The organism is Aureibaculum koreense, from assembly GCF_034296135.1.
In the GTDB taxonomy this organism is placed as follows: Bacteria; Bacteroidota; Bacteroidia; order Flavobacteriales; family Flavobacteriaceae; genus Aureibaculum.
The window spans coordinates 1-57,671 of sequence record NZ_JAXKVV010000010.1 but is presented as its reverse complement, the minus strand read 5'-3'; the positions used below and the strand labels follow the sequence as shown (position 1 = coordinate 57,671).

Genomic DNA, 57,671 nt, shown 5'->3' with positions numbered 1-57,671 from the left:
TAGTAAAAGGTACTGAAAAAGGCACTGTAACAAATCTTGATGGGCTTTATCAATTAAAGCTGGAAAGAGGCCAATACACATTGATTTTTAGCTTTATGGGGCAACCTATTGAAAGAAGTTTTTATCTTTATGCTGATAAAACTTTAGATGTAAAAATTGGGCAAGAACCTGAACTGCTTGACGAAGTATTGGTGAAAGCCGTTAGGGTAGAAGCTACTTCACCCATTACACATTCCAATCTTGAAAAAGAAGAGATTAAAAAGCGTAATTTAGGACAAGACATCCCTATTTTAATGAATTATATGCCATCTGTAGTAACCACTAGTGATGCTGGTGCAGGCATTGGCTATACTGGTATTAGGGTTCGTGGAGTTAGTGCCCAATCTACCAATATTACCATAAATGGTATTCCATTTAACGATCAAGAATCGTTGGGTACTTTTTGGGTGAATTTACCCGATTTTTCTTCATCGGTAGAAAATTTACAATTGCAACGTGGTGTGGGAACATCTACCAACGGTTCAGGTGCTTTTGGTGCAAGTATAAATGTGCTTACCGATGCTGTTTCTAATGAAGCCAATGGTGAAATTTCCAATTCCTTTGGGAGTTTTAACACAAGAAAACACACCTTAAAATTTAGTACCGGTTTGCTCAATAATCATATAGAAATTGCAGGGCGTTTATCACAAATAAAATCGGATGGTTATGTGGACAGGGCAACGGCCGATTTAAAATCTTATTTCTTACAAGGTGCCTATGTAGATGATAATACGTTGATAAAAGCTATAGTTTTTGGCGGACACGAAAACACGTATTTGGCTTGGAACGGTATTGAGGATTTGGATGTTCTGGACAACAACAGAACATTTAATCCGTCAGGAATGTACACGGATGCTAATGGAAATACACAATTTTATGATAATGAAGTAGATGATTATAAACAAGACCATTATCAACTGCATTGGAACGAGCGTATTACTAATAATTGGTCTACTAATATTGGTCTTAATTATACCTATGGTAGAGGATATTACGAACAATTTAAAGAAGATGAAAGTTTTTCAGATTATGGTTTGTCTGAAATTACTATTGGTAATACAGTAATTGATGAAACCGATTTAATAAGACGCAAATGGTTGGATAATGATTTTTACGTAGCCAACGCCTCTGTAAATTATAAAGAGAACAATTTAAATATTACGGCTGGCGGTTCCTATAGTAATTATGATGGGGATCATTTTGGAGAAGTGATTTGGGCCCAGTTTTTAGGCGATAATCCTAATAAACATCGTTATTATGATGGTAACGGCAAAAAAACCGATCTGAGCTTCTTTTCAAAGGCCACCTATAAGCTGAATGAAAATATCAGCCTCTTTGGAGATTTACAATTACGTTTGCTAAACTATAAAACTACTGGGTTAAATTCCGACAGAACGGAATTAATTCTAGATAAAAATTACAGTTTTTTCAACCCCAAAGCTGGAATCACGTATTTATTAAACGAAGATAACAGCCTTTATTTTTCATACGCCAGAGCCAATAGAGAGCCTAATAAAGATGATTTTGAAGCCAATTCCGATGTAAAACCTGAACAGCTCAATGATTTTGAGCTGGGGTGGAGATACAATACCGAGAAAATTAAAGTTAATAGTAATTTGTACTATATGCTTTACAACGAGCAATTGGTATTAACTGGAGCATTGGATGATGTTGGTTCGCCCATTAGAGCCAATAGTGGTAAGAGTTATCGTTTGGGATTAGAAGTAGATGCTCAAGTTCAAATTGGCAATCAGTTTGCCATACAACCTGCAATTACGTTAAGTTCCAATAAAAATATAGATTATACAACTCAATTAGATGGTGAATTGGTCAATTTAGGAAAGACAAATATTTCTTTTTCACCTGAAGTTGTGGCTTCCAATGCCTTTGTTTACAAACCTTTGAATAATTTACAGTTTTCTTTGTTGAGTAAATATGTAGGTGAGCAATATATGGGCAATACGGATTCTGAAAGATCAAAATTGGACAGCTATTTCGTAAGCGATTTAAATGTATTTTACGAAATAAAACCGAAAAGCATATTTAAATCAATTGTAATTTCTGCATTGGTCAATAATATTTTTAACAAGAAATATATTTCCAATGGTTTTTATTATACATATGATGATACTTGGTCAGTTCCAAATGAAACCACAACTATTGAAGGTGCAGGGTATTATCCACAAGCAACCGCCAATTTTTTGGTAGGGGTTACTCTAAATTTTTAGTAATTTCAGATCTCACAGCTCCTACGCTTCGGGGTCAAAACCTGCAAGGTCTCTTTTTGACCTTGTAGGTTTCGTTTTTCGGTTGGGAGACCTACAAAGTTTTTAAAACTTTGCAGGACTAAAATCTCACGTCTTGTTAGCTAATTGCCCACAAGCGGCATCAATATCTTTACCACGGCTACGGCGTACGTTTACTACAATTCTGTTGGCTTCTAATGTGCGGACATACATATCAATAGCATCATCAGAAGCCTGTTGAAATTCGCCATCATCAATGGCGTTATATTCTATTAAATTTACTTTGGATGGCACTTTTTTACAATAATCTACCAAGGCATTCGCATCTTTTTGGGAATCGTTTATACCTTTCCAAACTACATATTCAAAAGTGATTTTTTGTTTGGTTTTAGCATACCAATATTGAAGTGATTCCAATAATTCAGCTAAATTACTTTTTTCATTGATTGGCATCATTTTAGAACGAATTTCGTCAATGGCTGAATGCAAGGATACTGCCAAATTAAATTTCACTTCATCATCAGCTAGTTTTTTTATCATTTTAGGGATGCCAACAGTGGAAAGCGTTATTCTCTTTGGCGACATGCCTAATCCTTCATCAGAAGTTATTTTTTCAATTGATGCCAATACGTTTTTGTAATTCAAAAGTGGTTCGCCCATTCCCATAAAAACAATATTGGATAGTTTGTGTTTGTGATAAAATCGGCTTTGTTTGTCAATGGCGACTACTTGATCGTAAATTTCATCGGGATTCAGATTTCGCATCCGTTTTAACCTAGCCGTGGCACAAAAATTACAATCTAAACTACAGCCTACCTGGCTAGAAACACAGGCAGTTGTTCTTGTTTCTGTGGGAATCAGGACCGATTCCACAATCATATTATCGTGCAGTTTTATAGCGTTTTTTATAGTACCATCATTGGAACGTTGCATTTGATCAACTTCAATATTGTTGATTACAAAATTGTCTTCCAACATGGTTCTTGTTTCTTTTGAGATATTGGTCATATCATCAAAAGAATAGGTAGCTTTACTCCACAACCATTCGTAAACTTGGTTGCCGCGAAAAGGTTTATCGTTATTTTCTTCAAAAAAATCGCGAAGTTGCTCCTTAGTCAAGGCTCTTATGTCTTGTTTTTTTTTCATTTTAATTAATATAGCTCCTATTTACCTCTCCTTTGGAGAGGTCAGAACTGCTCTTTTCGGCAGTTCTGGGTGAGGTCAATAAATAATTCTGTTTTGGTGTCAAAACTATAACAGAATTATTTACTTAAAACAACCTTTTTCACCATACTCCTATTGGTGTCAATTTCAGTTATTCTAATAAAATAGATATTATCGGCGAAATTATTTAAATCAATCGTATTGTTATTAATTGGAGCTTCTTTGACTAAGGTTTGTCCTAATAAATTATATACCTCATAAGTTAAATCGCCCGTTAATTCGTTGAGTTTAACATTAACAATTCCCCTAGACGGATTAGGGTACAATGTAATATTATTGTCAAAATGGCCATCGTCAACTTTTAATGTATTTGACAGACTATTAAATGTAGTGGCATTTGTTTCTTGCGGATCCAACCAGTCTTTTAATCTATCAGCTGCAGTCGCCCCATTGTTCCAAGCAATTGCAAAACGACCGTAAAGATCAAACTCATCGTTGTCAGAAGTACCTATGCAAAGTGCATTACCTCCATATAATTGCCCAATAATATGACCATTTTGGTTAAATAATGGCGAACCCGATGAGCCACCCTCAGTTACTCCAATTTCCCAACCGTTACCAGTTTCATTTCCATCACCTATACCACCTATTAACCATAGTTGTTTACCGTCAGAAGTAGCTTTTGTTGGGCCGTCATCATCTCTTGCAATTTTCATAATATCACCTTCAGGATGATGGATTCCCACACCAATAGTGGGGTTAAAATCTGTTCTGTCCCATCCTGCAAAAGTAACATCCCAGTCATTGGGAATGGGGTTGTTTATTTCTAACAACAACATATCCGCATCTGAATATTGAGCTTTTATGGTAGATCCCAGCATGGTAAGTTCTTCGGCAGCATCCGTACTGTTAGTAATAGCGGCACAAACAGGATTGGGACTTATCCAATTAAACCGCATAGAGAAAATTGAGGGATTTGCCGCAGGATTGTCAGATTCTCTTTCCAAACAATGCTGTGCCGATAAAAAATATGGTTTTTTGTCTTGAGCGGTGTTGTTTATTAAAGTGCCCGAACATATAAAACCATCTCCCATATTCATAAATGCAACCGATTTTTTAAGTTCGTCTCGGTGTGCTTCGAAATCGGCACCAATGGCACAATCTACATCGTGATTGCAATCACCTGAATTGTTTATTTTTAAGATCGATTTGTCTTTATACCCTTCTTGAACCGTTTTGCCCAACCTATAACCATGTATAACAGCTCCAATATTCAATTTGCCTTGACCGATAACTTCTTTTGGCTCATAATATTCTACCCAAATTTTATCACCTTTTACAAACCAAGTTCCCAACTCATTTTTAGCATTATTTGCGGTTGAGGTAATTGCTCCTAGTAAATCTGTTTTATCATTATTGTATAAATATATATTACTGCCCTTGGGCAAATAGAAATTGTTAAAATTAACGCTTAAATGCAGGGCATCTTTTGATACAAAAGAAATTCTCCAAATTCGGTCACCATTAGATAGTGCTGTCCACGAACCCGCATTTTTCAATCCATAATCAACTTTTTGAGAAATACCTATTCTATAGGGTTTTGTTTTTATTTTATCGTTTTTAACATCTTCGTTTCTATGTTGTTTTAAATTTAGCTGAGGTAAAATTATTGCGGTCTGAGTAGCCTTGGTATTGGTCAAGCTCCAACTAGCGGGTTCGCCCTCGTTTGTTACCTGAGCGGCAACCAATAAAGGAAAAATCAGAAAGATAAAAAGTAATTTTTTTTTCAAAATAACAATTTTTTTAAATCCCATAATGAGGGCAATTTTCGTAAAGATATTAAAAAAGCCTCATATCTATAATAATATAAGGCTTTTCTATCTTTATATATCTAACTAATTAGATGATTAGCATGGCATCGCCGTAAGAATAAAAATTATATTTTTCTTTGATGGCTTCGGCATACGCTTTTTTCAGAAAGTCGTGTCCAGCAAATGCAGAGGTCATCATCATTAAAGTAGATTTAGGTGTATGAAAATTAGTAACCATGGCATCGGCTATACTAAATTCGTAAGGTGGAAAAATAAATTTGTTGGTCCACCCAGTAAATGGTTTTAGGTGATAATCGGCAGAAACAGAGCTTTCTAAAGTCCGCATTACCGTTGTGCCAATAGCTACGACCCTTTTTTTAGAATCAATGGCCTTATTTACCGTTTTAGCGGTATTTTCGGGAATATCGATTTCTTCCGAATCCATTTTATGTTTGGATAAATCTTCCACTTCAACAGGGTTAAAGGTGCCAAGCCCAACGTGCAACGTAAGTTCTGCTAAATTAATTCCTTTAATTTCAAGTCTTTTTAATAGATGTTTAGAAAAGTGTAAACCTGCGGTGGGTGCAGCCACGGCCCCTTCATGTTTTGCGTAAATGGTCTGATACCTTTCATCATCTATTGGCTCAACATCTCTTTTAATATATTTAGGTAAAGGAGTTTCGCCCAGTTCTTTAAGTTTTTTTCTAAAGGCTTCGTAAGATCCATCAAATAAAAAACGTAAAGTTCTTCCTCTAGAAGTGGTGTTATCTATAACTTCAGCTACCAGGTCTTCATTTTCCCCAAAGAATAATTTGTTGCCTATCCTAATTTTTCTAGCAGGATCAACCAAAACATCCCACAATCTGCTTTCTGCATTTAATTCACGCAATAAAAACACTTCTATTCTTGCTCCGGTTTTTTCTTTGTTTCCATATAATCTAGCTGGAAAAACTTTTGTATTGTTAAAGACCATTACGTCGCCTTCATCAAAATAATTCACAAGATCTTTAAACAATTTATGTTCAATTTTTTTTGTTTTTCTGTCCAAAACCATTAATCTGGCCTCGTCTCTTTGTTCTGATGGGTATTTAGCCAATAGCTCCTCTGGTAGTTCAAATTTAAAATGTGATAATTTCATCTTCAATATGTGTGGGTTTTACGTGTGTTAAAAAACGAGCCTGCCTCGCGGTAAGCGGGTGCAAATATACATTATCCAAACACCCATTGTCAAGTATTTGGTTATTTATATTTTATAAAGCTCATAAAAATTTAATTCTTCCATAAATTTACCTTGAATACTTATCTTTGCAACTTCATACTCCCGAGTCTTTACAAAGGAGTGCAAAAATTATAGGATGAGTATTAAAGTTACGCCATATAAAGATTCTGAATTAAGTAAAAAAGAACAGGTTGCAGAAATGTTTGACAACGTTTCGGGCAACTACGATTTCTTAAATAGAATTATGACCTTTGGTATAGACGTAAAATGGCGTAAAAGAGTAGTAAAGATTGTAGGGGAAAAAAATCCAAAAACCATTCTTGATATTGCAACAGGAACCGGAGATTTTGCCATTATGCTGGCGAAACTGAAACCTGATAGAATAGTTGGTTTAGACCTTTCCAAAGGGATGTTAGAGGTTGGTATTAAAAAAGTTAAAGAGAAAAATCTTGACGGATTGATTGAAATGGTTATCGGAGATTCTGAAAATTTACCATTTGATGATAATAGCTTTGATGCCATAACTGTTGGTTTTGGAGTAAGGAATTTTGAAAATTTGGACAAAGGGCTGCAAGAAATTCATCGTGTGCTAAAACCTGACGGAATTTTTGTTGTACTTGAGACCTCGCAACCAGAAAAATTTCCAGTTAAACAGCTATTTAATTTTTATTCAAAATATATTATCCCAACCATTGGTAAATTAGGCTCTAAAGACAAAAGAGCCTATACTTATTTGCCAGAATCCGCGGCAATTTTTCCTTACGGTAAAAAGTTCAACAATATTTTAGAAAAAAATGGGTTTAATAATGCAACTAACAAACCTTTAACCTTTGGGTCTGCATCCATTTATACGGCAACGAAATAATATGGGAGTAGTATTTTTATTGTAAAATGTTGTAAATGTGATGTTTATAAAAAATTACATATTAAAAAAGTAAAGAAATAAATGAAAAAGTCATTTTTGTGTATAGTTAGTTTACTATTTTTTATTGGCAATACATTTGCTCAAAAAGATAAGGTTGAATACCTCCCCAACAAGGACAAGAAAAAAATCCATTATGGGTACTATTTAGGCATTAATAAAAAAGGGTTTAAAGTTAGTTACGAACTAGAAAACTCTTTTGTAGATGTTGAGGAAAAGCTCGGTTTTAATATTGGTTTAGTGCTAGGTTACAATATAAACGATAACTTGAACCTTAGATTAGAACCAGGTCTGTCCAGTAATTCTAAAGTCTTAACTTTTTCAAACCCAACAATACCGGATACCGAAAACGACAGGGTAAGAAAAGTACCAGCTACTTATTTCAGGATTCCGTTATTGCTTCAATTTAGAACAGATCGATTAGATAATATGCGGGCCTTTGTAATTGGAGGTGTATCTTACGATTATAACTTCTCTAGTAATCAGAAAAATTCGGATGATAATTTTGAGGGAGAGTTTAGAATGAAATCCAACAACTTTATGTACGAAGTAGGTTTGGGTGTAGATTTGTACTTACCTTATTTTAAATTTTCGCCTTCTATTAGAGGCATTTTCGCCATTAATAATGAAATAGTTCGTGATGACAACCCAAGTAGTCCATGGACTTTACCAATTGATTATTTTGGAACAAGGGGAATTTTCTTGAACCTCACTTTTGAATAGGAAATAAGTTGGCAGTGTACGGTATTCAGTCCGCAGTCAAAAATTCCTAGCTTAATTTGTCTAGATTTAATTCCTTTCCAAAGACCAAAGACTACCGACCACAAAATTCATTTAACAAAATAGCAGTTGCGGTTGCTACGTTTAAACTTTCTGGTGTGTTTTTATTATTAAATCTAGGAATTGTTATTCTGTGGCTTAATAAATTTTCAATTTCAGGTGAAATTCCATTAGATTCGTTACCCATTACCAAAATTGCATTTTTTTTTAACTCGGTATCTTTTACAATTTTTCCATCCATTACAGCACCATAAATAGGTATTTTAGCATTGCTTAAGTAATCTTTTAAATCTGTATAAATAATTGGTAATCTTGTCAATGAACCCATTGTGGCTTGTACTACTTTACTATTATAACAATCTACCGTATCGGTAGAACATACCAGTTGTGAAACCCCAAACCAGTCGCACAACCTAATAATGGTTCCTAAGTTCCCCGGGTCGTTTACGGAATCTAAAGCAACAATTAATCCTTTGTTTTCCAAAATGTCGGTTTGTGGAATTTTAAAAACACCAATTACCTTGTTTGGAGTTGATAAATTACTAAGTTTGGACAATTCTTTTTCCGAAATGAGTTCTGGCTTATATTTTGATATGGATTGGTAATAATCTTCAACACAAAATAATTTTTCTATTTGAAGATTGGAGTTTAAAAATTCGTTTACAACTTTTACGCCCTCGGCAACAAATAATTGATGCTGAATTCGGTACTTTTTTTGTTGTAAACTCGTTATTAACTTGTGTTCGTTTTTGCTTAACATTCAAATAGTAGTATTTTTGGTGTTTGTATATAAAATATTTTTTTGTCCATAATATTCCCGCCAAAGCGGAAACCTTTAAATCGAAAATTGCATTGCTTAACTATATTGCTAAAATAATAGTATTTACAATAGTAACGGTTGTAATTATTTCATGCAGTGCAACTAAAAGGGTTCCTGATGATAAATACCTGCTTTCAAAAAATACGATTATAGTAGATGAAAAAAAGATAAACAACCCTGAGGTTATCAGTTATCTTCGGCAAACCCCAAATACAAAGATACTCGGAATTCCCATTTCATTGCACATTTATAATTTTGCTAAACCTAATTACGAAATTAAATTTCAGGAGTGGCTGGACAAAAAACCCAACAGAGAAGAAAAACTTGAAAACATTTTCTCTAAAAAACAGGTTAAAGCTTTAGAGAAAGCATACAATGGGGTAAATGCTTGGTTTTTAAAAAATGGAAACGCACCAGTAATTTCTGACAGTACCAAAATTAAAAAATCGGTAGTTTCTTTAACCAAATATTATCAAAGTAAGGGTTATTTTGATGCCGAGGTTAGTTTTAAACAAATAAAAAAGGAGAATAAAAAGATTACGGTCGATTATTTGGTAACAAAAAACAATCCTTATTTTATAGATAGCCTTACCACCGAAATCAGCTCACCAGTGCTAGATTCCCTTTATCAATTGCACAAAGATAAGTCTTTGGTGGTGGTAGGTGATCAAATAGATTACACCAAATTTGAAAATGAAGAAGACCGTCTTATCAATATTTTTAGAAATTCCGGTGTTTATTATTTTGGAAAAAATAATATGGAATATTGGATAGACACTTTAGGATTATCACCTTACAGAACAAGTGTTTTTTTAGAAATAAATGACAGGGTTGTCGAAAATAACGATAGTGTTTATACCGAACCTTTCAAGATTAGAAAAGTAAAGAAGGTGAATATATTTACCGACTTTTCTTTTATTGATAAAAATAAGCCCATTCAAGATTCGGCATTTTACAAAGGTTATAACTTTTATGCAACAGAAAAGTTAGTCTATAATCCAAAATATTTAGCAAATTCCATAATTATTCAACCCGATAGTATTTATAGGGATACGGAGCAACAGCTTACCAGAAAATATTTAAGGGAACTTCAAAATTTTAAACCCTCTTTAGATATTAAATATGAAGAAAACCATGACGGTTCACTTACTGCCAATATTTTATTAACTCCACAAAAAAAGTACTCTTTTGGCTTTGATAATGAGTATATTACTTCTAATATAAAACCATTTGGCATTTTGGGTAAACTATCATGGTTGAACAGGAACGTGTTTAGAGGTGCAGAGGTATTGGAACTATCTTTTCAAGGTTCTTTTTTAAACGTTGCCAGGGAAATTTCAGACAATTCTAAATTTTTTAACGCTTGGGAAATAGGCTCAAGTGCTACGTTAAAAATACCCAGAATATTGTTTCCGATACCTACAAACAGCATTATACCTAAAAGGATGACCCCCAAGACAAATATCGGGTTGAGTATTGCCCTTCAACGAAATATAGGATTGGACAGGCAAAATATTACTGGAGGTATAAACTATACTTGGCAGAGTTCAAGCACTACAGATCATAAATTCGATTTGCTGAACATGCAGTATATTAAAAACTTAAGGACCGACAAGTATTTTACCATTTTCAGGTCTGAAGCCCGAAAATTGGAAGAAATAGCAGAGGTTATTGTGCCTTATGGCGAATATCCGATCGGAGGAACGCCATTATTGAACAAAGATGGCGAACTCATTCCATCAAACTACCTAGATTATCTTCTTAAAGCTGATAATGGTTTCTCTATTTCCAATCCGGATGAATATGCTAGAGCGGAAGATATTAAGGAACGCAGGAAAATTCTGACCGAAGATGTATTGGTGCCGGTTATGTCTTATACCTTTAATTATAGTAACAGGGAAGGTTTTACCGACAATAGCTTTTCTGGTTTTACGGCTAGGTTAATTTCTTCGGGCAATTTAACTTCCCTTTTTGTAAAAAAACCTACAGATGGCACTAATAAACAGCTTTTTGGATTGGATATTGCACAATATTTAAAAACAGAAGTGGAGTATAAAAAATATTGGGCAATTGATGCCAATACTTCTTTGGTACATAGAACTTTTATTGGTGCAGCTTTCCCAATGGGCAATTCCAATATACCTTTCAGCCGAAGTTATCGTGCCGGCGGATCTAACGATATTAGGGCGTGGAACACTTTTAAATTAGGACCAGGTTCTGCCCAAAATGGATTGGAATTCAATGTGGGCAGTTTTAAATTAACTTCTAATTTAGAATATCGTTTTCAGCTGGTAAATAATATCTATAGTGCCCTTTTTATAGATGCCGGTAATATTTGGGATATTACTAACTCCAGTGTAACCGATGATAAAGGTAAATTTAATGGACTTTCTTCTTTAAAAGATATTGCGGTTGGTTCGGGCTTTGGCATTCGGTACGATTTTAGCTTCTTGGTATTACGCTTAGATGTAGGTTTTAAAACTTACGAGCCTTATTTGGAATCTTCAAACAAATGGTTTAAAAATTATAATTTTAACAGGGCTGTTTTTAATATCGGTATTAATTATCCATTTTAGATTAGTCGGTAGTCTTTTGGTCGGTGGTCGTTAGTCACAATCAGTAGCTAAATAAAAAACCCGAAAATACAACGTTTTCGTATTTTTTAAGCTCTGACCTATGTCCATCCTATTATATTTTCGTAATTTTACAGTTCAATAATAATCAAACAATTATATGTCACATAATATAAAACCAGGTGTTGCTACTGGCGACCAAGTTCAAGAGATTTTTAATTATGCAAAAGAAAAGGGATTTGCCCTTCCGGCTGTTAACGTAATCGGATCTAACACAATAAATGGTGTATTGGAAACAGCTAGGGATTTATACGCCCCTGTAATTATTCAATTTTCTAACGGAGGTGCTCAATTTAATGCGGGCAAAGGATTAAGTAACGAAAACCAGCAAGCTGCCATTGTGGGTGGTATAGCGGGTGCCAAGCATATTCATTTATTGGCAGAGGCCTATGGTGTTCCTGTAATTTTACATACGGATCATTGTGCAAAAAAATTATTGCCTTGGATAGATGGTTTGTTAGATGCTAGTGAACAACATTTCAAAGAGACTGGAAAACCTTTGTATAGTAGTCACATGATCGATCTTTCGGAAGAACCGATTGAGGAAAATATCGAGATTTGCAAAAAGTATTTAGCCCGTATGAGCAAAATGGGAATGACATTGGAAATTGAACTGGGTATAACTGGTGGTGAAGAAGATGGTGTTGACAATAGCGATGTGGACGAATCTAAATTATACACGCAACCGGAAGAAGTAGCTTATGCTTACGAAGAACTTTCTAAAGTGAGCAACAAGTTTACCGTGGCAGCGGCCTTTGGAAACGTTCATGGGGTTTACAAACCGGGTAATGTAAAATTAACGCCTAAAATTCTGAAAAATTCGCAAGAATATGTTTCTAAAAAATATGGTGTAGAACATAATCATATCGATTTTGTTTTTCATGGCGGATCGGGTTCAACTGTTGAAGAAATCAGAGAAGCCATTGGTTACGGTGTTATAAAAATGAATATTGATACAGACATGCAATATGCTTTTATGTCAGGTGTTAGAGATTATATGAATGAGAAGGCAGATTATTTGAAATCTCAAATTGGTAGCCCTGATGGAGCGGATTCACCTAATAAAAAATATTATGATCCAAGGGTTTGGTTGCGTAAAGGAGAAGAAACTTTTGTAAAAAGACTTAAAAAAGCCTTTGAAGATTTGAACAACGTAGATACTTTGTAAAAAGCATTTATATTAAAAAAGCCCGATAAAATATAATTTTTGTTGGGCTTTCTTATTTTTTAGTAACTTGCATCTTATTAAATTTGTACAATATGTCGTCTTGGTTTAAAAGAAAAGATAAAGGAATTCAAACCGCTACCGAGGATAAAAAAGATGTACCAAAGGGTCTTTGGTACAAAACCCCTAGCGGCAAAATAGTTGATACCGAAGAATTAAAAGAAAATTTTTATGTGAGTCCAGAAGATGGATATCACGTAAGAATTGGAAGTAATGAATACTTTGAAATTTTATTTGACGAGAATAAATACAAAGAACTTGATGCAAAAATTACGGCAAAAGATCCGTTGAATTTTGTGGACACCAAAAAATACACCGATCGTTTAAAAGAGGCTCAAGAAAAAACAAAACTAAAAGATGCTATTAGAACTGCGGTCGGAAAATCTTATGGAAAAGAATTGGTGATTGCCGCTATGGATTTTTCATTTATAGGAGGCTCAATGGGCAGTGTGGTTGGTGAAAAAATTGCAAGGGCTATTGAATACTCCATAAAAAATAAAATTCCATTTTTATTAATTTCAAAATCGGGTGGAGCCAGAATGCAAGAGGCTTCTTATTCATTAATGCAACTTGTAAAAACATCAGCTAAATTGGCTCAATTAGCCGAGGCAGGCATACCCTATATTTCACTATGTACCGACCCAACTACGGGTGGTACTACGGCATCTTATGCTATGCTTGGTGATGTCAATTTCGCAGAACCTAATGCTTTGGTTGCTTTTGCTGGACCGCGTGTGGTAAGAGACACCGTTGGTAAAGATTTACCAGAAGGTTTTCAGCGTTCGGAATTTGTGTTGGAACATGGCTTTTTAGATAAAATTATAGAAAGAAAGGATTTAAAAAAACAAATCAATCTATATATTGATTTAATTCAAAATTTACCGATTAGAACCGAGCCAGAAGTTAAAGAAAAGGCTTAGATCAATCTAACTTATAAGGGTTTCAATAGTGCCTTGATAGACTAAAAAGTAAAACCTGCAAGGATTTAAAATCCTTGCAGGTTAGTCACTCATTTTATAAATTACTAAGGTGTATTTCCCTTTCTTCTCCACCGTTAATACTAATTGTAGCCAAATCATCACAACTACCATCTCCATAATTTAATAATGCATTATTTTCATTTTTAGATAATTCAATAACGCCGCTTACTAAAAACTTACAGGCCAATTCTCTTCTTAAAGGTTCAGTTACCGTAGCAGATAAAACCGTACCATTTTTCTTTGTAAATTTCCAATTTCCGGTAATTAAGAATACATTATCGCCCCAAGCTTTTGTGCCTTGCCCTTCTATCATTTCCCTCATTTTTGTGCCTTCTTTTTTAGCAAATGAATCGTCTGGCCAAGTAACGGTAACATCAAACGTTTTGGTAGATTGCGGGTTGCCATTGTCGTTCATCCGTTCTCTTAAAATAGAACCACCGCCTTCGACATGCTTACGGTTAAAATAGAAATCCCTAAATGAATAGCTTATCATTTTTGTAGCAGCTTCGGGGTCTTTTTCATATTCCATTATAATAGCCCCACTTACAAAATTACCATTTCGTAACTCACAACCTTCACCAAAATCGACGGTTACCGTTTTCATGTTTTGAGTAATAACTTTGGTAATGGTTACACAATCCGGTATATATCTTTCAAGTGCGGTGCTTTTTGTAGTGGGAGTTTCCACCGTTTGGTAGGCTTCCTCAATAATTACACTCGTCTCATCAGAAACTTCGTCAATTACCGCTTCGGTTTCTGCTGTTTTAAGATCGATTTCCTCTAACGAAGCGTCATCTTGAATAGTTTCTCCTTTATCACAACCCACAAATAATATTGTGGATAGTAATAAAGCCATTAATCCTAATTTTAGTTTTTGTCTTTTCATCATATTAGTTTTATAAGTTATACATCTATGACAAAAGAATTAACAAAAGGTTTAAAATTTTGGGGTTTAGCGGTTTTTTAATTTTGCAATTAACTCCTCTTTTTTTCTAACGGAAACAACTATTTCCGTATTATCCGTTAAAACAGCTATCCTTTTTTTAGGGATGAATTTTTTAATATAATTTAAGTTGATAAGATGTGATTGATGCGTTCTAAAAAAAGAATAGGGTTGTAATAAATTTTCAAAATGTTTTAAGGTTTTGGCGATTGTAATTTTCTTATCGGGATTAAAATAAATATGGGTGTAATTATCGTCCGCATTGCACCTTACAATATCATTTACTTTTATACGATGCACACCTTCAGCGTTGGTCAGGTTAATTATTTTATTAGTATTTTCTTCATTAAGATTATAGAGCAGTGTTTCTACTTTTTGTGCGGAATCCAATAAAGATTGTTTGGTTTTTAATTTGTTGAGAGCACGTTCTAAATCAGTATTAGCAATAGGTTTTAACAAATAATCTAAAGCTGAATATTCAAATGCTTTTACGGCGTAATTGTCATGAGCAGTAGTAAAAATAATTTCAAATGTAATTTTAGAAGCTAAATTTTTAAGCAAGTCAAAACCCGTTTCATTTTGTAATTGTACATCTAAAAAGATAACATCAACAGTTTTGTTTTCTAAAATTGTTTCAGCCTCTGCAACGGAACAGCACGATTGGTATTCGCTAATTATTTCATTTTGATTCTCTAATAATTGTGACAGTCTATCTATGCAATGCTGTTCATCATCAATTAATAATGCTTTAAACATAAGTAGTTTCTTAAAATTGATGCTCTAAAGGAAGTGTCAGTTCTACCTTTAACCCTTTTTGCTTATCAACTAGGTTAATACTTCCTTTAACTTTCTTCATCTGGCTTAGTATCTCTAACCTGCTTTGCGTAATGCTAATTCCTCTAGATTTTTTTAGTGAATTTCCAGCTGTGTTTTTACTTCTGCCAACACCATTGTCATCAATAGTGCAAATTAGCCTATTATCCTTTTGTTTTATCGTTATGGTAATATTTCCTTTTTCTTTTAACGGTACCATACCGTGCCAAATGCTATTTTCTATAAACGGTTGAAGAATTAATGGTGGAATCAAAGTATTTTCTTTATCTATTTGGCTATCAACCTCAATAGTGTAACTGAATTTATCCTTCAATCGATAAGACTCTAATTGCATGTACAGCTCAGACAGCTCTATTTCTTCGGCAATTGAAATCCATTTCTTATCAGAATTTTCTAAAATGGATCTGGTCAGTTTTGAAAATTTAACCAAATAGTCATTGGCTTCTTTGGTGTTGTTTTTTGCAATAAAATCGTTTATGGAATTTAAAGAATTAAATATAAAATGCGGATTCATTTGAGCCCGTAAGGCTTTAAGTTCGGTGTCCGCAACTTTGGCCTCAAACTGGGTTGTTTTTATTTTTTCGGCATCATCTCTTCTTTTTTTGTAAAAAACACCACCTAAAATAGCGGTCAACAGAAGTATGCCTCCACCTGCCATAGCAGAGTTCCTGATAATTTTTTGACGCTTTATTTCAGCATTGGCCAATGCATTTTCCTTGTCCGCTTCAAACTGGATTTCTTTCCTTGAAATTTCAAGTTTTCTATCTGTACTGGTAATACTATCTCTAAGTTTAATATAATTTTTATACGCATCAAACGCTTTATTATATTCCTTTTTTGTTTCATAAACACCTGCCAAAGATTCCCACAGTTTTTCTTTAATGAACAAATTATCCAAAGCACTTTTTAAGTTTAAACCTTCCAGTGCATAATGTTCAGCTTTGTCGTATTCTAAATTCTTCAGAAATACCATAGCCGCATTGGCATAGGCAGGGGCTTTAATAAACTCCAATTTATTGGTCTCAATTAATTTTAGACTTTCTTCAATAGTTGTAATTGCTTCGGCAGATTTATTTGCTTTGCTCAACACCAAACTTAAATTACTCAAATTATTGCCTAGTTGTAGGTAGTTTTTTGTGTCTCTGGCAATTTTAATCGCTTTTTGATAATAGTTTGCTGATGAGTCAAGTTGATTTAAATTTCCATAGACATTGCCAATATATCCGTAAGCATTCATTTTATATGCTGGGTAGCTAAGCATTTTTTTATAATATTCTAAGGCTTTTTTATTTTCTTTTTGCTCATAATAAATGTTAGCGATATTGCCTATGTTACCCACCATGTATTTACTTGGTAGTTTGTTTTTTTCTACTATGTCCAAACTTCTATGGTAATATTCAATTGCCTTATATGGGTCGGACAAAATGTATTGATAAATTACCCCGATTCTATTATATACCAAAGCTTCTCCCTTTCTGAAATTAAGTTGTTTCGCAAATTCTAGGGTTTTTAAATTATACTTTAATAAACTGGAATCCCTAGGATTGAAAATGAATTCTTTGCGAGAGTATAACAGCCTCAAATTTACATAAGTAGTGTCTTTAGAACTATACTCAGTAATTACTTTTTTTAAAGAGTCTATTTTTTTTTGTTGTGAAAAGCAAAAAGTTAAGCATAATATAAAAAATATGGAGGACAATAATAACTTTTGAAACATAAAAAGTGGTTTGGCTATGATATAGTAAAAATAATACTATTTGGCAGAAATACTAACAAAACAACATTCTTTCTGTTAAATTAATAAAAATAAACAAATACTAAACAATGCTCAACGAATACTAAATGGATTCTGCAATCTTTAATTAGCTTGGCTATATTTAATATCCAAAAGCTAAAAAATATGATTATGAAAAACACAAAGTGTCCATTATTAAAAAGTCATTTATTATTAGTATTCATTTTAATAATTATAACAACTTCTTGCTCAATAGATGATGTTGTTCCAGACGATATTTTAGGAGGCGGTAATATTACCGCGACAATAAATGGTAACAAGTTTGAAAGTGCGAAAGAGTACGATAAAGTGGAAATTACCTCAATATCAAACATTTACATCATCGCGTTAAGTGCAGGCGATGCCGAAGGGATAAGCAAATTAAAAGGTTTGGTATTGGTTGCCTCGGGCGAGGATTACGCCACGTTGAAATCAGGCAAAACATGGAATGAACCTGGTATTAGCAATGAAGTGAATAAAGCCAGAGCCGCATATTCGGAAGACGATGGAAGTAGCGAAACAAACGATTTTGATACGGAAATTACAGAGGACATTTACATAAAAATCACATCTCTTGATAAGAGTAAGAAAACAATATCTGGAGAGTTCACTTTTACAGTTGTAGATGAAGATACGGGCAAAAAATACAAAGCCACAAACGGAAAATTTAAGGAAATTCCTTACACATTAACCGAACAATAACATAAAACAAACCTTATGGAAAATGTAGTAAAAATTATAGTTTTAATTGTGCTATTTGCTGTTGGAAATCTATCGGCACAAACACGAAAAACTGAAGAAGAATCCAAACCAAAAGTGGTAAATGAAGTTGAGGAAGCCAACAAATCCGTAAAACAAGCCAGCAATGCAACCAAAGAGACCGTACAAACCACCAAAGAAACAGTTTCTGATCTAAAAGAAACCGTTGGTATGATTTTCCCAAAAAAGAACAAACCTAAAAAGGCTAAGGAAATTGTTTCAATTCAAATCAGCCAAATTGAATATGGAGATGAAAATTTAGATGCTTTGTACAAAGCCATCTCAAAGGCAAAAGGAGTAAAAGACCTTTCTAAAACTTTTGCAAATAACCAAGCGGCAATTACCGCTACGTATAAAAAAACCGCGGACGATCTGTGGCAATCTGTACCTGAAACTATTAGAAGTTCATTCAAAATTAAATCTATTACAGAAAATAGTATATTAGTAAGCTTAAAAGAACAATAGAAAGCTTTGTTATGAAAATATGGTTGCAACTAACCCTTTTATTTTTTCTATTTGCCTCCTGCGATTCCGTAGTTTTTAAAGAACCGTTGCCCACGTATGATGGCAAATCCCTAGCAGTATTTCCTGAAGAAATGAGAGGCACTTATGTAGATAAAAACAAGCCAACGGACTCATTGGCGATAGGCAAAACTGTATTTATCTATAAGTATAAATCAGATAGCGTTACGTACAAATCAATTAGTGGAATTTTAAATAAAGATACCTATGCTAAAAACTATAAATCCAATTTATTTTTAAGCAAGAAAAGCAAATCTAAAGACTATTATTTTGTTAGAAACATTTTCTTGAATAATGGCAATCTACTTTTTTATAAAGCAAATGCTTATAAAGGCAAAAACTTACTGGTAGATAAGTTGGTTTTTGATTATTATTATGACAAATCTGACTCTAAGCATATTTTAAAGCCAACAAATAAAGAATTAGACAATATGCTCGTCAATAACGTATTTGTTTTAGATAAAACTTTTGTACCGATAAAAAATAACGATACTAAGCCCGCTCCTTTATCTAAAAATGGCTGCATAAGCGGCAATTGTACAGATGGTTACGGTTATTACCGTTACGAAAACGGTTATTACAAAGGTTTTTTTGAAAATGGCAAACGCCATGGTTACGGTTATTATTCGTGGAACGATGGGCAGTTTTATTTTGGAGATTGGAAAGACAATCAAAGAAGCGGCTATGGAGAACATTTTTACACTAAAACTTCGTTTTACATCGGGGAATGGAAAAACAACCTGATAAACGGTTACGGCTATAAAAAAGATAAAAACGGGAAGTTTACCAGGGCTATTTGGCAAAAGGAAATTCCTGCATTTAAATTTGGATTTGAGTTTAACAAAACCAACAAAGGCTGTGCCTATGGCGATTGCGAAGATGGTTACGGCCGTCTCTTTTTTGACAACGGACATTTTTACACGGGCTTTTTTAGAAATGGAAAACCATTTTTAGGAGAATATAATTTTACCAAAGGCCAGTTATATCGCGGCGAGTTCGATGAAAACTGGAAATTTAAGGGTAGCGGATATTTTCTTTGGAAAAATAAAAGCTATTACCGAGGGGAATTTGACAACGGACAAAAACAGGGTCTAGGGTTTTATAGGAACGGTGAAGACCGTACTGAGCTCAAGGGCGAATGGAAATCGGATAAGTTAGTTAAAAGTTACTAAAAACCATGAAAAATTTACTGCTTACTATCATAACCTTTTTAGTGTTCTTGAGCGGTTATGCACAGCACTATTTCACATTGCCCCAATTGGAAAAAATATGTTTCAAATTGAATAACGACGATATTTACGCTGTACGGGATTATGTTGAAAATGTAGGTTACAAGGCACTTAAAGTTGATGATTTTTATACTTTTGATGATAGTAAAGGTAATCATTTTATAACTTCAGGCAACAAATCTGGAAAATCTAAATATATAGCATATTTTATCAAAAACCCATCGGAGAAATTGGTAAAGTATTATATGAACGAATTAAAAAGCAAATACAATAAAGGATCAAAATTTTACTTTAAAGAGGGTTTGTATGTAATTCTTGCAGATCATGATAAAGAGAAAAATAAATTTACCCTAACAGTAGCTTATAACCGAAGATTAGAATACCCAGTTCCAGTTGTAAAAATTAGTAATCAAAAATATAAGGTCAGCTCCTTTTCCACATTAACACCAATAAAATTTAAAAAAGGACAAACAATTACGCTGAAGGCCTTTGGGAATATCAGTGTTGGTGTTTTTGCCGGAAAATCGGATCCAAACGGAATTAAAGGTTTTGAGACGTACAATTACGTTAGGAATTTTCCACATGGAAGTCTACTGGGGAAAATAGGCAAAAATGGTCGTTGGTTCCTTATTGGTAGCCAAAAAACAATTACAGCTACAACTGATGGATTTTTGGACGTGCGTGTAAACGATTTAGACCCAGGAAACAATTCTGGTTATTACACGTTGAGCTACGTTAGCAATGATAATACCAATTCGTCCAATACTACGACTTCAGTAACCAAATGTGTAAATGGCGATTGCAAAAACGGTCAAGGCAAAATGAACTATTCCAACGGAGACTCCTATCTCGGTAATTTTAAAAATGGCTTTAGGGAAGGTGTAGGTATTTACAACTGGGCAAATGGCGACAAATATAGCGGTGAATGGATTAAAGGCAATCGGACGGGAACAGGTACATTTACTTGGGCAAATGGAAATGAATTTATCGGTAAATATAAAGACAATAAGCAATTGGACGGTGTAGGCTTCTTTACCTGGAAAAACGGAACAAAATATAAAGGTCAATTTGTTAACACATTAATGCACGGTTATGGCGAACTTTATTATGCAACCGGAGATGTTTATAAAGGTGACTTCGCTAAAAACAAAAGACACGGCAAAGGCAAACTTTACGATAAAAGTGGTAAATTGGTTTATGATGGATTATGGGAACAGGACAAAAAAGTAAGTGAATAATTAAGGTTGAGATTGTTGTTGTTTTTATTTTATTCATCTCATATTTCACAACCACTGTGATTTTATGCCCATTTCATTTAATTCGTCAACCACATTTTCTTTGGCATAACAAAGTGTTGCTTTTTTTAAATTTGGGAATTTTTTAGCGTCTCTAATACTTTTAATATCCCAATAATCTTCTGTTCCATCTCCAAACCGGAGAAGGTTCAAATAAATATCATTTCCACCATCTTGGTATATTTCGGTTATTTCTGAAGCTAAATTTTTAGGAATTTGCAATTTTTTAAAATATTGAGTTACTTCAGGTATCGGGTCGTAACCCTCTTCTTCGATATCAATTTTTCGTTTACTGTACCATTCTGCAAATTCATTTAAATCAAATTTGGGCTTAAGTAATTCTTGATTGTACATTAACTCTTGAACAATAGATAATTTAAAACCAAAATCTTCAAATTCAATATGTTCCTCTTTCAGTTCTTTTTGCAGATATTTATCTTTAGGAATTTCTTTTTTTGCATTAAAATTTTGCATAAAAGAAATGGCATAAGGTTTTGATTCTCCTCTATAGGTTAGCTTGTTCAGGGTATAGTTTTGGAATTTTGTTTTAGATATTTCATCAATATATATTTGCTGGCCTTCAATAAAAATGTTCCCTTTAAATAACTGCTTTGGGGCAAGCTCCAGTTTATGGTTTTTTGATATTACAAAACATAGCATTAAAATATGTTGAGATGATGAATAATCACAATAAAGACCTGATTCGTTCCAACAATTTATTTGACTATTGGTCAATTTTGTGCTACCGATTTTTGAGGGTTCTCCAAAAATATTTACCAATGTGTCATAATTAGTAGGAAAAGTTAATGGTATTCCATTTATCTTCAATTGATTTTCAAAACAATCGATTCTGATACTTTGTAGTTTATTTTTCTTAAATAAATTTAACATTGTTATAATCGGGCTTTTAAATTGTGTCTTTCAAAAATGTTATTGTTCATTTGGAAGCATTTTTACTTATTTAGAGGTTTATTTTTTTAACCAATAATTTTTATTTACGAACCTTTTTAGGTTTGAAATCAGATGCGGTTTTCAATTCAATAGTGGCAATAATAATTACTATTGTTAATTCAAACAAAAAATAAATCAGTCCCAAAGAGGTTAACTTTTGAAAATGGTAAAATAACATGGTTATTGAAATAAAGCAATAAATTATATTCGCAATTGCAATGGCTTTTAAAAAATAGTTCCATTTTTCATTAATTTGGAAATAACAATAGAAGTCGTAGATCATAAAAAGACACGGAAAACTGGCTAAAAAAAACAATACATTTTTAGGCATTCCAAATGCACTTTGGTACGATGTCAAAATTATCCCTAATAAAAACGCTGACAATAATGCTCCGAAACCATCAACTAAAAATAGAATTTTAGGATTGGAGTTTGTTTTATTTAATATTTGTTGAAATTTCATCCGCTCACTAGAATTACTATTCTTACATAAAGATATTACATATTGCAGTTGCGATATTTAATTTATTCCTTAAATATACCATCAATTCTATTAATCGACAAAATAAACAATTTATAAAAACTTAAAATGATAGCTGAATTTGTTCTTTTTTATAATTTGGGATTTGTTTTTTAGAGCATTCTCGAATAATAGTTTTATATTTGCCGCTCGAAATAATTCGATACATAAAAATTATTAATTAAAAAAATTTAATGTTAGCATGTATTTAACAGCAGAAAAAAAAGCGGAGATTTTCAAAAAATATGGAAAATCCGAAAAAGACACAGGTTCAACTGAAGGGCAAATAGCCTTATTTACTTACAGAATAAACCATTTGTCAGATCATTTAAAAAACAATCGTAAAGATTTTAATACGGAACGTTCTCTAGTAAAATTAGTAGGGAAACGTAGAAATTTATTGGATTATTTAATTAAAACCGATATTGTAAAATACCGTGAATTAATTAAAGAATTAAAGATTAGAAAATAACTAAAAGAGGCTTTATGCCTCTTTTTTTATAAAGCTGAACCATTTGCTGAATTCATTTTAGTACTGTTTCAGAAAAAAAAGCTTACTTCTTTTCATTGGTTAACACACAACACAACAAACCTGACCGTCCAGTTGGCGGTAACCAATTGTTTAATTAAGCCTATCAAAGATGGGTTAAAAAATTTATTTATGATACCTAAGGTTTTTACCGAAATTATCGATTTGGGAGATGGAAGAACTATCTCTCTTGAAACAGGAAAATTAGCTAAACAAGCTCATGGTTCTGTTGTTGTTCAATCAGGAAAATGTATGTTATTATGTACAGTTGTTTCTAATTACAAACAAAGCGACGTTGACTTTTTACCATTAACGGTTGACTATCGCGAAAAATTTGCGGCATCTGGACGTTATCCAGGTGGTTTCTTTAAAAGAGAAGCTAGGCCAAGTGATGGTGAAGTGTTAACTATGCGTTTGGTGGACAGGGTTTTACGTCCGCTTTTTCCAAAAGATTACCATTCTGAAACACAAGTAATGATTCAGTTAATGTCTCATGATGACGACGTTATGCCAGATGCTATGGCAGGATTGGCAGCTTCAGCAGCAATCCAATTATCAGATTTTCCGTTTGAGTGTCCTATCTCCGAAGCAAGAGTAGGTCGCGTAAATGGAGAGTTTATTATTAACCCAACAAGAGCTCAATTATTAGAGTCGGATATTGATATGATGATCGGTGCTTCTGCGGATTCAGTAATGATGGTGGAAGGCGAAATGGACGAGATTTCTGAGGAAGAAATGGCAGAAGCTATTAAGTTTGCTCACGAGGCTATAAAAGTGCAATGTGCTGCTCAAGTAAGATTAGCAGAAGCATTTGGCAAAAAAGAAGTACGTGAGTATGAGCCAGAAAGAGAAGATGAAGACTTGGCGAAGAAAGTTTATGATATGGCATATGACAAAGTTTATGCTGTGGCCAAAGCGGGTTCTGCAAAACACGAAAGAAGTGCCGCTTTTGACGAGATTAAAGAAGAAATAAAAGCTACTTTTTCTGAAGAAGAATTGGAAGATTTTGGCAGTTTGGTTTCTAAATATTTTTACAAAGCTGAAAAAGAAGCTATTAGAAACCTTACATTGGACGAAGGTTTACGTTTAGATGGTAGAAAAACCGATGAGATCAGACCAATATGGTGTGAGGTCGATTATTTACCATCAACACACGGTTCGGCTATTTTTACAAGAGGTGAAACTCAAGCTTTGGCAACCGTAACTTTGGGAACAAGCAGAGAAGCTAACCAAATTGATATGCCTTCATTTGAAGGCGAAGAAACGTTTTATTTACATTATAATTTCCCACCTTTTTCAACAGGTGAAGCAAGACCTATCCGAGGAACTTCACGTAGGGAAATTGGTCACGGTAACTTGGCACAACGTGCTTTAAAAGGTATGGTGCCAGATGACTGCCCATATACAGTTCGTGTAGTTTCCGAAGTATTGGAGTCTAATGGTTCCTCTTCAATGGCAACAGTGTGTTCGGGTACTATGGCTCTTATGGATGCCGGTGTACAATTAAAAAAGCCAGTTTCAGGTATCGCAATGGGATTGATTTCCGATGCAGATTCTGGAAAATATGCTGTTTTATCTGATATTTTAGGTGATGAAGATCACTTGGGCGATATGGACTTTAAAGTAACGGGTACAGCTGACGGAATTACGGCTTGCCAAATGGATATTAAAGTAAAAGGACTTTCTTATGAAATTTTAGTAAAAGCACTTAAGCAAGCAAGAGAAGGAAGATTACATATTCTGGAAAAATTGACGGAGACTATTGCGACTCCAAATGCAGATGTTAAAGCTCATGCTCCTAAAATGGTTACCAGAACTATTCCTAACGAATTTATTGGTGCGTTGATTGGACCTGGCGGAAAAGTAATTCAAGAATTACAAAAAGAAACAGGAACTACTATTGTTATCAACGAAGACCCTGTTACAGAAGAAGGAATCGTTGAGATTTTAGGAACCGGTCAAGAAGGTATTGATGCCGTTTTAGCAAAAATAGACTCGTTGATGTTTAAACCTGAAGTAGGAAGCGTTTACGAAGTAAAAGTGATAAAGATGTTGGATTTTGGTGCTGTTGTAGAATATATGGATGCTCCTGGAAACGAAGTATTATTACACGTATCTGAACTTGCATGGGAACGTACAGAAAATGTGTCTGACGTTGTTAATATGGGAGATGTGTTTGATGTAAAATACTTTGGTATTGATTCCAGAACCCGTAAAGAGAAAGTATCGCGTAAAGCATTGTTGCCAAAACCAGAAGGTTTTAAAGAAAGACCTCCAAGAGATAACAACAGAGGTAGAGACAATCGCGGACGTGATAACCGTCGTGACGATAGAAGAAAAAGAGATTAATTCTTTTTAAATCTATAAATTTAAACCTGTCAATATTTGTATTGGCAGGTTTTTTTGTTTAAAATTACTTTAAATAATTATTAATACTGGTGTGTCCCCTTAGGGACAAAATATCGGTAGAAAGAATATGTATTCGTTTAATTTTGTGCCGTAGGTACAACACAAAATAACGTTTCGTACCTACGGTACGATAAAATAATTTCACAGACGGTTTTACCCATTTTTAATCCCTGCGGGATTATTTCAAGAATACCATTGCTTTTTATTTTAACAAACATTTATATTTTAATTCATAATAATTATAGGGATTTAGCGTCTATAAGTGTTATAATAAGGGATGTTAATAATGTTCATTTTATATATTTTTAAATTAAAGTGAAATAATTGTAACATTTTATCAACATAGCACGTATATATAAGTACACGACAAAATTTAGTATTCATCTTGCCTGTCGGCAGACAGGTTAAAAACAGTAGAAATTACATGAGACAACTTAAAATTACAAAACAGGTAACTAACCGCGAAACAGCATCATTAGATAAATATTTACAAGAAATAGGTAAAGTTGATTTAATTACTGCTGACATGGAGGTGGAATTGGCTCAACGTATTAAAGCTGGAGATCAAGTGGCTTTAGAGCGTTTGACCAAGGCTAACTTACGTTTCGTAGTGTCAGTTGCCAAGCAGTACCAAAATCAGGGTTTAACCTTACCAGATTTAATTAATGAAGGTAACTTAGGTTTAATAAAAGCTGCTAAGCGTTTTGATGAAACCAGAGGTTTTAAGTTTATTTCTTACGCGGTATGGTGGATTAGACAATCTATTTTGCAAGCTTTAGCCGAGCAATCTAGAATTGTACGTTTACCTTTAAATAAAATTGGTTCTATTAATAAAATTAATAAAACCTATGCCCGTTTAGAGCAAGATAATGAAAGACCCCCTTCTGCAGAAGAAATTGCAAAGGAATTGGATATGACCATTAATGATGTAAAAGAATCATTAAAAAACGCAGGTCGTCACGTATCTATGGATGCTCCTTTAATTCAAGGTGAAGATTCCAATTTGTATGATGTATTGCGTTCTGGTGAGTCTCCAAATCCTGATAAAAGTTTATTACACGAGTCTTTAAAAGTAGAAATTGAACGTGCACTAGAAACATTAACTCCTAGAGAAGCTGATGTTGTTGCTTTATATTTTGGTTTAGGTGAAGCTCAACCAATGACTTTAGAAGAAATTGGTGAAACTTTCGATTTAACTCGCGAGAGAGTTCGTCAAATCAAAGAAAAAGCAATTAGAAGGTTAAAACATACTTCAAGAAGTAAAATTTTAAGAACATATTTAGGGTAATAGTTTTACTCTAAAATGCAGCATAGAAAACGCTTAACATATTTGTTAGGCGTTTTTTTTGTTTAACTCTTTATGACTCAATTTTACTTTGAATTTCTATATTCCATTCATAAAAAAACTAATCACTAACCACTAACTACTAAAGTCTATTTCATACTTTTGTAAAAAACAGATAACCATGAGTCATTTAATTGCTCCTTCCATTTTAGCGGCCGATTTTGCCAATTTACAACGCGATGTAGAAATGATTAACCAAAGTGAGGCCGATTGGTTTCATATTGACGTCATGGACGGTATGTTTGTCCCCAATATTTCCTTTGGTATTCCAGTAATAAAAGCCATTAAAAAACATGCTAAAAAGCCAATGGATGTACATTTAATGATTGTAGATCCTGACCGCTATATCAAAGACTTTAAAAATGCTGGTGCGGATATTCTAACCGTACATTATGAAACTTGTAATCATCTACACAGAACAATACAAGCTATAAAAGCCGAAGGAATGCAAGCGGGCGTGGTGCTTAATCCACATACACCAATTGCCGTTCTGGAAGATATCATATTGGATTTAGATTTGGTGCTATTAATGAGCGTTAATCCCGGATTTGGTGGACAATCTTTTATTGAAAATACCTATAAAAAAGTAATACAACTTAAAGATTTAATTGAAAAATCAGGCTCAAAAGCATTGATTGAAATTGATGGTGGTGTAAACGATAAAAATGCACCAAAATTAATTGCCGCTGGTGCCGATGTATTGGTTGCAGGGAGTTTTGTTTTTAAGAGTGAGAATCCTTCGGAGACTATTGCAGGGTTGAAGAAAAGCTAGAAATGAAGCCCAATATATTTACTTATTTTTTATTGTTGGCAATTGTTCTTATATCATGTGCGAAAAATTCAGCTCAAGATAGAGAGGCTAAAATTAATAAACCAAATGCTAAAATTATAGATTATAGAATACCAGATACGGTTTTTTCCAATGAAAATATAGTAGGTGAAGTCATTTATGGTTATGACTTAGATGGATTAAAAAAATCTGAAATTGATAAAAGATATACATTTTTTTATATCACAACGGAAACGGATATTAGCGATTTGGATTCTATAAAAGCATCAAATCACAAAATCTTTTTAGATACTACCGGAAGTGGGTTGTTCAATTATAAAATTAATTTTGAGGGACAGGGAAATATTGTATTTAATGGTGTAATTGAAGACATAGTATTTTTAAAAAAAATTAATTCACATGGGAAGATAGAGATATTAGAAATTAAAACATATGTTTCAAAAGATATTTATGTAAAAGATTCTATACAGCTAAATTAAAATGTTCGCTTTTGACTGCTGATTTTTTAGCTGTCTACTGCCACTACCTACTGTACACTTATTTTAATATCCCTCACATTCAACTGCAAAGAAGTATTCCCATTCCATGTGTTTTCATCTATGGTATAGACAATGTCAAAAGATTTTCCATTAGATATTTCATCATATCGTTTGCCTAAATTAAATCCAATACCATTAAATTTTATACCATCTTCTGATTCGACACTCAATTTTAAATGATCTTCATCTGCACCTACTTTTCTTGAATAACCTGTGTCTTTTACATTTAAACTCATAAAAACAGGTCGCATATTACGAGGGCCAAAAGGAGCAAATTGCTGTAAAATTCTATAAAATTTTGGGGTGATAGCGGATAGATCAAGTTCTAAATCAATTTTAATTTCAGGTTGCAATAATTCTGGTGGTATGCTATCCTTTACTACTTCCTCAAATTTTTCTTTGAAATCATGATAATTTTCTTCCAATAAGGTGAGTCCTGCCGCATATTTATGACCACCAAATTGTTCAATATGTTCAGCACACGCTTCCAATGCATTGTACACATCAAACCCACTTACGGATCGGGCAGAGGCTGCCAATTTATCGCCACTTTTGGTAAAAACCAATGTTGGCCGGTAATAGGTTTCTGTTAAACGTGAGGCCACAATTCCAATAACACCTTTATGCCAATCTTCTTGATAAACTACCGAAGAAAAATGTTCAGTTTCTTTATTGTCTTCAATTTGCTGTAAAGCTTCAATAGTAATTAATTTATCTAAATCGCGACGGTCGTTATTAAACACTTCAATTCCTGCCGCCATTGTTTTGGCATTATCAAAATCTTCTTCTGTTAATAGTTCAACAGCGTAATTGCCATGTTTCATTCTTCCTGCTGCGTTTATTCTAGGAGCAATAATAAACACAACATCTGTTATGGTTAGAATTTCTTTTTTTAACTGATGTATTATCGCTTTGATGCCATTTCTGGGATTGGTATTAATCTGTTCTAATCCAAAATAAGCAAGTGTTCTGTTTTCGCCAGTTATTGGGACAATATCCGCAGCAATTGCGGTAGCTACTAAATCCAAATAGGGTTTTAAGTCGTCAATAGTTTGATTTCGTTTTGAAGCTAAAGCTTGAACCAATTTAAAGCCTACACCACAACCACATAATTCGTCGTAAGGGTAATTACAATCGTCTCTTTTTGGGTCTAAAATAGCAACCGCTTTTGGAAGTTCTGCACCAGGTCTATGATGGTCACAAATAATAAAATCAATCCCTTTTTTACTGGCATAATCAACTTTATCAATGGCTTTAATACCACAATCCAGAGCAATAATTAGACTAAAATTATTATCATCTGCAAAGTCTATTCCCTGTAAAGAAACACCGTAACCTTCGGCATATCTATCGGGAATGTACGTGGCAACATTCGGATAATAACTTTTTAAATAGGAGGAAACCAGTGAAACAGCAGTTGTTCCGTCAACATCATAATCACCAAAAATTAATATGTTTTCATTGTTGGTTATGGCATTTTCTATACGACTGACCGCTTTTTGCATGTCTTGCATTAAAAAAGGGTCATGCAAACCAGATAAATCAGGTCTAAAAAAAGTTTTAGCCTCTTCAAAGGTTTCAATACCGCGTTGCACCAATAGTGTAGCTAAATTTGCTTCTATATCTAATGATTTTGCCAACTGGCTAATTTTTTCTGAAGATGGTAAAGGTTTTAGCGTCCAACGCATAAAATCTAGTTTATGTAATTAAATATGTTTTCCTTTTTCCCATCCATATTTTCCCAAATATTGGTTGCCACTGTCAACAGCATCTTCTTCAATTGACGTACCCATAGAATCATTCCATCTATTTAGGTATCCAAAAAGAGAGATAACACCAAGCATTTCCACAATTTCACCTTCATCCCAATATTCATACAACCTTTTTTTGATTTCCTCGTTCACGGCATTTGGTACTTGACTTGCGGCCAATGAAAAATCAAGAGCGGCACGTTCGGCTTCATCAAATGCTGGATGTGTTCTATATTCCCAAATATTATCTAATTGCTCTTGCTCAGCACCATAACGTTCAGCTGCTCTTATGGCATGTGCTTGACAATATCTGCAACCTGTAGCATTACTGCTTACCCAAGCAATCAATCGTTTTAAAGCAGAAGTGACCCTACCTTCATTTGCCATAACCGCTTTATTTAAATTGATAAAGGCTTTACTAATTGCGGGTCTGCGTTGCATGGTTAAAACTGAATTAGGACAAAATCCTAAGGTTTCATTAAAAAATTCAGCTAATTTTTTGGTTTCTATATCGTGTTCTGATGAGAGTGGACTAACTAATGGCATTCATTAAGGTTTAAAAAATTTGATTTCTAAAGTACAATAAATACTAAGAACTTGATATTATTTTTAGTAAATTTATTCTTTTATAAATTTGATTTTATGCAATTGATACTAAGACCTTACGAATTAAAACTTGAACATACTTTTCGAATTTCTAGAGAAGCTAGAGATATACAAGAAAGTTTAGTGGTTGAGCTTAAAGATGGAGAATTTTCTGGCTATGGAGAAGCTACTGCTAACCCATACTATGGAGCTACTATTGATAAAATGTCTTCTGATCTAACAACTCTAGAGCCATTAATCAAAGCAAATAAGGAATTAGAGCCTGCTAGATTTTGGCAAATTATGTATCCAAAACTTAAAGATAATATGTTCGCTTTGTGTGCATTAGATTTGGCGTTTAACGATTTATATGCACGCAAAAAAGGAATGAAACTTTATGAATACTGGGGGCTTGATATTAACAATAACCCTATAACTGATTATACCATAGGAATTGATACCATAGAGAAAATGGTATCTAAACTAAAAGAAAAGCCTTGGCCGTTATACAAAATAAAATTAGGTACCAAAGAGGATATTACCATTATAAAAGAATTGAGAAAACATACCGACGCTGTTTTTAGAGTCGATGCCAATTGTGGTTGGGGTGTTGACGAAACTTTGAAAAATGCGGTAGAACTTCAAAGGCTGAATGTCGAATTTATTGAACAGCCTTTACGAGCAGACGATTGGAACGGACATAAAGAAGTATTTTTAAGATCTGTTCTGCCCATTATTGCAGACGAAAGCTGTATGGTAGAAGCAGACGTTATGAAATGTCATAACCATTTTCATGGGGTAAATGTAAAATTGACCAAATGCGGAGGTTTGACCCCTGCAAAGCGTATGCTAGAAAAAGCTAGAAGAATGGATATGAAAACCATGGTAGGTTGTATGACGGAATCTTCTGTAGGAATCTCGGCAATTGCCCATTTATTGCCTTTGCTAGATTATGTTGACATGGACGGAGCTCTATTGATTTCAAACGATACAGCTGAAGGCGTTATCATTGAAAACGGTATTATTAAGTACAGTTCGTTGAACGGTACTGGCGTTAAATTAATCCGTTAATGATTGTAGAGAATTTTCCAGGCAGAACCATTTCCATTAAAGGCAAAAAATATCTTTATTTTGGTGGTACAGCTTATCTAGGGTTGGCAACACATCCTGAGTTTCAAAGTATCTTAATGAAATCCATTCAGAAATGGGGAACATTTTATGGTAGCTCTCGCAATTCAAATATAAAATTGGCTATTTATAATCAATTTGAAGATTTTTTTGCACAACAAATAGGAGCAGAGGCTTCGTTAACAGTTTCTTCAGGTACCCTTGCAGGTAGGTTAGTTGTTGATTTTTTGGCAAAGTCAAATCCTGCTTTTTTTCATTATCCTAAAACGCATCCCGCTATTTTGGCTAAAGAAAGTTTACCTTTATTTGTAAATAACAGACTACATTCACAATTAATTAATAATACATCAGAAGAAATCGTAATTACTGTTGATGCAATTCTAGGATCGGAAGTGGAACCTGTATCTTTTGATTTTTTAGATACAATTTCTGCATCTAAAAAAATAACCTTGGTGGTTGATGAATCGCATAGCTTGGGGATTGTAGGTAAAGAAGGACAAGGTATTTTTAATGATGTTAATCATAAAAATATTAAAAGAAAAATTATGGTTTCTTCATTAGGTAAGGCCTTAAGTTTATCGGGAGGTATTATTGCATGTGATCAACAATTTATCGATGCACTAAAAGAGGAATCAACTTTTGTGTCTTCTTCTGCGGCAAATCCTGCTTATTTAGAAGCCTATTGTAAGGGCGAACAGATTTATCAGTCTCAAAAGGAGAAATTAAGTAGTAATTTAAATTTTATTGAAGAGAAGTTGCATCAAAATGAGACCATTAAATTCAATAAAAATTATCCAGTAATTTATAGTAAAGACGATCATATTTATGATAAATTATTTGAGGAAAATATTATCATTACTAATTTTAAATATCCTACATATAAAAAAATGATGAATAGGATTGTGATAACAGCAAATCATAAACAAGAGGATTTAGAAAAACTAGTACAAACTTTAAACAAAAAATTATGACAAATACAGTAAAAACAACTTGGAAGAGCAATATGCAATTCGAATCTACCAACCCTAGTGGATTAAACTTAATGATCGACGCAGGTGCTGAAGATGGTGGAGAAGGTAAGGGGTATAGACCAAAAGCTTTAATGCTTTCAGCTTTGGCAGGATGCTCTGGACTGGATGTAGTTTCACTATTAAAGAAAATGAGAGCTGAAGTTGATGAATTTACCATGGATGTGGAAGCCAATTTAACGGATGAGCATCCTAAATATTACGATAAAGTTAAAGTAACGTACAACTTCTACGGCTCGGGTTTTAAAAAAGATAAAATCGAAAAGGCGGTAAGTTTATCCGTTGAAAAATATTGCGGTGTAATGGAAATGTTTAGGCAGTTTGCTGAGGTTACAACTGAGATAAAATATTTTGAAAAATAATTTACCTAAAACTCTTTTATGAAATTCACTCTTAAACATTCATTTTTGTTATTTTGTTTTGCCTTATTTTTAACATTGTCGAAGTCTTTATCAGCACAAAAAATTATTACTGGTGCAGATCAAACGGAAAAGTATTTTCCTTATTTAAAAGGAAAACGGGTCGCAATTATGGCTAATCCCACAAGTATTATCGGGAATAAGCATTTGGTAGATAGTCTTCAAAACGCGGGAATTGAAATTGTAAAAGTTTTTGGGCCTGAGCATGGCTTTAGAGGAAATGTAGGGGCGGGTGTTCATGTAAAAGATGAAATAGATAGTAAAACGGGTATCCCGATAGTTTCTTTATATGGCTCCAAACGAAAGCCTTCAACCGAGGATATGGAAAATGTGGACGTTCTGATTTATGATTTACAAGATGTTGGAGTTCGATTTTATACCAATATTAATGCATTGGCTCGTCTTATGGAAGTTTGTTATGAAAACGATAAGGAGATGCTAATTTTAGATAGACCAAATCCAAATGGCTATTTAATTGATGGACCTGTATTAGATATGAAATACAAATCGGGCATTGGTATGTTTCCTTTACCGATGTCGCATGGATTAACAGTTGGGGAGTTTGCTCAAATGGCGAATGGAGAAGGCTGGATCAAATCAGATGGGAAACCGGTGCAATGCAAGCTCAAAATAATACCCGTTGCCAATTATAATCATGATATGTCATATACGTTACCTGTATCACCTTCACCCAATCTAAACACACAACAAGCGGTACTTTTGTATCCGTCAACCTGTATGTTTGAGGGGACTTACATCAACCATGGTCGTGGTACGTATTTTCCTTTTACTGTTTTTGGAAGCCCTGCTTATAAAGGGATTTACGACTTTTCTTTTACACCTAAAAGCATAAAAGGCATGGCTTTGACCCCTATATTTATGGATGAAGTTTGTTATGGCATAGATTTACGAGATTATGATACAAATTTGTTAAGAAAAAGCAAACAAATTAACTTGCAATGGATTATGGAATTGTATAAAAACAGTCCCGAAAAAGAAAAGTTCTTTGATGGTAGCTTAAGTAACCAAATGAATAATATTGAAATTCAGATTGGTTCTGGTCTGTTTAGACAACAGATTATAGATGGTGTACCTGAATCCGAAATTCGTGCCAGTTGGGAACCTGGTTTAACAAATTATAAAAAAATGCGACAGCAATATTTATTGTACCCTTGAAAAAAAACCCAAAAGTAAAAACCCTCGGTAAATGCCGAGGGTTCTTTGTTATTATTAATTCAAATAAGTATCTTGGTTATTGATCCCACCAAACAGGAGCTACTGGAGGTTGTGCATTTGCCAATACATTAGCTTCATTTCGGTTAACTTCGGTTGAAGGATATTCTGCTCTTCTAAACCATTGACCGAAGTATTCATTGTCATCACTAGCTTCCTCAAATCTAATAGTGAGACCTCTAAATACATCTTCAGAAAAATCGTAACGTCTAAAATCAACAAAAGTTTCGGGATTTAAGAAGTTGTGAATGTATTTTTCTTTCATAATATGTTCTAACTTTAAATTTGTTTCTCCTACATTTATGGCTCCATCAGCCAGATAAGCAGAACCATCAACACCAAATGTAGACATACTAGCAGCTATTCCATCCATATATGCATTATAGGTCTCACTATTAGTACCAACGCTAGTTGTGGAACCACCATCGGCTAAAAATGCTGCTTCTGCCTTGATAAAAAGAGCTTCCGCATAACTTATTAGCATTAATGGTGAATCAATACTGGTGTAGTATCCACCAACGGCAAATCCAGTGTTAGGTGTAGAACCATCAGGAGCTTCATTTATTTTACCACTAACATAACCTTTCCAGTCTGGAGCACCGCCATTTTCAGCAAAACGAGGTAATCTTGGATCAATATCTATTCCGCTTTGGAAAGGAAAATAATCGCCATTCATAGAACTTACCAATTGACTGGCTATATCATTATGAGGGTTACCTGTATTTCTAGCTAATATTTCAGCTGAATAATAAGGATTAATATTCTTGTCATCATAATACATTTCAAAATCATCATCAACTGATTCAAAACCGTTAGCAATTGTACTTAAAACATCATCTGCTGAAGTTATACCTTTATTTACTAAATGTAATTGATAACGTGCTTTTATGGTATAGGCTGCCCTTAACCATTTTCCTATATCGCCACCATAAATTAAATCATCCCTTCCTAAGGTAAAACCAGAATTGTCAGGAGAAGATAATGCGGAAATTGCCCCATCCAGTAAAGAAAATATTTCAGTGTATATTTGCTCTTGTGTATCAAAACCAGGGAAATTGTTTGTTGGGCCTTCGGTAGCTTCAGAGTAGGGAATATTATCCCAAGTATCAGTAGCAATACCTAAATTGACTGCCGTTAAAATATCAGCAACAGCCCCATAATGGCTAGCTCCATTTGCATCAGCTTTTTCTTTAATAGCTTTTATATTAGGTAAAACATATAAATAGATTTGTGTCCACAAACCGCTGGCGGTAGTCTGACCAGCAGCACCTCCACCTTGAATAACGAAGTATTGAACGTAATTACCAAAACTTAGTTCAGCAGAACGTTGACCTTCCATAGTACTGTGAATTACAGGAGCCATTAAATCTTGCATTCTTAATTGATCCAATGTAGCTGTGTTGGAAGGAGTGTTAACGTCAAAATATTCATCACTACAACCAGTAAAAACTAGGGTAAGCAATGTTAAAATTATTGTTTCTTTTATAAATTTTTTCATCATTTTTCTTTTTTAAAATCCTATATTAATTCCAAAAGAATAACTCTCGGACAATGGAATATTTAAACCAGTAAATCCATAGACATTACTGCCTGCACTATATTGATTTCCTTCAGGATCGTATCCGTCGTAAGGTGTCCAAACCAAAATGTTATTTGCACTCGCAGACACTCCTAATCTTTCAATATTTAATTTTTCCATAAAATTAGCCTTAATATCATAAGTCAAACCAATACTCCTTAATTTAACCCAAGAAGCATCCTGAACTAAAATTTCTGAAGCTCGATTATAATCTGTTGAACTTCTATAATAGTTTTGATCTATAAACGCCTCGGTGGTATTAGTAGTAAATCCACCGTTACCGTCATCCATTACACCCTCTAATACTGTCGTAGCATCCCTAAATTCGACACTTTTCAATATACCATTTCTTATAGAGTTTCTTCTGCCAGCATCATAAATATCGCCTCCCTTTTTATATTCTAATAAGAAGTTAAACCCTAAACCTTTCCAATTGAAATTACTGCCAACGGAAGATATGAAATCTGGAAATGCGTTACCTACTTTTTGTCTCTCCGAAAAATCTATTTCAGGATAGCCATTAGCATCAATATAGCGTTGCCCGTTTTCATAACGCCATTTCCAGCCATATAACGAACCCATTTTATCTCCTGCTCTAATTTCTGATGTAACACCTGCAAAACCTGCATCAGCAAATATTATACTTTCTATATCATCAGGAATTTCAAGTACTTTTCCTTCACTAGTTGACCAGTTGACAAATAATTCCCAACTAAAATCTTCTTGTTTTATAATATCAGCACTAATCAAAAGTTCATGACCAGAAACTTCAAAATCACCCGCATTTCTAATAATACCTGAATTTCCAGAAGAATAGGCGGTACCTACTGTAAAAATTTGATCTTTAACCCTTGTTTTGTAGTAAGCATAGTCTAGTCTGAAACGATTTTTTAAAAACCTTAAATCTGCACCAATTTCTGTAGATTGATTTTTCTCGGGCTTTATATTTATATCACCTAATAAGGTTCCTCTACGATAACCACCAGAACCTCCAAAAGGAAAATCTCCATCAACTACAAAATATTGTCCTACTTGCCCAAATAAAGGACCTTTGCCCACTTCTGCCCAAGAGGCTCTTAATTTACCAAAGGTAAACACATCATTGTCACCAAATAGGTCAGAAACATCATAGGCTAAACTAACAGAAGGATAGAAGAAAGATCGATTCTCTTTTGGGAGTGTTGATAACCAGTCATTTCTGCCAGTTAAAGTTAAAAATAACTTATCCATATAACTTAATTTTAACTCACCGAATACACCCATATTTCGCAATTGAGTTACATTATTATCTGCAAAAGTGTTAATTGTATTTCCCAATTCATTTATACCAGGGACATTTAATGTTTCACCCCTAATTTCTTCATATTTCCGCTTAGTATCAGATATTTGATGACCTAAAGTTAAATCAGTTGAAAAATCATCTGACCAATCTTTGGTTAGGGCAACTAACAAATTAGATTCTAAAGCAGTGAAATTGATATTCTGATTTACAATAAAACCTCCAACTTGGGTACCAACATCTAGGTCTGGCGGCACAAATCTGTTTCGTTGATCAGAATAATTATCTACTTGGGCCGAATATGTAACTTTAACCCACTCTTTTGGAGACCAATTGAAAATTGTATTTCCTACCCAACGATTTACATCGTCTTTTAAACTACTTTTCTCCATAAAGTAACGAGGGTTATCTATGATGCCGAAAGAATAATTTCTCTGTGTACCATCAGGATTTTCAAAATCATTAATTGGAAAAGTCCCTGACCAATATGATAAAGAACTCATAACTGATTTATCACCCGAATTACCCCTAGCACCCCCTGATTTTGTATATGAAATCGAAGTGCTAATATTAAATTTATCACTAACAGCATAACCAGCTTTAAACCTAAAGTTTGTTTTATCATAGTTGGTGTTAGGTAATATTCCTTCTTCTTCATTACTTCCTAATGAAAAGAAATAATCAAGTTTTTCCCCAGCTCCACTTATATTCATATTGATTTGTGAATTTACGCCCGTTTTGAATAAATCATAAGGACTGTAAAACTGATCGTCAGATAAATCAACAATAGTACCATCATCTAAAGTATACGAATCATCAGTATATTTAGGACCCCAAGAGTAAAATGAAGTTGCATTTTGGACTCTATTGAATCCTGTATCGGAATCAGGATCATATAATGTTCTAGGAGCACCACTAAACCCTTCTCTATATGTAGTCTGTAATTCAGGTACTTTATTCACATTTCTAAATGTGGTTGAAGCGGTTATATTAATTTTAGCTTTGCCTTGTTTACCCTTTTTTGTAGTGATAACAATTGCACCATTAGAAGCTCTTACACCATATAAAGCAGTCGCTGCAGCACCTTTAAGCACGTTATAACTTTCTATATCTTCTGGGTTGATATCACCTGCTCTGTTAGAAAATCCAAATTGTTCAGAGCTACTTGGTGAGTTAGATCCTGCACTTGGTGAAACATTTCCTGAAAAAGTATCATTATTTAAGGCAATACCATCTACAATAATTAAAGGCTGATTACTTCTATCAGGATTTACCGAAGTAATACCTCTAATTAAAATGTCAACACCACCACCGGAAGAACCAGATGTTCTATTAATCTGTACACCTGCAACGCGACCCTGCAAAGCTTCAACCGCATTCGCTTGACCGGCTAGATTTAAATCGTCAGCTTTTACTTGTGTTACAGAGTACCCTAAAGATTTTTGTTTCTTTTCAACCCCAAATGCCGTTACCACCACTTCATCTAAAGCTGCAGCGTCTTCTTCAAGACTTACGTTTAAAGTTGAGCCTGTTATTGGCAGTTCTTTGGTTTTAAAACCTAAATAGGAAAAAACCAATACATCACCTTCCGATGCTGATAACTGATATTTTCCATCAAAATCAGTTGAAGTTCCTGTTGTTGTACCTTTTACCTGAATATTTACACTGGGCAGAGCCATTCCGTTTGCATCGGTAACCGTACCACTTACAGTGATGGTTTGTGCAAATAAAAATGAACATGTTGCTGTAAAAAAGACAAGAAAAGAAAATGTGATTTTTTTTCTCATAAGTAAATAATTTGTGTTAGTAAGAGGTAAAGCTATAAAAAAAATTGCAATATTTTGCGTTTTTATTTTTGTTTTTGCGTTTTTTTTCGGAATTTAACATTCTCTAATGTAAAAATTAGTAATATTTATAAGGAAACTAGAATTATTTCGTCAAATAAATAATACCGACCTAAAATGTTAAAACTAGAAAGACATCAATTAATTCTGAATAAACTTAAAATCAATAGAAAAGTATTGTCAGCTATTTTAAGTAACGAATTAAAAGTCTCCGAAGACACTATAAGAAGAGATTTAAAAGAATTAGAAGCCCAACAGCTATTATATAAGGTGCATGGGGGAGCACTATCTATTGAAAATAAAATTCCCAGTTACGATGAGCGAAGTGTTTCAGATCTTGATAAGAAGAGACAAATAGCTAAAAAAGCAGTTCAATTGATTCATAATGGGCAAGTTATTATAATGACGGGAAGTTCCACTAATTTAGAATTAGCGAAATTAATTCCTCCTTCAATAAATGCGACTATTTTTACTTACAGTTTACCAATTGCGTTACAATTAACGCACCACCCTAAAATTGAGGTTATTTTTATTGGTGGTAAATTGAACAAATCTGCTCAAGTAACGGTTGGTATTGATGTTATGAATTCAATATCTAAACTAAGAGCCGATATTTGTTTTATGGGTACGGATGCCCTAAATTTAGAAAGGGGAATGACGGAATCTGATTGGGAAGTTGCTCACATTAAAAAAGGAATGATTGAGTCTTCAGATTATATTGTGTCAATGTGCATCAGTACTAAAATAATGGAATCAAGGAGGTATGCTGTAGTTCCGGTTGAAAATATAGATGTTGTTATTACCGATGATGCAACAGACCAATCTATATTTAAACAATTTAAAGGAAGAGGTATAGTTGTGATGTAGAAGATTGGTGTTAAGGCGACTGCCAACTTAATACCTAATCATTCAACTTTAGCACAGACATAAACGCTTCTTGCGGTATTTCAACATTACCAACTTGCCGCATACGTTTTTTACCTTTTTTCTGTTTTTCTAACAGTTTTCGTTTACGAGAAATATCACCACCATAACACTTGGCAGTAACATCTTTACGGAGGGCTTTTATTGTTTCTCTAGAAATTATTTTTGCACCTATAGCTGCTTGTATCGGTATGTCAAATTGTTGTCTTGGAATGAGTTGCCTTAACTTTTCACACATTTTTTTACCTATGGAATAGGCATTGTCGGCATGTAATAATGCGGAAAGGGCATCGACAGGTTGTGCATTGAGTAAAATATCAACTTTAACTAATTTAGAAGCCCGCATTCCAATAGGGTGATAATCAAAAGAGGCATAACCTTTGGAAACGGTTTTTAATCTGTCGTAAAAATCGAAAACAATTTCAGCCAAAGGCATATCAAAATTGAGTTCCACACGTTCTGTGGTTAAATAGGTTTGATTGGTAATTTCGCCACGTTTTTCTATACAAAGTGACATTACATTGCCTACAAAGTCCGATTTTGTAATTACCGAAGCTTTTATATAAGGTTCTTCAACTCTATTCAGTTTTGATGGATCTGGTAAATCCGTCGGATTGTTAACCAGAATCATAGTGTCTGGTTCTTTATTTGTGTAGGCATGGTACGATACGTTGGGTACAGTAGTAATTACCGTCATATCAAACTCACGTTCTAAACGTTCTTGAATAATTTCAAGGTGTAACATTCCTAAAAACCCGCACCTGAATCCGAAACCTAATGCTGCGGAACTTTCTGGAGTAAAAACGAGTGAAGCATCGTTCAGTTGTAATTTTTCCATAGAATTTCTAAGTTCTTCATAATCTTCGGTATCTACAGGATAAATTCCTGCAAAAACCATAGGTTTTACATCTTCAAAACCTTCAATGGCATTGGTGGTTGGGTTTTTAGCATCAGTTATGGTATCACCTACTTTAACTTCTTTGGCTTCTTTTATGCCTGTAATCAAATAGCCAACATCACCAGCTTTTATTTCGTTTTTTACAGCTTGTTTTAATTTTAAAGTGCCTACTTCATCGGCAAAATATGTTTTTCCTGTGGCAATAAATTTTATATGTTGTCCTTTTTTTATGGTGCCGTTAATCACTCTAAAATAGGTTTCTACGCCACGAAAAGGATTATAAACGGAATCAAAAATCAACGCCTGTAAGGGTTCGTCAGCATTGCCTTTTGGAGCAGGTACTCTATGGATAATGGCTTCCAAAATAGCTTCAATTCCCAACCCTGTTTTTGCACTAGCGGGAATCACATCTTCAGGATTACAACCAATTAAATCTACAATATCATCGGTAACCTCTTCAGGATTTGCACTTGGTAAATCTACCTTGTTCAGTACAGGAATTATCTCCAAATCATTCTCCAATGCCAAATATAGGTTTGAAATAGTCTGTGCCTGAATACTTTGTGCGGCATCAACAATTAGTAAAGCCCCTTCACAGGCAGCAATAGAGCGTGAAACTTCGTAAGAAAAATCTACATGGCCAGGTGTATCGATAAGATTCAACGTATATTTTTCGCCTTCATACATATAATCCATCTGTATAGCGTGGCTTTTAATGGTAATGCCACGTTCACGTTCCAGATCCATATTATCTAACAACTGATCTTGTTTTTCACGATCGGTTATGGTACCGGTAAATTCCAATAATCTATCCGCCAAGGTACTTTTACCATGGTCAATATGGGCGATAATACAAAAGTTACGGATGTTTTTCATTCAGTCCTAAAAATAAGAGAGCAAAGATACTGTTTTTAATATTATTCTCAATTACGATTTTTCCTTTAAAAATTGTAAATTTGAATACCGTTTTATTAAGCTACTATGGAATTTAAAAGACTAAGACCACGGAAACAACCCAATCAAAAAAGAGCAATGTTATTGATTATATTATTGCTTTTGGTAATCCTCTTATGGCTAAATGCCGATAGATTGGTAGCAAGTCTTTTTAATAATTAATTTTATGAAGATATTAATTACCGGAGCAACAGGGTTAATAGGACATGAAATTGTAAAACTTTGTGAAACGAAACGTTACTTTGTCCATTATTTGACCACAAGCAAAGATAAAATTGAAAATACTGCTTATAAAAAAGGATTTTACTGGAATCCGAAATCTCAAGAAATTGACGTTAACTGTTTGAAGGGTGTAGATGCTATCATTAACTTGGCAGGAGCTTCCATTTCCAAACGGTGGACGGAAAAACAGAAAAAAATAATACTTAGCAGTAGAATTGATACCGTTAAATTATTGTACAAGTTACTTTCTGAAAATGAGCATAAAGTAACCCATTTTTCTTCGGCATCGGCTTTGGGTATTTATCCTTCTTCATTAGATAAAAAATATTCTGAGAAGGATGATGCCATAATAAACGATTCCTTTTTAGGCGAAGTGGTAAAAAAGTGGGAAGATGAGGTTGATACCATTGAGGGTTTAGGTATTACCGTATCAAAGTTACGGACAGGTATTGTACTTTCAGAAAAAGGAGGTGCCTTAGAGCAAATGTCAAAACCTATAAAATTTTATGTTGGAGCACCTTTGGGTAGCGGAAAACAAATCCAATCATGGATTCATGTTACCGATATGGCCAAAATGTACTTATTTGCCATAGAACATAATCTTGACGGTATTTTTAATGCAGCGGCATCTAACCCCGTTTCAAATCAAATGCTTACCGAAGCTATTGCCAAACAATTAAATAAACCCATTTGGTTACCCAATATTCCTGCATTTATGTTGAAACTAGTATTGGGGGAAATGTCAGCTATCGTGCTGGATAGTCAATACTTATTGAATGATAAAATAAAAGACCAAGGATTTCAATTTCAGTACGATTGGATCGATGATCCTTTGGAAGATTGCTTATAACCTTTTTTGTTTCAATTCAACAATACTTTATCAATTATCAAATATTCATTTTTGACATCTTTTCATTGTGATATTGTAAGCTTATGTTTTTTATTTCGACTATTATGCAACTACTAACATAAAAATTTATCAAAAATGAAAAAACTAACACTTTACCTATTACTAGGCACATTTTTACTTTCTTCATGTGTAAATTATGGGACTTTAGATGATATTTTACATGGAGGTAATTCCAATAACGGTAAAACAGACTATTTTGCGGTTGCCAACCGTGGAGATGGAACGGTAACTATTTACGATGCCGACACTCAGGAACAATATACCAAGATTACCCTCGAAGATGAAAATGCCGCACCTACTTATGTGGTTTACAGTACAAAGCAAGACAGGCTATATGTAGCTGACTTTAACAATTCAAAAATAAATGTTTACAATACATCTGATTTTTCAAAGGTTGGGGAATATCCAGCAGGTAATGGAGCGTTCCACATGTGGTTGAATAATTTTTCCAATCAACTTTGGGTGAACAACATCGTTGACAAAACTACTTCTGTAATCAGCTTAAGAAATGGTAGGACTTTAGCAACTTTGTCACTTCCTGATAATATCAATTTTGCCGAAGATGCGGCACAACATGATGTAACCATTTCACCAAACGGAGCTTTTGCCTATGTTAGCGTTTTTTCACAAACAGGTACAAATTATGTTTTACATTACAATACACATAGTTTAAAACTTATGAATTATATTGAGGTTGGTGGAGACCCACATTTGGTATCGTCCCACAGGTTTTTGTATGTACTTTCTCAAGATGATTCTTCCATTAAAGAATATAAATATGCTAATTTACGTTCAACAAACAGAACAGGTTCATTGGCCAATGTACATGGTGTAACTTTAGGAAAGGATAACAATTTGTTTTTAACAAATATAGCGGACAAAAAAGTGGCTTCTTATAATTTGAGATCACAAGATGTAACTTCTGTTGCGGATGCCCCTGTTACGGATGGTGTTGCTCACAACATATCCTATAATTTTGACAAAGAAATTTTGGCGTTGACCCGCTCCGGAGGTTCAACAGTCGATTTTTTCAAAGTGGTTGAGGGAAATATCGAATATTTATCCTCTGATGTCTCGGGTGCCAACCCTTTTGGAATATTTTATGTTGATAGGTAGAGATTACTCATCAATAACTTAAATTAAAAATTTTAATAATCTGTTGTGCATTGTGGGTTTGTTTTGAGAAATTTTCCTTAAAAATGTACAACGGGTTATGTAATTACGTTTTATCTATCTTTCTTCGCACTTTGCCGTAAACAAATTTGTATCACCTTTTTTAACCTCGCTTTTCTTTTTGTTTATAGGATTAATTCTTGTAAAAGGGGTTAACTGCCCTTTGGTAGGATTATCATAGTAAGGAAAAAATTCATCCCCATAATTCAATATTTCGGAGAGCAACTCTTTATTCATGAATTCGTTTAAATAGGCCAAGTTTTCTTCGGTTTCTTTTACGGAATCAGGCTTTTTAGATGCGGGTTTGTCCCCACCAAAATATAGATTTCCATTTTTATAAGAGGCAGAAAATTCAGTTTCCGTAGTGTATTCTTCACGCAGACCAATGACAATAAAATCGTTATACTGTTCAGGGATTTTAAAAGAATAAACATCCAAAAGGTCTCCATATCCATAATCGCTTTTTGCAAAAGCTACATTTCTTAGCTGCGTAGTTGACTTATAAGTATACGGATGACTAAAGCAATTGGCCGCATCGTTAAACAAAGGTTGAAAAATATCGTTTGCTTTAGAATTTAGATTGACAAACGTGCTATTTTCTTCACAACTAAAATTCAATTGGGTACTATCTTTTAATGCTGCTAATTTTCGTCCATATAAATAGAATTTTGGGTTGGCTTCTGTTTTAAATTTTACTTCGTTGCCCACAATTTCCCATTTTCCTTTTAGGGCTCCGCCGAAATAAAAAGTGGCAAAAGTGTTATTTTCAAAAATAATTACTGACTGTCCACCTTGAGGGTCGTTGCTTGGCAATCTATATGAGCCCACAATGTCTTCCGGAGTTGGGTTTTGTGCCATGAGACTACATGATATTAGAAAAAAGAAATAGATTAATTTTTGCATATTGATTGGTTTGTGAGTTACGAAAGTAATAAAGCTATAACGACGAATATACTCTAAAGTTATATTCGTTAAGGACTGGTTTATATTTGTAGTGCATAACCCCGAAAGGGTTTAAAACCCTTTCGGGGTTGGCTACGAAATAGACTGGGTAAAAGAAAGACCTGACAGCTTTTTAAACCCTTTCGGGTTAATTAAAAAAACTTCTAATTCTCTGTAAACCATTATAATTCCCATAATGAGATAAAAAATGTTCATTATTCTTCACGATACTTCTCAAACCAAGCAACAATATGGTCAACTTTTGTAATGAGTTGGCTAGGGCGATTGACAATTAAATGATACGCCCCGGGAATTTCTACCAAGGCAGTTTCTATTTTTCGGATTTTTAAAGCATTGTACAATTGTTTGGCTTCCGAAAGTGGTGTGCGTCTATCTTCAGTACCTACCATAACCATGGTTGGTGTTTGTATATTTCCAACCAAAGAGATGGGCGAAAATTTCCAATAGGTTTCAAAATTTTCCCAGGGTTGCCCAGGGTAACGTGAGTCTGCATACCCATAATAATTATCAGCAGTTAGGGTTTTGCTAATCCAATTCATAACAGGTTTTATAACCGCCGCTGCCCTGAAACGATTGTTTTTACCTATCATCCAAGCTGTCATTATACCACCGGCACTTCCGCCTGTTACAAACAATTCGGTTGTGTCAATAATTCCTTTGGCAATTACGGCATCTACACCATCCATAACGTCGTCATAATCGTTTCCAGGATAGTTGTGATAGAGTAGGTTGCCAAATTTTTCACCATAACTAGTACTACCTCTTGGGTTGGGATAAAAAACTACATAACCTGCACTGGCATATAATTGCATTTCTGGTGAAAATCGATCACCATAATTAGAAATGGGTCCACCATGGTTTTCAACTAATAGCGGATACTTTTTGGAAGCATCAAAATTAGGAGGATACACAATCCATCCTTGAATATCATTACCATCAATGGTAGATTTATACCATATTTCTTCTACCTTCCCTAAGGTTCTGTAGGGTAAAATATCATCATTTAATTTAGATATTTTACGCGTTTTCCCTTTTTGTACAACCGCAATTTCAGAAGGATAATTCGGTGTTGTCTGTGTGAAAGCGATGGTACCATTTTCTGCTACGGAATAAGACCCACCACCATATGGTCTGCCAATGGCCGTGCCACCTAAATTATCGGCAATTATTGAAGTTTTTCCCGATAGGGTAGTGTAGCCAATTTTTGTATTGCCTTTATCGTCATATTGAAAATAGAGTCCTTTTCCGTCGTTACTCCATATTAAATCTGAAGGACTTCTATCTAAATTCATGGTAATTTGACGTTTGTTTGAGCCGTCAAGGTCCATCAAGTAAATATGATTTACCTGATACGTCTGTACCTTATCATCAAAACCTACGTAAGCAATTTGTTTGCCATTGGGAGAAATGGCCAAGTCTCCATCTGGCCCTTTTCTGTCAGTTAAAGCCACGGTTTTTCCTGAGGCGATATTAATATTGTAGATTTCAGAATTTCTAAAATCGTAATCCCAATCGTCAATTAAATTACCGCTAAAAAAGAGCGATTTCCCGTCTTTTGCCCAATGTGGACTGCCAAATTTATAGTTGCCAGATGAAATTTGATGAGCTGTGCCACCGTCAGCAGAGATTACAAAAAGATGTTTAAAACCAGGTTCTATATAACCCGAACCATCTGCTTCGTATTTAAAACGAGTTGTAACTCTTGGATGTTCCGCCCATTTTGCCCCTTCTGGCTTTTTAGGTGCTTTTACCAAGGTCGGTTGAGCTTCGGGTACAGTCATTAAAAAAGCAATGTGTTTTCCATTTGGCGACCAATTTAATCCACTTGGCGATTTTTCCAGTTGTGTTAATTTAGCCGTTTTACCTGTTGCCAACCAATACACAAAAATTTCTGACCCATTTTCTGTGCTACTTGTAAAGGCAATTCGTGTACCGTCAGGCGACCATTTTGGATTGGATTCGTTTACTTCATTGCTAGTTAACTTAACATGATTTGAACCATCAGCATTCATCATCCAAAGTCGAGATTGCTTTTTGTCATTCATAATATCAAATCCACTACGCTGATAAACTATGTGACTACCATCAGGTGAAATTTCTGGATTTACAGCCCATTCTAATTCAAAAACATCAAGATTTTGAAAGTGGGTTTTGGTTTGAGAAAAACAGATGGTGGAAATAAAAAGAAGGTAAATGATAAAATAACGAATCATAATACTAAATTTATGTGAGGTATAAATTTAGTGAAAGAAATTCAATTGTCAGTTCGAGTGTTTTTTGTGAAATGAAATGGAACAAAAAATGTATCGAGAACTAGTCAGATTCTCGATACATTTTCTTCTACGCTATCGCTTCGAAGAAAACACTCGAACCGACATTTTTAATTACCTTTTAATTTACTCTAAAATTTTTTTAACCCTACCCACTTTTCCATCGGTCAACATTACTTTTATACCATGTGGATGGGTAGCCGAATTTGTTAGAATTTTTTGTACAACACCTTCGGTTAACTTTCCAGAACGTTGGTCTTGTTTTAAGACAATGGCTACTTTTTGGCCTATATTGATATTTTTTCTAGTATTGCCAAGTGACATTTAAAATTTTTTAATTTTGAGATGCCAATAACCTATTATTTTCTTTACGATGCTTTAAGATTTTAATATACCTAATCGCTTCTTTAATTTCATAATCAGCATAAGCCTTTTGTGCCCATTCTATAGCCGTATCTAATTCTCCATTTATTTCATTAATAATGGCCATATTATAACATGCCCTTCCCGCAATTTTGCTATCACTATTAGAAACCTCTTCATTCCATAATTCGGCAGCACTATCCCATTTACCTGCAATTGCCCTACGGTTAGCAATTTCAAATTTGTCAGTGCCCTTTATAAAATAATCCCTTGAAACACGAACTCTTCGTGGAAGAATTCTTGCTCCGTAATTATATCCAATGTTGTTACTTCTTTCTAAAACAGCCTCTTTTCTACCAGCAATAGCTGCAATTGCTTTCGCAGGATTAATACCTTTTCCTGTAGAGGTTATGTTCTGGTTTGCCCTGTATTCATCAAGGATTAATTTATTTTGCGGATCATAAACTCTCCAGCCAGTTTTTAGCTTGGTATATATTGTAGCGTGGTGTTCAGGTACCGAAATTTCAACACCCAATGGGTTTTTGATTTTTTTCTGTACTGTTTTGTAGTCAATTTCAGAATCAGTGTCGAAAAACTCTAACACATATAAGGCATCTACACCGTTTTCGTCACAGATTTTCTTAACAGTTTCCCAAGAAAGTGTTGCAGGAAAAACTCCCGAACCTGGACTTCTTAAATTGGCATCTTCAATAATTTTAACTTCGTCAAAACTTTGATTTTTCCCTAATTTGTCAGATAACCCTAAAATAGCTCTGTGAGCCCCTTCTTTATCTAAATTTTTGCCTTCAGCAGATAATACTTTATCTAATTTGTCCAGTTCAGCATTATTATCTGAGGGTAAACTTCTATCTATAATACCAATTTTTTGATTGTGTTTAGGCATATACACGGGTGCGGGTTCAAGTACTCCCATGGTCATTTTATTGGTTGTAGCACAAGAACTCAGTACGAGTGCAAGTAATATTATTAAAATGGTCGATTTGCTAAGTAACTTCATAATAATAGTTTAGTTTAACCGTAGTAACGTTAATCTAACTATATTTATTACTTATTGCCTTATTTTTATTTTACATAAAAGTTGATTTACCATCTGATAATCAAAGAATTAATCATTTAACGGCTACCATAATGTGTGCCTTGTAATTTGGCAGATTGTTTGTAGAATTTTTAAAGAAATAAAGATTTAATTAGAAAAATTTTGAAGATTTTCTTTAAGTTTTATTAGACTACCATTAATAATTTGCCAAACTTCTTCAGCATCAACACCAAAGTAATTATGTGCAATAATATTTCTAAATCCTCTTACTTTTGACCATTCAATTTCTTTTTTGGACTCATTTAAAAATTTTTCCGAAAGTTTTTCAACCATCTCTCCTATAACAATAAAATTCATTAGCGTAGCGTCAAATGCAATGGTGTCTTCATAAAACTCATCAACAGTTTTAAACTTGCTTGAATATTGTTGAATTTTACTTATTGATTCAAGCATATTTAAAATATAATTAAAATCTCTATTTGAAATTTTATACATATTTTGCTTCTGTTAGAATTTGTTGTTTGAAAATTGAATTGATGTATTTTTCTCTACAGATGTCTACAGGCAAGTTAAATTTAGACTGAATCTCGCTTCTTAATTTTTGTTTTAGTGTATATAAGTCAGAGGTTTGGTCTTCAAATTCCACAATTAAATCAATATCACTATGCTCATTTTGTTCATCCCTTGCAATTGAGCCAAAAATTCCAATTTTAATTAAATGATATTCTTTCCTCAAACGGTCTTTATTTGCAGATAGATATTTTAGTATTTGATTTTTATCAATCATAAGCACGTTATCTACTCCAAATATACGATTTTATACTACGAATTCAACATCTTCCACAATTTGTCCTTTAATTCTGTTAAACCAGTTTGTGCAATAGCAGAAATAAATAAATGGTCAATATCTTTTGGAAGTTCTTTTTTAATTTCTGCCTTAAGCTCATCATCCAACATATCAGACTTCGAAATAGCTAATAGTCTTTCTTTATCCAACAATTCGGGATTGTGTTTTTTGAGTTCGTTCAGCAATATTTTATATTCTTCCCTAATATCATCAGAATCGGCGGGAATCATAAACAACAATGTAGAATTACGTTCAATATGGCGTAAAAACCGATGTCCCAATCCTTTTCCTTCAGCGGCTCCTTCTATAATTCCTGGAATATCAGCCATTACAAAACTTTGAAACTCACGATGTTCTACGATTCCTAAACTAGGTTTTAGGGTAGTAAAAGCATAATCGGCTATTTTAGGTTTTGCTGAGGTCAATACGGATAATAAAGTTGATTTACCAGCATTTGGAAAGCCAACCAGACCCACATCTGCCAGTAGCTTTAGCTCCAGTTGATACCAACCTTCTTGACCTTCAATTCCAGGTTGTGCGTAACGTGGTGTTTGATTTGTTGAAGATTTAAAATGCCAGTTACCTCTGCCGCCCATACCACCTTCCATCAATATTTTTTCTTGACCATCTTCGGTAATTTCAAAAATTATTTCTTGAGTTTCACCGTCTCGTATTACCGTACCCAATGGGACATCTATATAAACATCATCACCATCTTTACCAGTACTACGGCTTTTGCTACCATCACCACCATGTTCTGCCCTAAAATGTTTTTTGAATTTTAGGTGAACCAACGTCCACATATTTTTATTACCACGAATAATAATATGACCTCCGCGACCGCCATCACCACCGTCTGGACCACCTTTTTGGATGAATTTTTCGCGATGTAAATGCACAGAACCTTTACCTCCTTTACCAGAGGCAGTGTGTATTTTTATATAATCTACGAAATTGCCTTCTACCATGGGTTAAGTTATTAGCTTGTTGAGTTAAAAGTTATTAGTGCATATTGAAAAAATGAGAGAATGAAATAATAGTTTTAACCCTAATTTTTGATAATTTATAAAGTATCAAACACCTCACTAAGTCTAGTTGTAATTTCTTCAATACTACCAACTCCATTAACACCAAAATACTTGTTTTGTTTGGCGTAATACTCTTTTAGAATGGAAGTCTTGGTTTCATATTCGTTAAAACGATTTCTAATTTTTGATTCGTCTTGATCGTCAGGTCTGCCACTAGTTTCGCCACGTTTTAAAAGTCGGGCCACTAGTAAATCTTCTGGTACTTCTAAAGCTACCATTCCGTTTATGGATTGTTCTTTTTCTTCTAAAAACTCGTCCAATGCTTTGGCCTGTGATTCCGTTCTGGGAAAACCATCAAAGATAAATCCGTTGGCATCGGTATTTTTTTCTACTTCTGCTTTTAGCATATTTATGGTTACTTCATCAGGAACTAAATCGCCCTTATCCATGTATGATTTTGCCAATTTACCTAAATCCGTTTGGTTTTTGATATTATATCTGAATACATCTCCAGTAGAAATGTGTACCAAATTATACTTATCTTTTAATACTTCGGCTTGTGTTCCTTTTCCAGCACCTGGAGGGCCAAATAAAACAATGTTTGTCATGTTATGTGTTGTTAATTGGTAAATATCTGCAAGGTTTCTTCCTAAACCGTTATAATCAAGCCCATACCCTACAATAAAATTGTCCGGTATAGAGAGACCAATATAATCTATATGTAAAGCCTTACGGAATACATCTGGTTTAAAAAATAATGTTGCAATTTTTAATTGTTTGAGATTTTGATGCCTAAAGATATTATAAATTTCTGCAAGTGTTGTTCCGGTATCAATAATATCTTCTAAAATAATGACAGTTCTACCTTCTAAATTCTCGTTGAGTCCAACTAGCTGTTTAACGTTACCAGTTGAATTTGTACCATGGTACGATGCCAATTTTACAAAAGACATTTCACAATTACCTTTATAAGCTCTTAAAAAATCGGCAGCGAACATAAAAGAACCATTCAAAATTCCAATAAATACGGGAATATCATCTTTACAATCTTTTGCTACTAAAGCTGCCATTTTATCAATAGCTGCCTGTATTTTTTTGGCAGAAATATAAGGTTTAAAATAGTGGTTATGTAGCTTTATTTTAGTCATTTATATTATGGACTGCTGTGCAAGTTCAAGAATAAAAAAATCGTTTTGGGTTACTGAAAATTAATCAGCAAGCTCAAAACGATTTTTATCATATTGTATTTTATTTACTTTTTTTCACTTAGTTTTTTAGTGGTATCGTACATAATTGGTGAGGCAATAAACAATGATGAATACGTACCAACTCCAATACCCACAATCATGGCGAACATAAAGCCTTTAATAGAATCGCCACCAAATATGAAAATGGCCAATAATACCACTAAAGTAGTTGAAGATGTGTTTATCGTTCTTCCTAAAGTAGTACTCAACCCGCGATTTACAATTTTATAAAAAGACCACGAATGATGCTTACCGGTAAACTCCCTAATTCTATCAAATACAATTACTGTATCGTTTAAGGAGTATCCTACAACGGTCAACAATGCCGCAATAAAGGATTGGTCTATTTCCATATCAAATGGCAAAACTTTATAAAACAATGAAAAAATACCCAATACAATTAATACATCATGAAAAACGGCTACTACGGCTCCTAAACTAAATTGCCATTTTCTAAAACGTAACAAAATATATATAAATACCACAATTAACGAGCCCAGTACCGCCCAAATTGCTGCTTGTTTGATGTCGTCGGCAATGGTTGGCCCAACTTCAAAATATTTCATCAGACCAATTTTTTGATCCGTATCCGTACTGCTAATTTTAAAATTATCCAATGTAGTGCCATCCGGAAGGTAAGATTGTAAACCTTTAAACAACAATTCTTGTACCTCATCACCAACTTCAATCGAATTTTCATCTACTTTGTATTTAGTGGTAATTTTTAATTGATTAGCATCGCCATAGGTTTTTACTTCTGGGGCATCGCCAAAAACTTCTTTTAAAGAACTGGCAACTTCCGTAGAATTTGTCGGTTGGTCAAAACGAACGGTATAGGTTCTGCCCCCCGTAAAGTCAACACCATAATTTAATCCGTTGGTAGCTAAAGAAAAAATACTGACAATAAGTAAAGCACCCGATAAAATGTAGGCTATTTTACGCTTCTTTAAAAAGTCAATTCTAATATTTTGGAACCAGCCTTTGGTAATATTGGTGTTAAAGGTCATTTTGCGGTCGCGTTCAGTTGACCAATCTATCATCAATCTTGTGATAAAAATGGCGGTAATAAGCGAGGTGGCAATACCGATCATTAACGTAGTGGCAAAACCTCTAATGGGACCTGAGCCAAAAATGTATAAGATAATACCGGTTAAAAATGTAGTAATATTCGCATCGATAATAGCCGAATAAGCTCCTTCATAACTAAAGCCTTCTTTTACGGCTTCTTTAAGTACTTTGCCCTTGTCCAATGCTTCTTTTATACGCTCGTAAATAATTACGTTGGCATCCACGGACATACCAATGGTAATGATAATACCCGCAACACCAGGCAAGGTAAGCACTGCCCCAAACGCTATGAGAACCCCCATTATAAATAACATATTTATCGCTAGAGCAATATCGGCATAAATACCTGCTTTTCCATAGTAAAAGACCATCCATAAAAGCACAATACAAAGTGCTATTAAAAACGAATACGCACTATGTACAATAGATTCATGCCCCAAAGATGCACCAACTACGGAAGATTCTAAAATCTTAGCTGCCGCGGGCAGTTTGCCCGACTTCAAAGCATTGGCCAAATCTTGTGCTTCTTCAATTGTAAAATTACCTGAAATGGAAGTTCTACCATTAGGTATAGGTCCGTTTACGTTGGGTGCAGAATACACAAAGTCATCTAATACTACTGCCACAAATTTCCCAACGTTTTCCTCTGTCATTTTGGCCCATAATTTTGTACCTTTACTGTTCATGGTCATACTAACCTCAGGGTTTACGCCCAATTGGTCAAAAGTTTGACTTGCATCAGAAACGACATCGCCTTCAATAGGAGCAATATCTTGTCTGTTAGATTTTATGGCATATAAATTAATAACTTCTGTTTTGTCGATTGGTTTGGCATCCCATAAAAATTTGGCATAAACCATATTATTGGGCAGCAAAGCCCTAACCTCTGGCATGGCCAAGTATTTATTTACCGTAGCGGTATCTTTTACACTAGCAGAACCGATAACAGAACTCCTTTGGTTCTGGTTTTGTGGTATGCTTGGGAACATTACAGAAAATAAAGGACTAGCTGCTTTAGTGTCGACAGAATCTTGAACTTTACCCAATAAATCGTCTATTTGAGAGTCTTCAGATGCAATAGTATCTGTTACTTCTTCAGTTTTTTCTTCAACCTCAGCTTCTAAAATTTCTGCTAATTTAGTATTGGCTTGAATAAAAAAGTTGGCTGTTTCTGTATTGTCATAAGTTTCCCAGAATTGCAATTTGGCAGTACCGGTCAATAATTTTTTAACACGGTCAATATCTCTTGCACCGGGCAATTCTATCAATACTCTACCAGACTCACCAATACGCTGTATGTTAGGCGAGGTAACCCCAAAACGGTCAATTCTGTTTCTTAATACTTCAAAAGCTGTACCTATTGAGCCTTTAACTTCTTCTTGCAAAACCCCCTTAACCTCTTCATCGGTCATTTTAAAGTTAACCTTGTCTTTTAAAGACTTATTTCCAAAAATAGAAGGATTGCTTAATTTTACCGAGCCTTTGCTTTCAGCTTCAAATGCTTCAAAAAATAAATCTAAATACGTTTTGTCACTTCCAGTTTGAGCCGCAGTTGCATTTGCTAAAGCCTTATTGAATACAGGATTTTTGGAATCATCAGACAAACCCATCAATATATCTCTAACAGATACTTCTAATGTTGCATTTATACCACCTTTTAGGTCTAAACCAAGGTTTATGGCTTTGTCTTGAATTTCACTGTGGGTATAATTTGTGTATAAATAATTGGCTACAGGTACATTAGCTACCGAATCTAGATATGCTTCTTGTTTTAATACGTCACCGTTTGCAAATTCTTTTGCATCATTTTCAATTCTGTTATTAACCCATGTAAACGATAAATAATACACACAGATCAATCCAAATAAAATAGCAAAAGTTTTAATTAGTCCTTTGTTTTGCATCTACTTTCTATTTAAAATATCTTATTGGCACTTATTATTTTATGCCTTTTTTTAATTAACGTGCAAATATATAGTAACAAATGAGAATAGACAATTGTTTTTGAGTTTTTTATAATTGGTCTTGCTACAAAAAATTATTACTTTAGCCAATTAAATTCAAACCTAAATGAAACCACTTTCCGATATTGAAATTGCTCAAGCAACCGAAAAAAACCATATTAAAAACATAGCCGAAAAATTAAATATAGCTGAAAATGATTTAGAGCTATTCGGAAAATACAAAGCCAAATTGCCTTTACGCTTAATCGATGAGCAAAAAATTAAAAGCAATAATTTAGTATTGGTAACCGCTTTGACACCTACACCCGCAGGTGAAGGAAAAACTACGGTTTCAATTGGATTGACGGAAGGTTTAAATAAAATCGGGAAACAGGCTACGGTTGTATTGAGAGAGCCATCTTTAGGGCCGGTTTTCGGAATAAAAGGTGGTGCCGCGGGTGGTGGATACTCGCAAGTGGTACCGATGGAGGATATCAATTTGCATTTTACGGGTGATTTTAACGCCATTGAAAAAGCCAATAATTTATTGGCAGCTTTAATTGACAACAATTTACAGAGCAAGGTCAATAATTTAAACCTTGACCCTAGAACCATTGCTTGGAAGCGGGTTATGGATATGAACGATAGGGCATTACGGCAAATTACGATCGGATTGGGCGGTACAGCCAACGGAATTCCCAGAGAGGATGGCTTTAATATTACGCCAGCATCGGAAGTGATGGCCATACTTTGCATGGCAAAAGACATTGACGATCTAAAAGAGCGTTTGGGCAATATATTTGTCGGTTTTACTTTTGATAGAAAACCAATTTTTGCACGTGACCTAAAAGCTGAAAATGCAATGGCTATTTTGCTCAAGCATGCCTTAAAGCCGAATTTGGTGCAGACGTTAGAGAAAAATCCAGCTATTATTCACGGTGGGCCATTTGCCAATATTGCCCAAGGCACTAATAGTATTATCGCCACTAAAATGGGGCTCTCGTTATCCAATTATGTAGTTACCGAAGCTGGGTTTGGAGCTGACCTCGGGGCAGAGAAATTCTTAAATATTAAATGTGCTGCCGCAGGATTAAATCCTAAATGCGTTGTGCTGGTGGCTACAATCAGAGCATTACGCCATCACGGGGGTTCACCTAGCGAGGAATACAACACCCCAAGTGTTGATCGTGTGGAAAAAGGTTTTATAAATTTAGAAAAGCATATCGAAAATATTAGAAAATTCAATATTGAACCTGTGGTTGCAATTAATTCATTTACAAGTGATACCGAAGATGAAGTTAATTTAATAAAAAAGAAGTGTTCAGCATTAGGTGTACATGCCGTGGTTTCTAAAGGATGGGCAGAAGGTGGAAATGGTACGCAAGATTTAGCAAAGGCCGTTGTTGATGTTGTAGAAAATAAAGCGACTCAGTTTAAGCCTTTGTACGATTGGAAATTGCCTGTAAAAGAAAAGATTGAAAAAATTGCCAAAGAAATTTATGGTGCCGACGGTGTTGATTACGACAATAGAGCTAAATTAGATTTACGCAGGATTGAAACATTAGGATTTGGTAATTTTGCTATTTGTATGGCGAAAACCCAAAAATCTTTTTCCGACAATCAGAAATTGATTGGAAGGCCGCAAGGCTTTACGATTACGGTTCGTGAAATAGAAATTGCAGCAGGAGCCAAGTTTTTAATTCCTATATTAGGTAAAATGATGCGTATGCCTGGTTTACCTTCTAAACCAGCATCCGAAGAAATGTTTATTGATAAAAATGGAAAGATTTCAGGATTGTCTTAACTTTTTTAAGTTAACTTTATTTGTAAGTTGTGTGTAATTAAAAAACTGAACTGACTTTAATTGGAAAAAATAATACATATTGTTCGCCAACCTTATGAAGAGCCATATCATATCAATTTAATTTTTGAGGCTTCAAATGGACAAAACACAGGACAACTTGAGATTTATGATAATGCTGACCAACTAAAAAAAATAGCTGAGGCTTTAGAAGATTTTCCCCTTAACGGAACAAAACATTTTGTTTGGGAATTAGGCTCAGAAAAACAAAAAGAAAATTTCGCATTTTATTTTAAATGCGAATTTTCACTCTTAAACCACTCAAATGATTGTGTTATAGGAATTAGACTGAATAATAATAAAAATTCGTTATCGAAATTCAATATCCATTGCTCCCCTTCTGAACTGAATAAATTAGGGCAATTATTTCGTGAGTTTTCAAAATTAGAAAAGAAAACTCTTACTTGGTATGGATTTGATGGTGAAGTAAAATAAAGAACTACACACAACACGGTGTCCTATAAAACATAGCTAATAAGTGCTAAATCGAGAGGGTTTGTGCTTATTTATAAAGACCGCCAAATTTTTAATTTGGCTTTTAAAATTGATAAGTTAAAAACAAAATATAAAAATTCGGCTCTGTGCTAATCCGAAAAGTTAGTGTCTTTTTAGACGCTACGTTTCATACACAAACCGATATAAGATATTTAAGGCCTTGTATGACTACAAAAAATTAATTACTTTTTTGCAACATCACTTTATACCATTTCTCTTGTTAATTTACTCAATTATTTGTAAATTGCCTTATGGCAAAACAAATAGACTTACACATTAAAGAGAGTGAATCAGAACTAAAGGCTCTTATGAATGCTCAAAGCA

General features: G+C 34.2%; 47 protein-coding genes (1 of these 47 running past the window's edge). 24 read left to right on the top strand and 23 right to left on the bottom strand.

Translation table 11 applies throughout. From position 1 onward, the window contains the following. Window positions 1-2,267, top strand: the 3' portion of a protein-coding gene (locus UMM65_RS10525) for a TonB-dependent receptor (RefSeq protein ID WP_321976489.1). The gene continues 172 nt to the left of window position 1, outside the view; 2,267 of the gene's 2,439 nt are visible here — the last part of the coding sequence; its start codon lies off the left edge, out of view; its stop codon occupies window positions 2,265-2,267. 126 nt (window positions 2,268-2,393) lie between these two features. Here the strand turns inward: UMM65_RS10525 and rlmN are convergent, their stop codons facing one another. From rlmN to queA, 3 genes are all read right to left on the bottom strand, one after another. Further along, window positions 2,394-3,431, bottom strand: coding sequence for a dual-specificity RNA methyltransferase RlmN (gene rlmN / locus UMM65_RS10520; RefSeq protein WP_321976488.1), 1,038 nt, complete (start codon window positions 3,429-3,431; stop codon window positions 2,394-2,396). A 116-nt stretch (window positions 3,432-3,547) separates the two neighbouring features. Then, window positions 3,548-5,239 (bottom strand): T9SS type A sorting domain-containing protein, encoded by a 1,692-nt coding sequence (locus tag UMM65_RS10515; RefSeq protein WP_321976487.1) that lies wholly within the window; start codon window positions 5,237-5,239, stop codon window positions 3,548-3,550. A 109-nt stretch (window positions 5,240-5,348) separates the two neighbouring features. Next, window positions 5,349-6,398 (bottom strand): tRNA preQ1(34) S-adenosylmethionine ribosyltransferase-isomerase QueA, encoded by a 1,050-nt coding sequence (queA, locus tag UMM65_RS10510; RefSeq protein WP_321976486.1) that lies wholly within the window; start codon window positions 6,396-6,398, stop codon window positions 5,349-5,351. A 217-nt stretch (window positions 6,399-6,615) separates the two neighbouring features. On the opposite strand from queA, the gene ubiE reads away from it, so the two are divergent. Both ubiE and porT read left to right on the top strand, forming a co-directional pair. Then, window positions 6,616-7,344 (top strand): bifunctional demethylmenaquinone methyltransferase/2-methoxy-6-polyprenyl-1,4-benzoquinol methylase UbiE, encoded by a 729-nt coding sequence (gene ubiE / locus UMM65_RS10505; protein WP_321976485.1) that lies wholly within the window; start codon window positions 6,616-6,618, stop codon window positions 7,342-7,344. A gap of 81 nt (window positions 7,345-7,425) precedes the next feature. Beyond that, window positions 7,426-8,124 (top strand): type IX secretion/gliding motility protein PorT/SprT, encoded by a 699-nt coding sequence (gene porT, locus UMM65_RS10500; protein ID WP_321976484.1) that lies wholly within the window; start codon window positions 7,426-7,428, stop codon window positions 8,122-8,124. Between the two features lie 91 nt (window positions 8,125-8,215). Here the strand turns inward: porT and UMM65_RS10495 are convergent, their stop codons facing one another. Continuing rightward, window positions 8,216-8,941, bottom strand: a complete 726-nt coding sequence (locus UMM65_RS10495) for a TrmH family RNA methyltransferase (protein ID WP_321976483.1) — start codon at window positions 8,939-8,941, stop codon at window positions 8,216-8,218. A gap of 23 nt (window positions 8,942-8,964) precedes the next feature. Here UMM65_RS10495 and tamL point away from each other — a divergent pair, with 23 nt between their 5' ends. The 3 genes from tamL to accD all read left to right on the top strand — a co-directional run bounded on the left by tamL (window position 8,965) and on the right by accD (window position 13,779). Continuing rightward, window positions 8,965-11,577, top strand: coding sequence for a translocation and assembly module lipoprotein TamL (gene tamL, locus UMM65_RS10490; RefSeq protein ID WP_321976482.1), 2,613 nt, complete (start codon window positions 8,965-8,967; stop codon window positions 11,575-11,577). A 157-nt stretch (window positions 11,578-11,734) separates the two neighbouring features. Further along, window positions 11,735-12,802: a class II fructose-bisphosphate aldolase gene (fbaA, locus tag UMM65_RS10485; RefSeq protein WP_321976481.1), complete on the top strand. Its 1,068-nt coding sequence runs from the start codon at window positions 11,735-11,737 to the stop codon at window positions 12,800-12,802. Between the two features lie 92 nt (window positions 12,803-12,894). Continuing rightward, window positions 12,895-13,779, top strand: coding sequence for an acetyl-CoA carboxylase, carboxyltransferase subunit beta (gene accD / locus UMM65_RS10480; protein WP_321976479.1), 885 nt, complete (start codon window positions 12,895-12,897; stop codon window positions 13,777-13,779). 94 nt (window positions 13,780-13,873) lie between these two features. On the opposite strand, the gene UMM65_RS10475 is transcribed toward accD, so the two are convergent. From UMM65_RS10475 to UMM65_RS10465, 3 genes are all read right to left on the bottom strand, one after another. Beyond that, a complete protein-coding gene (locus tag UMM65_RS10475; protein ID WP_321976478.1) occupies window positions 13,874-14,725 on the bottom strand; it encodes a hypothetical protein in 852 nt (283 codons plus the stop codon). A 66-nt stretch (window positions 14,726-14,791) separates the two neighbouring features. Next, window positions 14,792-15,538 (bottom strand): LytR/AlgR family response regulator transcription factor, encoded by a 747-nt coding sequence (locus tag UMM65_RS10470; protein WP_321976477.1) that lies wholly within the window; start codon window positions 15,536-15,538, stop codon window positions 14,792-14,794. A gap of 10 nt (window positions 15,539-15,548) precedes the next feature. Beyond that, on the bottom strand, window positions 15,549-17,333 hold the full coding sequence (locus tag UMM65_RS10465; protein ID WP_321976476.1) for a tetratricopeptide repeat-containing sensor histidine kinase: 1,785 nt from the start codon (window positions 17,331-17,333) through the stop codon (window positions 15,549-15,551). Between the two features lie 189 nt (window positions 17,334-17,522). Between UMM65_RS10465 and UMM65_RS10460 the strand changes: the two genes are divergently transcribed. Genes UMM65_RS10460 through UMM65_RS10445 form a run of 4 tightly spaced genes read left to right on the top strand, consistent with a single transcriptional unit; the run spans window position 17,523 to window position 21,138 of the window. Further along, on the top strand, window positions 17,523-18,092 hold the full coding sequence (locus UMM65_RS10460; RefSeq protein ID WP_321976475.1) for a DUF6252 domain-containing protein: 570 nt from the start codon (window positions 17,523-17,525) through the stop codon (window positions 18,090-18,092). 15 nt (window positions 18,093-18,107) lie between these two features. Further along, window positions 18,108-18,614, top strand: coding sequence for a hypothetical protein (locus UMM65_RS10455; RefSeq protein WP_321976474.1), 507 nt, complete (start codon window positions 18,108-18,110; stop codon window positions 18,612-18,614). Between the two features lie 11 nt (window positions 18,615-18,625). Beyond that, window positions 18,626-19,843 (top strand): MORN repeat-containing protein, encoded by a 1,218-nt coding sequence (locus UMM65_RS10450; protein WP_321976473.1) that lies wholly within the window; start codon window positions 18,626-18,628, stop codon window positions 19,841-19,843. Window positions 19,844-19,848: 5 nt separating this feature from the next. Next, the gene (locus UMM65_RS10445) at window positions 19,849-21,138 is read left to right on the top strand and encodes an MORN repeat-containing protein (RefSeq protein WP_321976471.1); all 1,290 of its coding nucleotides are present in this window, start codon (window positions 19,849-19,851) and stop codon (window positions 21,136-21,138) included. A gap of 45 nt (window positions 21,139-21,183) precedes the next feature. On the opposite strand, the gene UMM65_RS10440 is transcribed toward UMM65_RS10445, so the two are convergent. Together UMM65_RS10440 and UMM65_RS10435 are read right to left on the bottom strand one after the other, a co-directional pair. Next, on the bottom strand, window positions 21,184-22,086 hold the full coding sequence (locus UMM65_RS10440) for a DUF6892 domain-containing protein (RefSeq protein WP_321976470.1): 903 nt from the start codon (window positions 22,084-22,086) through the stop codon (window positions 21,184-21,186). Between the two features lie 100 nt (window positions 22,087-22,186). Next, window positions 22,187-22,609, bottom strand: coding sequence for a hypothetical protein (locus UMM65_RS10435; RefSeq protein ID WP_321976469.1), 423 nt, complete (start codon window positions 22,607-22,609; stop codon window positions 22,187-22,189). Window positions 22,610-22,868: 259 nt separating this feature from the next. On the opposite strand from UMM65_RS10435, the gene rpsO reads away from it, so the two are divergent. The 5 genes from rpsO (at window position 22,869) to UMM65_RS10410 (ending at window position 28,218) form a co-directional block, all read left to right on the top strand. Next, window positions 22,869-23,138: a 30S ribosomal protein S15 gene (rpsO, locus tag UMM65_RS10430; protein ID WP_321976468.1), complete on the top strand. Its 270-nt coding sequence runs from the start codon at window positions 22,869-22,871 to the stop codon at window positions 23,136-23,138. A 189-nt stretch (window positions 23,139-23,327) separates the two neighbouring features. After that, the gene (locus UMM65_RS10425) at window positions 23,328-25,544 is read left to right on the top strand and encodes a polyribonucleotide nucleotidyltransferase (RefSeq protein WP_321976467.1); all 2,217 of its coding nucleotides are present in this window, start codon (window positions 23,328-23,330) and stop codon (window positions 25,542-25,544) included. Window positions 25,545-26,028: 484 nt separating this feature from the next. Next, a complete protein-coding gene (locus tag UMM65_RS10420) occupies window positions 26,029-26,892 on the top strand; it encodes a sigma-70 family RNA polymerase sigma factor (protein ID WP_117879914.1) in 864 nt (287 codons plus the stop codon). Between the two features lie 178 nt (window positions 26,893-27,070). Continuing rightward, window positions 27,071-27,721, top strand: a complete 651-nt coding sequence (rpe, locus tag UMM65_RS10415) for a ribulose-phosphate 3-epimerase (RefSeq protein WP_321976465.1) — start codon at window positions 27,071-27,073, stop codon at window positions 27,719-27,721. 2 nt (window positions 27,722-27,723) lie between these two features. Further along, window positions 27,724-28,218, top strand: coding sequence for a hypothetical protein (locus UMM65_RS10410; protein ID WP_321976464.1), 495 nt, complete (start codon window positions 27,724-27,726; stop codon window positions 28,216-28,218). 47 nt (window positions 28,219-28,265) lie between these two features. Here the strand turns inward: UMM65_RS10410 and recJ are convergent, their stop codons facing one another. Further along, on the bottom strand, window positions 28,266-29,966 hold the full coding sequence (gene recJ / locus UMM65_RS10405) for a single-stranded-DNA-specific exonuclease RecJ (protein ID WP_321976463.1): 1,701 nt from the start codon (window positions 29,964-29,966) through the stop codon (window positions 28,266-28,268). A gap of 18 nt (window positions 29,967-29,984) precedes the next feature. Beyond that, window positions 29,985-30,575, bottom strand: a complete 591-nt coding sequence (locus UMM65_RS10400) for a carboxymuconolactone decarboxylase family protein (protein ID WP_321976462.1) — start codon at window positions 30,573-30,575, stop codon at window positions 29,985-29,987. Window positions 30,576-30,671: 96 nt separating this feature from the next. On the opposite strand from UMM65_RS10400, the gene UMM65_RS10395 reads away from it, so the two are divergent. Genes UMM65_RS10395 through UMM65_RS10380 form a run of 4 tightly spaced genes read left to right on the top strand, consistent with a single transcriptional unit; the run spans window position 30,672 to window position 34,365 of the window. Beyond that, entirely contained in the window at window positions 30,672-31,685 is a 1,014-nt protein-coding gene (locus UMM65_RS10395) for a dipeptide epimerase (protein ID WP_321976461.1), read from the top strand. Beyond that, window positions 31,685-32,713 (top strand): aminotransferase class I/II-fold pyridoxal phosphate-dependent enzyme, encoded by a 1,029-nt coding sequence (locus tag UMM65_RS10390; protein WP_321976460.1) that lies wholly within the window; start codon window positions 31,685-31,687, stop codon window positions 32,711-32,713. Before UMM65_RS10395 ends, UMM65_RS10390 begins: the two co-directional genes overlap by 1 nt. After that, the gene (locus UMM65_RS10385) at window positions 32,710-33,132 is read left to right on the top strand and encodes an OsmC family protein (protein ID WP_321976459.1); all 423 of its coding nucleotides are present in this window, start codon (window positions 32,710-32,712) and stop codon (window positions 33,130-33,132) included. The genes UMM65_RS10390 and UMM65_RS10385 overlap by 4 nt, the downstream gene beginning before the upstream one ends. Window positions 33,133-33,150: 18 nt before the next feature. Further along, window positions 33,151-34,365 carry an exo-beta-N-acetylmuramidase NamZ family protein gene (locus UMM65_RS10380; RefSeq protein ID WP_321976458.1) on the top strand — a complete coding sequence of 405 codons (1,215 nt, stop codon included), beginning with the start codon at window positions 33,151-33,153 and terminating at the stop codon, window positions 34,363-34,365. A gap of 76 nt (window positions 34,366-34,441) precedes the next feature. Here the strand turns inward: UMM65_RS10380 and UMM65_RS10375 are convergent, their stop codons facing one another. Both UMM65_RS10375 and UMM65_RS10370 read right to left on the bottom strand, forming a co-directional pair. Further along, the gene (locus tag UMM65_RS10375; RefSeq protein WP_321976456.1) at window positions 34,442-35,923 is read right to left on the bottom strand and encodes a SusD/RagB family nutrient-binding outer membrane lipoprotein; all 1,482 of its coding nucleotides are present in this window, start codon (window positions 35,921-35,923) and stop codon (window positions 34,442-34,444) included. A 9-nt stretch (window positions 35,924-35,932) separates the two neighbouring features. Then, entirely contained in the window at window positions 35,933-39,067 is a 3,135-nt protein-coding gene (locus tag UMM65_RS10370; protein WP_321976455.1) for a SusC/RagA family TonB-linked outer membrane protein, read from the bottom strand. A 174-nt stretch (window positions 39,068-39,241) separates the two neighbouring features. On the opposite strand from UMM65_RS10370, the gene UMM65_RS10365 reads away from it, so the two are divergent. Next, complete coding sequence (locus UMM65_RS10365; RefSeq protein WP_321976454.1) at window positions 39,242-39,991, top strand: DeoR/GlpR family DNA-binding transcription regulator; 750 nt, start codon at window positions 39,242-39,244, stop codon at window positions 39,989-39,991. A gap of 34 nt (window positions 39,992-40,025) precedes the next feature. On the opposite strand, the gene lepA is transcribed toward UMM65_RS10365, so the two are convergent. Further along, window positions 40,026-41,822, bottom strand: a complete 1,797-nt coding sequence (gene lepA, locus UMM65_RS10360; RefSeq protein ID WP_321976453.1) for a translation elongation factor 4 — start codon at window positions 41,820-41,822, stop codon at window positions 40,026-40,028. Window positions 41,823-42,066: 244 nt separating this feature from the next. On the opposite strand from lepA, the gene UMM65_RS10355 reads away from it, so the two are divergent. Together UMM65_RS10355 and UMM65_RS10350 are read left to right on the top strand one after the other, a co-directional pair. Next, window positions 42,067-42,972 (top strand): TIGR01777 family oxidoreductase, encoded by a 906-nt coding sequence (locus UMM65_RS10355; RefSeq protein WP_321976452.1) that lies wholly within the window; start codon window positions 42,067-42,069, stop codon window positions 42,970-42,972. A gap of 135 nt (window positions 42,973-43,107) precedes the next feature. Beyond that, window positions 43,108-44,148, top strand: a complete 1,041-nt coding sequence (locus UMM65_RS10350; RefSeq protein WP_321976451.1) for a YncE family protein — start codon at window positions 43,108-43,110, stop codon at window positions 44,146-44,148. A 114-nt stretch (window positions 44,149-44,262) separates the two neighbouring features. Here the strand turns inward: UMM65_RS10350 and UMM65_RS10345 are convergent, their stop codons facing one another. From UMM65_RS10345 to secDF, 9 genes are all read right to left on the bottom strand, one after another. Continuing rightward, complete coding sequence (locus UMM65_RS10345; RefSeq protein WP_321976450.1) at window positions 44,263-45,108, bottom strand: hypothetical protein; 846 nt, start codon at window positions 45,106-45,108, stop codon at window positions 44,263-44,265. Between the two features lie 254 nt (window positions 45,109-45,362). Then, a complete protein-coding gene (locus UMM65_RS10340; RefSeq protein ID WP_321976449.1) occupies window positions 45,363-47,381 on the bottom strand; it encodes a S9 family peptidase in 2,019 nt (672 codons plus the stop codon). Window positions 47,382-47,564: 183 nt separating this feature from the next. Further along, entirely contained in the window at window positions 47,565-47,762 is a 198-nt protein-coding gene (locus UMM65_RS10335; RefSeq protein ID WP_321976447.1) for a YwbE family protein, read from the bottom strand. Window positions 47,763-47,772: 10 nt separating this feature from the next. Beyond that, window positions 47,773-48,819, bottom strand: a complete 1,047-nt coding sequence (locus UMM65_RS10330; RefSeq protein WP_321976446.1) for a DUF6340 family protein — start codon at window positions 48,817-48,819, stop codon at window positions 47,773-47,775. 186 nt (window positions 48,820-49,005) lie between these two features. Beyond that, window positions 49,006-49,353 carry a HepT-like ribonuclease domain-containing protein gene (locus UMM65_RS10325; protein ID WP_321976445.1) on the bottom strand — a complete coding sequence of 116 codons (348 nt, stop codon included), beginning with the start codon at window positions 49,351-49,353 and terminating at the stop codon, window positions 49,006-49,008. Continuing rightward, window positions 49,346-49,645, bottom strand: a complete 300-nt coding sequence (locus UMM65_RS10320) for a nucleotidyltransferase family protein (RefSeq protein ID WP_321976444.1) — start codon at window positions 49,643-49,645, stop codon at window positions 49,346-49,348. Before UMM65_RS10320 ends, UMM65_RS10325 begins: the two co-directional genes overlap by 8 nt. A 35-nt stretch (window positions 49,646-49,680) precedes the next feature. Further along, window positions 49,681-50,673, bottom strand: a complete 993-nt coding sequence (gene obgE / locus UMM65_RS10315; RefSeq protein ID WP_321976443.1) for a GTPase ObgE — start codon at window positions 50,671-50,673, stop codon at window positions 49,681-49,683. 95 nt (window positions 50,674-50,768) lie between these two features. Continuing rightward, the gene (locus UMM65_RS10310) at window positions 50,769-51,881 is read right to left on the bottom strand and encodes an adenylate kinase (protein ID WP_321976442.1); all 1,113 of its coding nucleotides are present in this window, start codon (window positions 51,879-51,881) and stop codon (window positions 50,769-50,771) included. A gap of 104 nt (window positions 51,882-51,985) precedes the next feature. Then, window positions 51,986-54,952, bottom strand: a complete 2,967-nt coding sequence (gene secDF / locus UMM65_RS10305) for a protein translocase subunit SecDF (protein WP_321976441.1) — start codon at window positions 54,950-54,952, stop codon at window positions 51,986-51,988. 166 nt (window positions 54,953-55,118) lie between these two features. On the opposite strand from secDF, the gene UMM65_RS10300 reads away from it, so the two are divergent. Then, window positions 55,119-56,795 carry a formate--tetrahydrofolate ligase gene (locus UMM65_RS10300; RefSeq protein WP_321976440.1) on the top strand — a complete coding sequence of 559 codons (1,677 nt, stop codon included), beginning with the start codon at window positions 55,119-55,121 and terminating at the stop codon, window positions 56,793-56,795. Between the two features lie 60 nt (window positions 56,796-56,855). After that, window positions 56,856-57,287 carry a hypothetical protein gene (locus tag UMM65_RS10295; protein WP_321976438.1) on the top strand — a complete coding sequence of 144 codons (432 nt, stop codon included), beginning with the start codon at window positions 56,856-56,858 and terminating at the stop codon, window positions 57,285-57,287. The last annotated feature ends 384 nt before the right edge of the window (window positions 57,288-57,671 follow it).

Coding starts and splice junctions, on each gene's coding strand:
- rlmN (WP_321976488.1), bottom strand. CDS start 3,431: ATGAAAAAAAAACAAGACATAAGAGCCTTGACTAAGGAGCAACTTCGC.
- queA (WP_321976486.1), bottom strand. CDS start 6,398: ATGAAATTATCACATTTTAAATTTGAACTACCAGAGGAGCTATTGGCT.
- ubiE (WP_321976485.1), top strand. CDS start 6,616: ATGAGTATTAAAGTTACGCCATATAAAGATTCTGAATTAAGTAAAAAA.
- porT (WP_321976484.1), top strand. CDS start 7,426: ATGAAAAAGTCATTTTTGTGTATAGTTAGTTTACTATTTTTTATTGGC.
- UMM65_RS10495 (WP_321976483.1), bottom strand. CDS start 8,941: ATGTTAAGCAAAAACGAACACAAGTTAATAACGAGTTTACAACAAAAA.
- fbaA (WP_321976481.1), top strand. CDS start 11,735: ATGTCACATAATATAAAACCAGGTGTTGCTACTGGCGACCAAGTTCAA.
- accD (WP_321976479.1), top strand. CDS start 12,895: ATGTCGTCTTGGTTTAAAAGAAAAGATAAAGGAATTCAAACCGCTACC.
- UMM65_RS10475 (WP_321976478.1), bottom strand. CDS start 14,725: ATGAAAAGACAAAAACTAAAATTAGGATTAATGGCTTTATTACTATCC.
- UMM65_RS10470 (WP_321976477.1), bottom strand. CDS start 15,538: ATGTTTAAAGCATTATTAATTGATGATGAACAGCATTGCATAGATAGA.
- UMM65_RS10465 (WP_321976476.1), bottom strand. CDS start 17,333: ATGTTTCAAAAGTTATTATTGTCCTCCATATTTTTTATATTATGCTTA.
- UMM65_RS10460 (WP_321976475.1), top strand. CDS start 17,523: ATGAAAAACACAAAGTGTCCATTATTAAAAAGTCATTTATTATTAGTA.
- UMM65_RS10455 (WP_321976474.1), top strand. CDS start 18,108: ATGGAAAATGTAGTAAAAATTATAGTTTTAATTGTGCTATTTGCTGTT.
- UMM65_RS10450 (WP_321976473.1), top strand. CDS start 18,626: ATGAAAATATGGTTGCAACTAACCCTTTTATTTTTTCTATTTGCCTCC.
- UMM65_RS10445 (WP_321976471.1), top strand. CDS start 19,849: ATGAAAAATTTACTGCTTACTATCATAACCTTTTTAGTGTTCTTGAGC.
- UMM65_RS10440 (WP_321976470.1), bottom strand. CDS start 22,086: ATGTTAAATTTATTTAAGAAAAATAAACTACAAAGTATCAGAATCGAT.
- UMM65_RS10435 (WP_321976469.1), bottom strand. CDS start 22,609: ATGAAATTTCAACAAATATTAAATAAAACAAACTCCAATCCTAAAATT.
- rpsO (WP_321976468.1), top strand. CDS start 22,869: ATGTATTTAACAGCAGAAAAAAAAGCGGAGATTTTCAAAAAATATGGA.
- UMM65_RS10425 (WP_321976467.1), top strand. CDS start 23,328: ATGATACCTAAGGTTTTTACCGAAATTATCGATTTGGGAGATGGAAGA.
- UMM65_RS10420 (WP_117879914.1), top strand. CDS start 26,029: ATGAGACAACTTAAAATTACAAAACAGGTAACTAACCGCGAAACAGCA.
- rpe (WP_321976465.1), top strand. CDS start 27,071: ATGAGTCATTTAATTGCTCCTTCCATTTTAGCGGCCGATTTTGCCAAT.
- UMM65_RS10410 (WP_321976464.1), top strand. CDS start 27,724: ATGAAGCCCAATATATTTACTTATTTTTTATTGTTGGCAATTGTTCTT.
- recJ (WP_321976463.1), bottom strand. CDS start 29,966: ATGCGTTGGACGCTAAAACCTTTACCATCTTCAGAAAAAATTAGCCAG.
- UMM65_RS10400 (WP_321976462.1), bottom strand. CDS start 30,575: ATGCCATTAGTTAGTCCACTCTCATCAGAACACGATATAGAAACCAAA.
- UMM65_RS10395 (WP_321976461.1), top strand. CDS start 30,672: ATGCAATTGATACTAAGACCTTACGAATTAAAACTTGAACATACTTTT.
- UMM65_RS10390 (WP_321976460.1), top strand. CDS start 31,685: ATGATTGTAGAGAATTTTCCAGGCAGAACCATTTCCATTAAAGGCAAA.
- UMM65_RS10385 (WP_321976459.1), top strand. CDS start 32,710: ATGACAAATACAGTAAAAACAACTTGGAAGAGCAATATGCAATTCGAA.
- UMM65_RS10380 (WP_321976458.1), top strand. CDS start 33,151: ATGAAATTCACTCTTAAACATTCATTTTTGTTATTTTGTTTTGCCTTA.
- UMM65_RS10375 (WP_321976456.1), bottom strand. CDS start 35,923: ATGATGAAAAAATTTATAAAAGAAACAATAATTTTAACATTGCTTACC.
- UMM65_RS10370 (WP_321976455.1), bottom strand. CDS start 39,067: ATGAGAAAAAAAATCACATTTTCTTTTCTTGTCTTTTTTACAGCAACA.
- UMM65_RS10365 (WP_321976454.1), top strand. CDS start 39,242: ATGTTAAAACTAGAAAGACATCAATTAATTCTGAATAAACTTAAAATC.
- lepA (WP_321976453.1), bottom strand. CDS start 41,822: ATGAAAAACATCCGTAACTTTTGTATTATCGCCCATATTGACCATGGT.
- UMM65_RS10355 (WP_321976452.1), top strand. CDS start 42,067: ATGAAGATATTAATTACCGGAGCAACAGGGTTAATAGGACATGAAATT.
- UMM65_RS10350 (WP_321976451.1), top strand. CDS start 43,108: ATGAAAAAACTAACACTTTACCTATTACTAGGCACATTTTTACTTTCT.
- UMM65_RS10345 (WP_321976450.1), bottom strand. CDS start 45,108: ATGCAAAAATTAATCTATTTCTTTTTTCTAATATCATGTAGTCTCATG.
- UMM65_RS10340 (WP_321976449.1), bottom strand. CDS start 47,381: ATGATTCGTTATTTTATCATTTACCTTCTTTTTATTTCCACCATCTGT.
- UMM65_RS10335 (WP_321976447.1), bottom strand. CDS start 47,762: ATGTCACTTGGCAATACTAGAAAAAATATCAATATAGGCCAAAAAGTA.
- UMM65_RS10330 (WP_321976446.1), bottom strand. CDS start 48,819: ATGAAGTTACTTAGCAAATCGACCATTTTAATAATATTACTTGCACTC.
- UMM65_RS10325 (WP_321976445.1), bottom strand. CDS start 49,353: ATGTATAAAATTTCAAATAGAGATTTTAATTATATTTTAAATATGCTT.
- UMM65_RS10320 (WP_321976444.1), bottom strand. CDS start 49,645: ATGATTGATAAAAATCAAATACTAAAATATCTATCTGCAAATAAAGAC.
- obgE (WP_321976443.1), bottom strand. CDS start 50,673: ATGGTAGAAGGCAATTTCGTAGATTATATAAAAATACACACTGCCTCT.
- UMM65_RS10310 (WP_321976442.1), bottom strand. CDS start 51,881: ATGACTAAAATAAAGCTACATAACCACTATTTTAAACCTTATATTTCT.
- secDF (WP_321976441.1), bottom strand. CDS start 54,952: ATGCAAAACAAAGGACTAATTAAAACTTTTGCTATTTTATTTGGATTG.
- UMM65_RS10300 (WP_321976440.1), top strand. CDS start 55,119: ATGAAACCACTTTCCGATATTGAAATTGCTCAAGCAACCGAAAAAAAC.